At 71.2% G+C, this 57158-nt stretch carries 53 protein-coding genes (1 of these 53 cut by a window edge); 41 read left to right on the forward strand and 12 right to left on the reverse strand.

The window, feature by feature from the left end; translation table 11 throughout:
• Positions 1-376: 376 nt before the first annotated feature.
• The 6 genes from nsdA to FHR36_RS04310 all read left to right on the forward strand — a co-directional run bounded on the left by nsdA (position 377) and on the right by FHR36_RS04310 (position 8805).
• Positions 377-1831 carry a transcriptional repressor NsdA gene (gene nsdA / locus FHR36_RS04285; protein WP_253793858.1) on the forward strand — a complete coding sequence of 485 codons (1455 nt, stop codon included), beginning with the start codon at positions 377-379 and terminating at the stop codon, positions 1829-1831.
• 262 nt (positions 1832-2093) lie between these two features.
• Positions 2094-3413 carry an ammonium transporter gene (locus FHR36_RS04290; protein WP_253793859.1) on the forward strand — a complete coding sequence of 440 codons (1320 nt, stop codon included), beginning with the start codon at positions 2094-2096 and terminating at the stop codon, positions 3411-3413.
• Positions 3413-3751: a P-II family nitrogen regulator gene (locus tag FHR36_RS04295; protein ID WP_253793861.1), complete on the forward strand. Its 339-nt coding sequence runs from the start codon at positions 3413-3415 to the stop codon at positions 3749-3751. The genes FHR36_RS04290 and FHR36_RS04295 overlap by 1 nt, the downstream gene beginning before the upstream one ends.
• A 268-nt stretch (positions 3752-4019) precedes the next feature.
• On the forward strand, positions 4020-6527 hold the full coding sequence (locus FHR36_RS04300) for a [protein-PII] uridylyltransferase (protein WP_253794728.1): 2508 nt from the start codon (positions 4020-4022) through the stop codon (positions 6525-6527).
• A 145-nt stretch (positions 6528-6672) separates the two neighbouring features.
• The gene (gene ffh, locus FHR36_RS04305; RefSeq protein ID WP_253793863.1) at positions 6673-8238 is read left to right on the forward strand and encodes a signal recognition particle protein; all 1566 of its coding nucleotides are present in this window, start codon (positions 6673-6675) and stop codon (positions 8236-8238) included.
• Between the two features lie 39 nt (positions 8239-8277).
• A complete protein-coding gene (locus FHR36_RS04310) occupies positions 8278-8805 on the forward strand; it encodes a GNAT family N-acetyltransferase (RefSeq protein ID WP_253793865.1) in 528 nt (175 codons plus the stop codon).
• Positions 8806-8933: 128 nt separating this feature from the next.
• On the opposite strand, the gene FHR36_RS04315 is transcribed toward FHR36_RS04310, so the two are convergent.
• Entirely contained in the window at positions 8934-9776 is an 843-nt protein-coding gene (locus FHR36_RS04315) for a class I SAM-dependent methyltransferase (RefSeq protein WP_253793867.1), read from the reverse strand.
• 220 nt (positions 9777-9996) lie between these two features.
• Here FHR36_RS04315 and proS point away from each other — a divergent pair, with 220 nt between their 5' ends.
• The 17 genes from proS to whiG all read left to right on the forward strand — a co-directional run bounded on the left by proS (position 9997) and on the right by whiG (position 26733).
• Positions 9997-11409, forward strand: a complete 1413-nt coding sequence (gene proS / locus FHR36_RS04320) for a proline--tRNA ligase (protein ID WP_253793869.1) — start codon at positions 9997-9999, stop codon at positions 11407-11409.
• A gap of 438 nt (positions 11410-11847) precedes the next feature.
• Positions 11848-12426, forward strand: coding sequence for a hypothetical protein (locus FHR36_RS04325; protein WP_253793871.1), 579 nt, complete (start codon positions 11848-11850; stop codon positions 12424-12426).
• 497 nt (positions 12427-12923) lie between these two features.
• On the forward strand, positions 12924-13352 hold the full coding sequence (gene rpsP / locus FHR36_RS04330; protein WP_043916170.1) for a 30S ribosomal protein S16: 429 nt from the start codon (positions 12924-12926) through the stop codon (positions 13350-13352).
• A 2-nt stretch (positions 13353-13354) separates the two neighbouring features.
• A complete protein-coding gene (locus tag FHR36_RS04335) occupies positions 13355-13594 on the forward strand; it encodes an RNA-binding protein (RefSeq protein ID WP_043916171.1) in 240 nt (79 codons plus the stop codon).
• 178 nt (positions 13595-13772) lie between these two features.
• A complete protein-coding gene (gene rimM, locus FHR36_RS04340) occupies positions 13773-14417 on the forward strand; it encodes a ribosome maturation factor RimM (protein WP_253793872.1) in 645 nt (214 codons plus the stop codon).
• 5 nt (positions 14418-14422) lie between these two features.
• On the forward strand, positions 14423-15241 hold the full coding sequence (gene trmD / locus FHR36_RS04345) for a tRNA (guanosine(37)-N1)-methyltransferase TrmD (protein ID WP_253794730.1): 819 nt from the start codon (positions 14423-14425) through the stop codon (positions 15239-15241).
• Between the two features lie 153 nt (positions 15242-15394).
• Positions 15395-15745: a 50S ribosomal protein L19 gene (gene rplS, locus FHR36_RS04350; protein ID WP_253793874.1), complete on the forward strand. Its 351-nt coding sequence runs from the start codon at positions 15395-15397 to the stop codon at positions 15743-15745.
• A gap of 292 nt (positions 15746-16037) precedes the next feature.
• Positions 16038-16844: a signal peptidase I gene (lepB, locus tag FHR36_RS04355; protein WP_407660798.1), complete on the forward strand. Its 807-nt coding sequence runs from the start codon at positions 16038-16040 to the stop codon at positions 16842-16844.
• A 172-nt stretch (positions 16845-17016) separates the two neighbouring features.
• On the forward strand, positions 17017-17790 hold the full coding sequence (gene lepB, locus FHR36_RS04360; RefSeq protein WP_308199158.1) for a signal peptidase I: 774 nt from the start codon (positions 17017-17019) through the stop codon (positions 17788-17790).
• Positions 17791-17995: 205 nt separating this feature from the next.
• Positions 17996-18925, forward strand: a complete 930-nt coding sequence (gene lepB / locus FHR36_RS04365; protein ID WP_253793878.1) for a signal peptidase I — start codon at positions 17996-17998, stop codon at positions 18923-18925.
• A 235-nt stretch (positions 18926-19160) separates the two neighbouring features.
• Positions 19161-19907 (forward strand): signal peptidase I, encoded by a 747-nt coding sequence (gene lepB, locus FHR36_RS04370; RefSeq protein ID WP_253793880.1) that lies wholly within the window; start codon positions 19161-19163, stop codon positions 19905-19907.
• Between the two features lie 109 nt (positions 19908-20016).
• Entirely contained in the window at positions 20017-20490 is a 474-nt protein-coding gene (locus FHR36_RS04375; RefSeq protein ID WP_253793882.1) for an NUDIX domain-containing protein, read from the forward strand.
• Between the two features lie 56 nt (positions 20491-20546).
• Positions 20547-20873, forward strand: a complete 327-nt coding sequence (locus tag FHR36_RS04380; protein WP_253793884.1) for a DUF2469 domain-containing protein — start codon at positions 20547-20549, stop codon at positions 20871-20873.
• A 179-nt stretch (positions 20874-21052) separates the two neighbouring features.
• Positions 21053-21511 carry a YraN family protein gene (locus FHR36_RS04385; RefSeq protein WP_253793886.1) on the forward strand — a complete coding sequence of 153 codons (459 nt, stop codon included), beginning with the start codon at positions 21053-21055 and terminating at the stop codon, positions 21509-21511.
• A gap of 1 nt (position 21512) precedes the next feature.
• On the forward strand, positions 21513-23168 hold the full coding sequence (locus tag FHR36_RS04390) for a YifB family Mg chelatase-like AAA ATPase (protein ID WP_253793887.1): 1656 nt from the start codon (positions 21513-21515) through the stop codon (positions 23166-23168).
• Between the two features lie 570 nt (positions 23169-23738).
• The gene (dprA, locus tag FHR36_RS04395) at positions 23739-24836 is read left to right on the forward strand and encodes a DNA-processing protein DprA (RefSeq protein WP_253793888.1); all 1098 of its coding nucleotides are present in this window, start codon (positions 23739-23741) and stop codon (positions 24834-24836) included.
• Positions 24837-25899: 1063 nt separating this feature from the next.
• Positions 25900-26733 (forward strand): RNA polymerase sigma factor WhiG, encoded by an 834-nt coding sequence (whiG, locus tag FHR36_RS04400; RefSeq protein WP_407660799.1) that lies wholly within the window; start codon positions 25900-25902, stop codon positions 26731-26733.
• On the opposite strand, the gene FHR36_RS04405 is transcribed toward whiG, so the two are convergent.
• Positions 26676-27581, reverse strand: coding sequence for a M23 family metallopeptidase (locus FHR36_RS04405; RefSeq protein ID WP_253793889.1), 906 nt, complete (start codon positions 27579-27581; stop codon positions 26676-26678). The two genes, whiG and FHR36_RS04405, sit on opposite strands and share 58 nt — an antisense overlap.
• A 484-nt stretch (positions 27582-28065) precedes the next feature.
• Between FHR36_RS04405 and rpsB the strand changes: the two genes are divergently transcribed.
• From rpsB to FHR36_RS04435, 6 genes are all read left to right on the forward strand, one after another.
• Entirely contained in the window at positions 28066-28941 is an 876-nt protein-coding gene (gene rpsB, locus FHR36_RS04410) for a 30S ribosomal protein S2 (protein ID WP_253793890.1), read from the forward strand.
• Positions 28942-29071: 130 nt separating this feature from the next.
• Entirely contained in the window at positions 29072-29911 is an 840-nt protein-coding gene (gene tsf, locus FHR36_RS04415; RefSeq protein ID WP_253793891.1) for a translation elongation factor Ts, read from the forward strand.
• Positions 29912-30174: 263 nt separating this feature from the next.
• Positions 30175-30930, forward strand: a complete 756-nt coding sequence (pyrH, locus tag FHR36_RS04420; protein ID WP_253793892.1) for a UMP kinase — start codon at positions 30175-30177, stop codon at positions 30928-30930.
• 79 nt (positions 30931-31009) lie between these two features.
• Entirely contained in the window at positions 31010-31567 is a 558-nt protein-coding gene (gene frr, locus FHR36_RS04425) for a ribosome recycling factor (protein ID WP_253793893.1), read from the forward strand.
• 156 nt (positions 31568-31723) lie between these two features.
• Positions 31724-32587: a phosphatidate cytidylyltransferase gene (locus FHR36_RS04430; protein WP_253793895.1), complete on the forward strand. Its 864-nt coding sequence runs from the start codon at positions 31724-31726 to the stop codon at positions 32585-32587.
• Positions 32588-32716: 129 nt separating this feature from the next.
• The gene (locus tag FHR36_RS04435) at positions 32717-33157 is read left to right on the forward strand and encodes a DUF6193 family natural product biosynthesis protein (protein ID WP_253793897.1); all 441 of its coding nucleotides are present in this window, start codon (positions 32717-32719) and stop codon (positions 33155-33157) included.
• 152 nt (positions 33158-33309) lie between these two features.
• Here FHR36_RS04435 and FHR36_RS04440 read toward each other — a convergent pair whose 3' ends face one another.
• The 5 genes from FHR36_RS04440 to FHR36_RS04460 all read right to left on the reverse strand — a co-directional run bounded on the left by FHR36_RS04440 (position 33310) and on the right by FHR36_RS04460 (position 38803).
• Complete coding sequence (locus FHR36_RS04440; protein WP_253793899.1) at positions 33310-34551, reverse strand: tyrosine-type recombinase/integrase; 1242 nt, start codon at positions 34549-34551, stop codon at positions 33310-33312.
• Positions 34552-34553: 2 nt separating this feature from the next.
• A complete protein-coding gene (locus tag FHR36_RS04445; RefSeq protein WP_253793901.1) occupies positions 34554-34808 on the reverse strand; it encodes a helix-turn-helix transcriptional regulator in 255 nt (84 codons plus the stop codon).
• A gap of 1194 nt (positions 34809-36002) precedes the next feature.
• Positions 36003-37343, reverse strand: a complete 1341-nt coding sequence (locus FHR36_RS04450) for a DUF3987 domain-containing protein (protein WP_253793903.1) — start codon at positions 37341-37343, stop codon at positions 36003-36005.
• Entirely contained in the window at positions 37343-37951 is a 609-nt protein-coding gene (locus tag FHR36_RS04455; RefSeq protein ID WP_253793905.1) for a DUF2742 domain-containing protein, read from the reverse strand. The genes FHR36_RS04450 and FHR36_RS04455 overlap by 1 nt, the downstream gene beginning before the upstream one ends.
• A 423-nt stretch (positions 37952-38374) precedes the next feature.
• The gene (locus FHR36_RS04460) at positions 38375-38803 is read right to left on the reverse strand and encodes a hypothetical protein (RefSeq protein ID WP_253793907.1); all 429 of its coding nucleotides are present in this window, start codon (positions 38801-38803) and stop codon (positions 38375-38377) included.
• Between the two features lie 173 nt (positions 38804-38976).
• On the opposite strand from FHR36_RS04460, the gene FHR36_RS04465 reads away from it, so the two are divergent.
• The 4 genes from FHR36_RS04465 to rlmN all read left to right on the forward strand — a co-directional run bounded on the left by FHR36_RS04465 (position 38977) and on the right by rlmN (position 43155).
• Positions 38977-39348 (forward strand): GntR family transcriptional regulator, encoded by a 372-nt coding sequence (locus tag FHR36_RS04465; protein WP_253793909.1) that lies wholly within the window; start codon positions 38977-38979, stop codon positions 39346-39348.
• 174 nt (positions 39349-39522) lie between these two features.
• Positions 39523-41034 carry a peptide deformylase gene (locus FHR36_RS04470; protein WP_253793911.1) on the forward strand — a complete coding sequence of 504 codons (1512 nt, stop codon included), beginning with the start codon at positions 39523-39525 and terminating at the stop codon, positions 41032-41034.
• Between the two features lie 61 nt (positions 41035-41095).
• A complete protein-coding gene (locus FHR36_RS04475) occupies positions 41096-41893 on the forward strand; it encodes a hypothetical protein (protein ID WP_253793913.1) in 798 nt (265 codons plus the stop codon).
• Positions 41894-42054: 161 nt separating this feature from the next.
• Entirely contained in the window at positions 42055-43155 is a 1101-nt protein-coding gene (gene rlmN, locus FHR36_RS04480; RefSeq protein WP_253793915.1) for a dual-specificity RNA methyltransferase RlmN, read from the forward strand.
• A 58-nt stretch (positions 43156-43213) separates the two neighbouring features.
• Here the strand turns inward: rlmN and FHR36_RS04485 are convergent, their stop codons facing one another.
• The 4 genes from FHR36_RS04485 to FHR36_RS04500 form a co-directional block, all read right to left on the reverse strand.
• Entirely contained in the window at positions 43214-44362 is a 1149-nt protein-coding gene (locus FHR36_RS04485; RefSeq protein WP_253793917.1) for a hypothetical protein, read from the reverse strand.
• Between the two features lie 11 nt (positions 44363-44373).
• Positions 44374-45084 (reverse strand): ABC transporter ATP-binding protein, encoded by a 711-nt coding sequence (locus FHR36_RS04490; protein WP_253793919.1) that lies wholly within the window; start codon positions 45082-45084, stop codon positions 44374-44376.
• Positions 45085-45294: 210 nt separating this feature from the next.
• Positions 45295-46689 carry an aspartate aminotransferase family protein gene (locus FHR36_RS04495; RefSeq protein ID WP_253793921.1) on the reverse strand — a complete coding sequence of 465 codons (1395 nt, stop codon included), beginning with the start codon at positions 46687-46689 and terminating at the stop codon, positions 45295-45297.
• On the reverse strand, positions 46686-47159 hold the full coding sequence (locus FHR36_RS04500; protein WP_253793923.1) for an Lrp/AsnC family transcriptional regulator: 474 nt from the start codon (positions 47157-47159) through the stop codon (positions 46686-46688). Before FHR36_RS04500 ends, FHR36_RS04495 begins: the two co-directional genes overlap by 4 nt.
• A 265-nt stretch (positions 47160-47424) precedes the next feature.
• Between FHR36_RS04500 and FHR36_RS04505 the strand changes: the two genes are divergently transcribed.
• The 5 genes from FHR36_RS04505 to FHR36_RS04525 all read left to right on the forward strand — a co-directional run bounded on the left by FHR36_RS04505 (position 47425) and on the right by FHR36_RS04525 (position 52492).
• A complete protein-coding gene (locus tag FHR36_RS04505; RefSeq protein WP_253793925.1) occupies positions 47425-48870 on the forward strand; it encodes a gamma-aminobutyraldehyde dehydrogenase in 1446 nt (481 codons plus the stop codon).
• Between the two features lie 181 nt (positions 48871-49051).
• Complete coding sequence (locus FHR36_RS04510) at positions 49052-50410, forward strand: aspartate aminotransferase family protein (protein ID WP_253793927.1); 1359 nt, start codon at positions 49052-49054, stop codon at positions 50408-50410.
• A gap of 119 nt (positions 50411-50529) precedes the next feature.
• The gene (locus tag FHR36_RS04515; RefSeq protein ID WP_253793929.1) at positions 50530-50844 is read left to right on the forward strand and encodes a WXG100 family type VII secretion target; all 315 of its coding nucleotides are present in this window, start codon (positions 50530-50532) and stop codon (positions 50842-50844) included.
• Positions 50841-51860, forward strand: coding sequence for a WXG100 family type VII secretion target (locus FHR36_RS04520; RefSeq protein ID WP_253793931.1), 1020 nt, complete (start codon positions 50841-50843; stop codon positions 51858-51860). The genes FHR36_RS04515 and FHR36_RS04520 overlap by 4 nt, the downstream gene beginning before the upstream one ends.
• Positions 51857-52492 carry a hypothetical protein gene (locus FHR36_RS04525; RefSeq protein ID WP_253793933.1) on the forward strand — a complete coding sequence of 212 codons (636 nt, stop codon included), beginning with the start codon at positions 51857-51859 and terminating at the stop codon, positions 52490-52492. Before FHR36_RS04520 ends, FHR36_RS04525 begins: the two co-directional genes overlap by 4 nt.
• A gap of 44 nt (positions 52493-52536) precedes the next feature.
• Here FHR36_RS04525 and FHR36_RS04530 read toward each other — a convergent pair whose 3' ends face one another.
• Positions 52537-54186 (reverse strand): PucR family transcriptional regulator, encoded by a 1650-nt coding sequence (locus FHR36_RS04530; protein WP_253793934.1) that lies wholly within the window; start codon positions 54184-54186, stop codon positions 52537-52539.
• A 180-nt stretch (positions 54187-54366) separates the two neighbouring features.
• On the opposite strand from FHR36_RS04530, the gene FHR36_RS04535 reads away from it, so the two are divergent.
• From FHR36_RS04535 to FHR36_RS04545, 3 genes are all read left to right on the forward strand, one after another.
• The gene (locus FHR36_RS04535; RefSeq protein WP_253793936.1) at positions 54367-55881 is read left to right on the forward strand and encodes a gamma-aminobutyraldehyde dehydrogenase; all 1515 of its coding nucleotides are present in this window, start codon (positions 54367-54369) and stop codon (positions 55879-55881) included.
• Between the two features lie 142 nt (positions 55882-56023).
• Entirely contained in the window at positions 56024-56470 is a 447-nt protein-coding gene (locus FHR36_RS04540; protein ID WP_253793937.1) for a hypothetical protein, read from the forward strand.
• Between the two features lie 91 nt (positions 56471-56561).
• Positions 56562-57158, forward strand: the 5' portion of a protein-coding gene (locus FHR36_RS04545) for a hypothetical protein (protein ID WP_253793939.1). 126 nt of this gene lie beyond the right edge of the window; the window shows 597 of its 723 coding nt (coding positions 1-597); it begins with the start codon at positions 56562-56564; the stop codon falls past the right edge of the window.

The following is a 57158-nucleotide window of genomic DNA, read 5'->3' on the forward strand; positions in this document are numbered from 1 at the left end:
AGTGCGCCCTGCGTTCGAGGCGCGCGCAGGACGGCGCACACCGATTCGAGTGGCGCGGGCGAGGATGCGCCTTGCACCGGCCCGCCGGATGCCGGATCGTCGTAGCCGCACGCTGCCTCCGCCGTCGACCGGGGCCCTCGCCCGGCACATGCCGGGGTCAAGCCGAGCTGACTATTAGTGAAGCGCGAGCGCGGCCAAGGTTGTTCACTCGTGGGGGTGGCGAAAGGTGGCGTTTCTCCGGTGGTGCTCCCCCGGATGGCGGACGGGCCGCTACGTTCAGCACTACGGAACGCAGCGGGCTGCTCACGCCGGTGATCGGTAGGGGTGGTTCGGACGAGCAGGGCCCCGGGTCGCGGGGCGGGATGGGGACGGTCCCATGGCAGACAAGCAACCGAACGAGAAGCTGGCCTCGTGGTTCGCCCGGAGCGGCTGGTCGAAGGGCGAGCTGGCCCGCCAGGTGAACCGGCGGGCTCGGCAGATCGGCGCCCACCACGTCTCCACCGACACCTCCCGGGTCCGCCGCTGGCTGGACGGCGAGCAGCCGCGCGAGCCGATCCCGAAGATCATGTCCGAGCTGTTCTCCGAACGCTTCGGCTCGGTGGTCTCGGTCGAGGACCTGGGCCTGCGCACGGCGATCCCGGTCTCCACCGTCGGCGGCGGGGTCGACCTGCCGTGGAGCGCCCCGCAGACCGTGCAGCTGATCAGCGAGTACTCGCGCAGCGACCTGATGCTCAACCGCCGCGGTTTCCTCGGCACCTCGCTGGCGCTGACTGCCGGCGCGGCGCTGATCGAGCCGATGCAGCGGTGGCTCACCCCCGGCCCGAGCGGCGCGCCCACGCCCATCCTGGCCGCGGCCAACGGCGGCGAGCCGTACTCCGGACGGCTGTCCGAGCCGGAGCTGCAACTGCTGGAGCAGACCACCGAGATGTTCCGGCAGTGGGACGCCCAGAACGGTGGCGGGCTGCGCCGCAAGGCGGTTGTCGGCCAACTCCACGAGGTCACCGACCTGCTCCAGGAGACCTATCCGGAGGCCACCACCAAGCGACTCTTCCGGCTGACCGCCGAGCTGGCCCACCTGGCCGGCTGGATGTCGTACGACGTCGGCATGCACCCGAGCGCGCAGAAGTACTACGTCCTGGCGCTGCACGCGGCCAAGGAGGCCGGCGACCGGCCGTTCGGCGCGCTGATCCTGACCGACATGAGCCGGCAGATGATCCACCTCAACCGCGGCGAGGACGCACTGGAGCTGATCCACCTCGCCCAGTACGGCAGCCGCGACACCGCCGGTGCCCGCCAGCAGGCGCTGCTGTACGCGATGGAGGCGCGCGCGTACGCCACGATCGGCGAGGTCAACCGGTGCGCCCGGGCGGCCCGGCTGGCCGAGGACACCTTCAGCGACTGCCGGACCGGTGACGACACCCCGGACTGGCTGAAGTTCTTCTCCGAGGCCGAGCTCAACGCGGAGAACGCGCACTCGTACCGCGACCTGGCCTACCACTCCAGCCGCAGCCCGCTGTACGCGTCGATGGCGGCTCCGGTGATGGAGCGCGCGGTCGACCTGTTCCGCGAGGACGGCGACCACGTCCGCAGCTACGCCTTCAACCTGGTCGGCATGGCCAGCGTCCACCTGCTGCAGAACGAGCCGGAGGAGGCCGCCCGCTGGTGCGGGGAGGCGGTGGACATCGCCAAGCGGGTCCGCTCGGAGCGGCTGAACACCCGGGTGCGCAAGACCTCCGAGGCGGCCACCCGGCATTTCAAGGGCGTGGCCGAGGTCGACCGGCTGGCCGAGCGGGTGGTCCAGGACATCCCCGAGTACGCCTCGGCCGTGTAGCCCGGCCGAGGGGCCGTTTTCGGCCGGTGATCGCACGCGCACTCTCGGTGGCGCGGGCCGTACCGTAGCGCAGGACATGCCATGACACGGCCGTGGTTCACGTGCTCGTAACGCCCGCGTCAACCGTGTCACTGGCGCGAAACACCGAGCCGCATCGGCCGAAACCAGCCTTCGGCACTCTCCTCTTCATCGCCGACACCCCGGGACGGCACGGGACAGATATCCCGGGTGTGGAGCGGCTTTCATTTCGGAGGAGACGCCGATGCCGGACGGCTTCAGCGCGGGCGATACCGCCTTTGTGTTCATCTGTGCGGCCCTGGTCATGTTGATGACCCCGGGTCTGGCCTTCTTCTACGGAGGCATGGTCAGGGTCAAGAGCACCCTCAACATGCTGGTCATGAGCTTTGTCTCGCTCGCGATCGTCAGCGTGCTGTGGGTCCTCTACGGGTACTCGCTGTCCTTCGGCCCCGACGCGGGCGCCGGTCTGATCGGCAACCTGGACTACCTCGGGATGCGCGGCATCGACCTGAACGCCCTCACCGGCACCATCCCGGTGACCGCGTTCGCCGCCTTCCAGCTGATGTTCGCGATCATCACCCCGGCGCTGATCAGCGGCGCCATCGCGGACCGCGCCAAGTTCACGGCGTGGAGCCTGTTCGTGGCGCTGTGGGTGACGATCGTCTACTTCCCGGTCGCCCACTGGGTGTTCTTCTTCGACGGCGGCAACGGCGGCTGGCTCGGCGACCGCAACGGCGTGATCGACTTCGCCGGCGGTACCGCGGTCCACATCAACGCCGGCGCGGCCGGCCTCGCCCTGGCCCTGGTGCTCGGCAAGCGGATCGGCTTCAAGAAGGACCCGATGCGCCCGCACAGCCTGCCGCTGGTGATGCTCGGCTCCGGCCTGCTGTGGTTCGGCTGGTTCGGCTTCAACGCCGGCTCGGCGCTGGCCGCCAACGGCGTGGCCGGCATGGCGTTCATGAACACCCAGGTCGCCACCGCCGCCGCCATGCTCGGCTGGCTCGCCTACGAGAAGATCAAGCACGGCGCGTTCACCACGCTGGGCGCCGCCTCCGGCGCGGTGGCCGGCCTGGTCGCCATCACCCCCGCCTGCGGTTCGGTGTCGATGCTCGGCGCCATCGCCATCGGCGTGATCGCCGGCGCGGCCTGCGCCGCGGCGATCAGCCTCAAGTACAAGTTCGGCTTCGACGACTCGCTCGACGTGGTCGGCGTCCACCTGGTCGGCGGCATCATCGGCTCGCTGCTGATCGGCTTCTTCGCCACCGGCCACGTCGGCCAGACCGCGTCCGGCCTGTTCTACGGCGGCGGCTTCACCCAGCTCGGCAAGCAGGCGCTCGGCGTGGTCGTGGTCCTGGTCTACTCCTTCGTCCTGTCCTGGCTGCTCGGCACGGCGATCCAGAAGACCATCGGCTTCCGGGTCTCCGAGGACGTCGAGGTGGCCGGCATCGACCAGGCCGAGCACGCCGAGTCGGCGTACGACTTCAGCGCGGTCGGCGCCAGCCTGGCCCGCGCCCTGTCGACCCCCGTGACCGTTCCCGCCGAGAAGACCGAGGTCGACGCCTGATGAAGCTCATCACCGCCGTCATCAAGCCGCACCGCCTGGACGAGGTGAAGGAGGCCCTGCAGGCCTTCGGCGTCCACGGCCTGACCGTCACCGAGGCCAGCGGCTACGGCCGCCAGCGCGGCCACACCGAGGTCTACCGCGGTGCCGAGTACACCGTGGACCTGGTCCCCAAGGTCCGGATCGAGATCCTGGTCGACGACGACGACGCCGAGCAGCTGATCGACGTGGTGGTCAAGGCCGCCCGCACCGGCAAGATCGGTGACGGCAAGGTCTGGTCCGTCCCGGTGGACACCGCCGTCCGGGTCCGCACCGGCGAGCGCGGCCCCGACGCGCTCTAGGGCGGGCGGGCCTGCGCCTAGCATTCAGCACACCACTCCTGGCGGATCTGCTGCCCACCCGGCGGCAGGTCCGCCGCAGGCGTACCGGCACCACGGACGGGGAGACGACGTGACGACCACCGAAGGCCACCACCCGCCCTCCGAGCCCGGCGACGACGCGGCCGACCACGCCGTCGGTCAGGCCGTCGATCGGGCGGTCGACCGTGCCGTTGATCAGGCTGCCGACCGTCCCGTCGATCGGGCCAACGGTCAGGCTGCCGATCGGGCCGTGGACCGCGCGGTCGATCAGGCTGCCGAGCGTCCTGTCGGGCCCGGCGTCGACTACGCCGCCGAGCGAACCCGGCTGCTGGCCGATCCGGCGACCGTCGGTGCGCCGCGCCGCGCCGCCCTGTCCGCGCTCACCGACCGGTGGCTGACCGGGCTGTACCGGGCGGCCGGCGCGCCGCCCGGCACGGCGCTGGTCGCGGTCGGCGGCTACGGGCGCGGCGAACTCTCCCCGCGCAGCGACCTGGACGTCCTGCTGCTGCACGAGGGCCCGCTCGACGCCGAGCTGCCCGAGCGGATCTGGTACCCGGTCTGGGACGGCGGCGCCGCCCTCGACCACGCGGTGCGCACCGTCGCCGAGGCCCGCGCGGTCGCCGCCGAGGACCTCAAGGCCCAGCTCGGCCTGCTCGACGCCCGCCACCTGGCCGGCGACCCGGCGCTCACCGCCGCCCTGCGCTCGGCCGTGCTGGCCGACTGGCGCGCCACCGCGCCCAAGCGGCTGCCCGAGCTGCACCGGCTGTGCCAGGCCCGCGCCGAACGCCACGGCGAGCTGTCCTTCCTGCTGGAGCCCGACCTCAAGGAGGCCCGCGGTGGCCTGCGCGATGTGGTCGCGCTCAACGCCATCGCCGCCACCTGGCTCGCCGACGCCCCCCGCGACGGCCTGGACGCCGCCGCCGAGCGGCTGGCCGACGTCCGGGACGCGCTGCACCTGGTCACCGGCCGCGCCACCGAACGGCTCAGCCTCCAGGACCAGGACCAGGTCGCCGCCAGGCTCGGCGTGCTGGACGCCGACACCCTGCTGCGCCAGGTCTACGAATCCGCCCGCACCATCGCCTACGCCTCCGACGTCACCTGGCGCTCGGTTGAACGGGTGCTCGCCGCCCAGGCCAACCGCGGTCGGCGGATCTCCCGGCTGGCGTTCCCGTTCAGCGGAGTGGGCCGCGGCACCGGTGCGGTCGCCAAGGGGACGGTGGCCCGCCGCCCGCTCGCCGAGGGCGTGGTGGAACAGGACGGCGAGGCCGTCCTCGCCCAGGGCGCCAGACCCGCCGGCGACCCGGTGCTGCCGCTGCGCGCCGCCGCGGCCGCCGCCCAGGCCGGGCTCACCGTCTCGTACGCCACCGTGCGGCGCCTCGCCGCCGAGGCCCGCCCGCTGCCGGTGCCCTGGCCGGACGAGGCGCGCGAGCAGCTGGTCACCCTGCTCGGCGCCGGCGAGGCCTGTCTGCCGGTGTGGGAGGCGCTGGAGGCGGAGGGCCTGATCAGCCGCCTGCTGCCGGACTGGGAGCGGGTCCGGTGCCGCCCGCAGCGCAACGCGGTGCACCGCTGGACGGTCGACCGGCACCTGATCGAGACCGCGGTGAAGGCCGCCGCGATGACCCGTCGGGTGGCCCGGCCCGACCTGTTGCTGGTGGCCGCCCTGCTGCACGACATCGGCAAGGGCTGGCCCGGCGACCACTCCGAGGCGGGCGAGGTGATCGTGCGCGACGTGGCGACCCGGATGGGCTTCGACAAGACCGACACCGACACGCTGGCCCTGCTGGTCCGCCACCACCTCACGCTGATCGACACCGCCACCCGGCGCGACCCCGACGACCCGGCCACCGTCGACCTGATCACCACGGTGGTCGGCACCCTGCCCCACCTGGAGCTGCTGCACGCCCTCACCGAGGCCGACGCCACCGCCACCGGACCGGCCGCCTGGAGCAGCTGGCGGGCCTCCCTGGTGGCCGGCCTGGTGGCCCGGGCGGCCGGCCGGCTGACCGGTGAGACGACCTTCCCGGCCGATGTCGAGCCCACCGCCGACGAGGAGCGGCTGGCCGTCGAGGCGGCGCGTACGCGCGCGCCGGCGCTCGCCCTGCGCGCCCACGCCGAGGGCCCGTACACCGGCCCGGACGGCGGTTTGAACGGTGGCCCGAACAGCGGTCCGGACGGGGGCTCGCCGGCCACCGAGCCGATGGGCGTGGAGCTCACGCTGGCCATCCCGGACCGGCCCGGCCTGCTCGGCACCGTCGCCGGCGTGCTGGCGCTGCACCGGCTGACCGTCCGCAAGGCCGGGCTGCGCGAGCTGGACCCGGTCGGCGCCGGCCCGGTGCTGCTGCTCTCCTGGACGGTCGCCGCCGAGTACGGCGAACTGCCGGAGGCCGCCCGGCTGCGGGCCGACCTGCGGCGCGCCCTGGACGGGTCGCTGGACGTCGCCCGCAAACTCGCCGAGCGCGACGCCGCGGCCCCGCGGCGGCGCGGGATCGCCACCCCGCCGCCGGTGGTCACGGTGGCACCCGGCGCCGCCTCGGTCAGCGCGACCGTGCTGGAGGTGCGCGCCCACGACGCCCCGGGGCTGCTGCACCGGATCGGGCGGGCGCTGGACGGCGCGGGGGTGCGGGTGCGGACCGCGCACGTGTCGACCCTCGGCGCGGACGCCGTGGACGCCTTCTACGTGACCGACGCCGAGGGCCGCCCGCTGGCCGCCGACCAGGCCGCGGCCGTGGCGCGGGCGGTCCAGGAGGCACTCGGCTGACCGGGGGAACGCCCCTGGTCGACCGGGGAGTCGACCGGGGGAGGGGCGGCAGTCGACCGCGGTGCAGACCGTTCGGTGGAGGGCCGGATACCCTTGGGGACGACGACAGTACCCGTACCGATGCCGCAAGGGACCCGCGACCGACGTGTTCGACACTCTCTCCGACCGCCTCGCAGCGACGTTCAAGAACCTCCGGGGCAAGGGCCGCCTCAGTGAGGCGGACATCGATGCCACCACGCGCGAGATCCGGATCGCGCTGCTGGAGGCGGACGTCGCGCTCCCGGTGGTCCGGGCCTTCATCAAGCAGATCAAGGACCGCGCGCTCGGGTCCGAGGTCTCCGGCGCGCTGAACCCGGCGCAGCAGATCATCAAGATCGTCAACGAGGAGCTCATCGCCATCCTCGGTGGCGAGACCCGCCGCCTGCAGTACGCCAAGACCGGCCCGACCGTGATCATGCTGGCGGGTCTCCAGGGCGCCGGTAAGACCACCCTGGCGGGCAAGCTTGGCCACTGGCTGAAGCAGCAGAAGCACACCCCGCTGCTGGTCGCCTGCGACCTCCAGCGCCCCAACGCGGTCAACCAGCTCCAGGTGGTCGCCGAGCGCGCGGGCGTCGCCTTCTACGGTCCGCAGCCGGGCAACGGCGTCGGCGACCCGGTGCAGGTCGCCCGCGACTCGATCGAGTACGCCAAGCAGAAGCAGTACGACGTCGTGGTCGTCGACACCGCCGGCCGCCTCGGCATCGACGCCGAGCTGATGCAGCAGGCCGCGGACATCCGCGCCGCCGTCAGCCCGGACGAGGTCCTGTTCGTGGTCGACGCCATGGTGGGCCAGGACGCGGTCACCACCGCGCAGGCCTTCCTCGAGGGCGTCGACTTCACCGGTGTGGTGCTCTCCAAGCTCGACGGCGACGCCCGCGGTGGCGCCGCCCTCTCGGTCGCCCACGTGACCGGCCGTCAGATCATGTTCGCCTCCAACGGCGAGAAGGTCGACGACTTCGACGCCTTCCACCCCGACCGGATGGCCTCGCGCATCCTCGGCATGGGTGACGTGCTCTCCCTGATCGAGAAGGCCGAGCAGACCTTCTCGCAGGCCGAGGCCGAGAAGATGGCCGCCAAGCTGCAGGGCGGCGGCAAGGACTTCACGCTCGACGACTTCCTGTCGCAGCTGGAGCAGGTCCGCAAGATGGGCTCGATCTCCAAGCTGCTCGGCATGCTGCCCGGCATGGGCCAGATCCGCGAGCAGATCAACAGCATCGACGACAAGGACGTCGACCGGGTCGGCGCGATCATCAAGTCGATGACCCCCGCCGAGCGGACCGACCCGAAGATCATCAACGGCTCCCGCCGAGCCCGCATCGCCAAGGGTTCGGGCGTCGGCGTCGGCGAGGTCAACAACCTGGTCGAGCGCTTCTTCGAGGCGCGGAAGATGATGTCCGCGATGGCCTCCGGCAAGGGCATCCCCGGCATGCCGGGCATCCCCGGAATGGGCGGCGGCGCGAAGAAGTCCGGCAAGAAGGCGCCGGTCGCCAAGGGCAAGCGCAAGAGCGGCAACCCGCTGAAGCGCGCGCAGGAGGAGGCCGCGGCCGCCCAGCGCAAGGCGCTCGGCCCGGCCGGCCAGCAGCCCACCGCCGACGGCGGCGCGTTCGGCCTCGGCGCCGGCAAGGGCCCGTCCGACTTCCAGCTCCCGCCGGAGTTCAAGGACCTGCTGTAGCCGACCTGTAGCCGACCGGGTAGGTGCTTTGATGGCCGTATGCGAGTGACGATCCGGCCGCCCCGCCCCGAGGACCTGCAGCCGTACGCGGAAGCTGTGCGGCGCTCCGCCGAGCACATCGGCCGGTGGAACCCGGTCGAGCCCGAGGGCCTGGTGGAGCTGCTGGAACGCCAGGGCGCGGGGCTGCGCACCTACCTGATCGAGGACGTCGAGACCGGCGGCCTGGTCGGCAAGTGCAACGTGGCCAACATCGTGATGGGCCGGTTCTGCAACGCCGCGCTCGGCTACGACTCGTACCTGCCGTACGCCGGCACCGGCCGGATGACCGAGGGCATGCGGCTGGTGGTCGACCGGTGCTTCGCGCCGGAGCACCGCGGCGGGCTGGGACTGCACCGGCTGGAGATCAACGTCCAGCCGGACAACGACCGGTCCATCGCGCTGGCCAAGCGGCTCGGCTTCCGGCACGAGGGCTTCACCCCGCGGATGCTCTTCCTCGGCGGCGCCTGGCGCGACCACGAGCGCTTCGCGCTGACCGCGGAGGAGTGGCCGGGGCCGGCCGAGGCGTAGCCCGGCAGCGGTCCGGCGCCGGCGGCCCCGGTGCTGCTGGCTCTGTGCCCTGGCCGGCCGTCGTCGGCCGGTCGGTCCGGCTACGTTGGTCGGTCGGCCGCTCCGGCGACGCTTGTCGGTCGCTCCCGTCAGCGGTCGGCGACCACGTAGCGGAAGACGTTGGTCATCCGCACCGAGCCGTCGGCGCGGACGAAGGGGTGCAGCGACTCCTCCAGCTCCTTCGCCACCAGCGCCTGCCCGGAGTCCTCCACCGCCCGCTCGTACAGCCCGGTGGAGAGCATCCCGCGGACCGCCTCGTCCAGGTCCGCGTAGGCGAACGGGCAGGTGACCCGTCCACTGCCGGCGGGCCGCAGCCCGGCTCCGGCCAGCAGTCCCTCCAACGCACCGGGCGCGCTCAACCCGAACGGTCCGTGCTCCGGGGCGCGTGGCGACCTGCGGCGCGCCACCTCCAGCACCGCCGCGCTCTCGCACCGCTCCGGCGGTCCCCAGCTCGCCAGCACCACCTGCCCGCCGGGCAGCGTCCGCGCCGCCGCGTCGGCGACCAGCTCGGACGGCCGGACGGCGTACGGCAGCTGCTCGAAAACCGTCACCAGCGAGTGCGCCGCCCGGGGGAGGCCGTACGCCGAACGGGCGGTCACCTCACCGGGACCGGCCGGGGAGTGGGCCGAAGCGGCGGGGGCGACCTGGAGACCGCGGCCCTCGGCGAGCTCCCGCAGCTCCGGTGCCTCCTCCACGCCCGCCACCAGCGCGCCGCGCTCCGCCGCGAGCAGCAGCGCCAGCCCCGAACGGCAGCCGAGACCGAGCAGGCTGGTCGCCGCCCCGACCTCGAGCCGCTGGTAGACGGCCTGGTAGAGCGGTACGAGCATCCGCTCCTGGATCTCCGCCCAGTCCCGCGCCCGACCGTGCGCCCCTGCCGTCGCGTACGCCCGCGGGCGTTCGACGGTGGTCGCGGTCACCTGCGCTGAAGCCATACCGGCCTCCCATTGGTCCTCGAGTCCCGATGCCTCTGCCTCCCCCGGCCGACCCCCGCCCCGGTACCAGCGAACAGCGGGTCGGGCCCGGCGTCCAGACGGACGGCGCGGGTTGTTGCGGTAGTTGCGGCTTATTTGTCGCCCGCCCGGCGCAGACCCCTACTTGCGTGGGGCGCGGGCGATTCACAGTCGGCGCCCGGATCCCCGTACCATCTGCCCCATGGCTAAGGCACCCGTTCTCACCCCTCAGGCGGACGACTTCCCGCGCTGGTACCAGGACCTCATCAACAAGGCCGAGCTGGCCGACAACGGTCCGGTGCGCGGCACCATGGTCATCCGACCGTACGGCTACAGCCTGTGGGAGCGGATGCAGCAGGAGATGGACGCCCGGATCAAGAAGGCGGGCGCCCAGAACGCCTACTTCCCGATGTTCATCCCGCAGTCGTACCTGACCAAGGAGGCCGAGCACGTCGAGGGCTTCGCCCCCGAACTCGCGGTGGTCACCCACGGCGGCGGCAAGGAGCTGGACGAGCCGGTCGTGGTCCGGCCCACCTCCGAGACGATCATCAACGAGTACTTCTCCAAGTGGGTGCAGAGCCACCGCGACCTGCCCCTGCTGATCAACCAGTGGGCCAACGTGGTCCGCTGGGAGCTGCGCCCGCGCGTCTTCCTGCGCACCACCGAGTTCCTCTGGCAGGAGGGGCACACCGCCCACGCCAGCTACGAGGACGCCCGCGACTACGCCTCGCGGATCCACACCGACGTCTACGGCGACTTCATGGTCAACGTGCTCGGCATCGACGTGGTGCTCGGCCGCAAGACCGCCAAGGAGCGCTTCGCCGGCGCGATCAACACCCTCACCCTCGAGGGCATGATGGGCGACGGCAAGGCGCTGCAGATGGGCACCAGCCACGAGCTGGGCCAGAACTTCGCCAAGGCGTTCAACACCACGTACCAGCTGCAGGGCGCCGAGCGCGAGTACGTCTGGCAGACCTCCTGGGGCGTCTCCACCCGCATGGTCGGCGGCCTGATCATGTCGCACGGCGACGACAACGGCCTGCGCGTCCCGCCGCGGCTGGCCGCCGTCCAGGCCGTCGTCCTCGCCATCAAGGGCGACGACGCGGTGCTGGCGAAGGTCCGCGAGGTCGGCGCCGCCCTGGAGGCCGCCGGCGTCCGGGTCGTCGTGGACGACCGCACCGACACCCCCTTCGGCCGTCGCGCCGTCGACTGGGAGCTCAAGGGCGTGCCGCTGCGCATCGAGATCGGCCCCCGCGACGTCGAGGCCGGCACCGCGATGCTGGCCCGCCGCATCCCCGGCGGCAAGGAGCCGGTGGCGGTGGACGCCCTGGCCGCGCTCGTCCCCGGCATCCTCGAGGAGGACCAGGCGCTGCTGCTGCGCCAGTCCCGCGAGCGCCGCGAGGCCCGCACGGTGGACGTCACCACCCTCGACGAGGCGGTCGAGGCCGCCGCGACCGGCTGGGGCCGGATCTCCTGGGCCGAGCTCGGCCCGGAGGGCGAGGCCAAGCTGGCCGAGCAGGGCGTCTCGGTGCGCTGCATCGTCGCCGCCGACGGCTCGGTGCCGGCCACCGACGACCAGGAAGGCAATGTCGCGATCGTCGCGCGCGCCTACTGACCGTCGCATCGGCCGGTTGCCCTGGTTGTCCTGGTTGGTTGTCCTGGTTGGTTGTCTCGGGCGGGGGCCGCGGTTCGGCTGGTGAGCTGCACTTCTCGACGAAGCGCGTTCGAATTCAAGAACCCCGGTTCGCGTACTAGCTGTTGAGACTACTGACCAGTCAACTCCCCGAGGTCCGAAACTAGCGGTACGGTATACGGCCCGTGGCCCTGTCAATTTCGACGGGCCGCGGGCCGTCCGTTCGGAGGTGCTGGGCCTCCGTGCGGTAGCCGAGAGCCCGCCGAATCCCGACGGGCCCGAGAGTTGCAGGGGGTTGGTCTTGCGTCAGATCGGATCAGCACAATTCATGCGCGGAAGTGCATTCCTGAGAGTCCGCTGGGAATTCGCGGAGAACGGGAACTCGCGGAACATCGGCTCTCTCCCCATCGTTGGTACAGCGTGAGCACGACACAGCCCCTCGTCCTGGCGGCCGAACTGGCCGCCGCCTGGAGCGACATCCAGGCCCACCACCAGGACCTCCCCGACCTCGCCTCCCCGGAGGCGCTGATCGGCGAGTCCTCCTCGGCCTGTGGCACGCGGCTCGACTTCGAGCGGCTGCTGCACGAGGCCGCCCACGGGCTGGCCGCCGCCCGCGAGATCCGCGACACCTCGCGTGCGGGCCGGTACCACAACCGCCGGTTCCTGATGCTCGCCTCCGAGCTGGGGCTCGCCCACCCGGTCGAGCCGCACGCCAGCAGTGGCTTCTCGCAGGTGACGATGGACATCACCACCCGGGAGCGCTACGCCGAGACCATAGAGCGTCTCGACCGCGCGCTCGGCGCCCACCAGCTGGCCGTGGCCGGCGAGGGCAACCACCGGGCGTTCCGCGGCCCGGCGGCCCGACACGGCTCCTCCGGGGGCGGCGTCCGGGTCAAGGCGGTCTGCGGCTGCGGTCGCAACGTGCGGGTCGTGCCGTCCGTGCTCGCCCAGGCCTCGATCGTCTGCGGGGCCTGCCAGCAGCCGTTCAAGATCGCCTGATCCGATCACGGATCACGGATCGCCGAGCGCCGATCACCGATCGGCGATTGCTGATCACCGGTCGCCGATGGGGATCGAGTCGATCCTGATCGAACGAACGGAACCGAAGAGAACCGAACTGATCCGATCCGATCCGGATCCATGGGATCCCGATCAGCCGGGTCGTTCTGATCCGATCCTGACCCGATCATCGCGCCGCACGGCGGGGGCCGGCGGCGCCGACGGGGGTCAGGTGGAACGTGAGCCGTGGTGCTCTGCACGCAGTGGCTCTACCGGGGGCGGGGGTCCCCGGTCGGGCCGGGCTGCAGGAGCTTCGGGCTCCGGGGTCGGCGGACGGCCGACATGCCGAGGTGTGGCACAATGGACAGCTGAGTACTCGGCAGCCGCAGGACCCTCTCTCCTTAAGGCTGGCGTGTCCCTTGAACGACCGGAAGTCCCGCAACCCCACGCGGTGATACCGGTCGCTCACCCACGTCAACATCAGGAGATCCACTCCCGTGGCAGTCAAGATCAAGCTGAAGCGTCTCGGCAAGATTCGCTCCCCGCACTACCGCATCGTCGTCGCCGACTCCCGCACCAAGCGTGACGGCCGCGCGATCGAGGAGATCGGCATCTACCAGCCGACCTACAACCCCTCGAAGATCGAGGTCGACGGCGACCGCGCCCAGTACTGGCTGTCCGTCGGCGCCCAGCCGACCGAGCCCGTGCTTGCCATCCTCAAGCTCACCGGTGACTGGCAGAAGTTCAAGGGCCTGCCGGCTCCGGAGCCGCTGAAGGTCGCCGAGCCCAAGGTCGAGGACTTCTCGCACCTCTTCGCGAAGGCCGTCGCCGGCTTCGAGGACGCCACCACCGGTGTCGCCATCACCCCGAAGGCCAAGAAGTCGGACAAGGCTGACGAGGCCGAGGCCGCTTCCACCGAGGCCTGAGCGTGATCGAGGAAGCCCTCGACCACCTGGTGAAGGGCATCGTCGAGCACCCGGACGAGGTGCAGGTCCGCTCGCGCAACCTGCGCCGCGGCCACACCATCGAGGTGCGGGTGCACCCTGATGACCTCGGCAAGGTGATCGGCCGGGGCGGCCGAACGGCTCGCGCACTGCGCACCGTGGTCGGCGCCCTCGGCGGTCGCAACGTCCGGGTCGACCTGGTCGACGTGGACAGCATTCGCTGACCTTCGACCGTCAGGTTTCAGGACCGGCCGGGACGACTCGATCGTCCCGGCCGGTCCTTCTCTGCGTTCTGCAACAGCTGTACAGAACGACTTGTATAGAACGACTTGTATAGATCGACCTGTACGGAACGACCTGTACAGAACGACCTGTACTGAAAGATTCAGGAGAGCGATCACCGTGCAGCTCGTCGTCGGCAAGATCGGCCGCGCCCACGGCATCAAGGGTGACGTCAGCGTCGAGGTCCGCACCGACGAGCCGGAGCTCAGGCTCGGGCCCGGTGCGGTGCTGATGACCGACCCCGCGTCGGCCGGCCCGCTGACCGTCGAATCCGGGCGGGTGCACAGCGGCCGTCTGCTGCTGCGCTTCGCCGGCGTCAAGGACCGCAACGCGGCGGAGGCCCTCCGCGGCACTCTGCTGATCTCCGAGGTCGACCCGGACGAGCGTCCGGACGACCCCGAGGAGTACTACGACCACCAGCTGATCGGCTTGGACGTGGTCCTCGCCGACGGCACTCTGGTCGGCGAGCTCACCGAGGTCGTCCACCTGCCGTACCAGGACCTGCTGACCGTCACCAAGCCGGACGGGACGGAGGTGCTGGTGCCCTTCGTCTCGCAGATCGTGCCGACGGTCGACCTGGAGAACCAGCGTGCCGTCATCACTCCGCCCGCCGGGCTGATCGACTCGCCGGAGGCTGAGGCGGGGGCTGGGGCGGATGCCGAGGCCGGGGCGGATGCCGAGGCTGCGGCTGTGCCCGAGGTCGACAGCGATGCTGACGGTGACGGTGACGGTGAGGGCGGGGCCGGGGCGGTGGAGGGCTCGTGAGCGAGATGCGAATCGACGTCGTCACGATCTTCCCCGAGTACCTGGAGCCGCTGAACGTCTCCCTGGTCGGCAAGGCACGTGCGCGGGGGCAGCTGGACGTCCACCTGCACGACCTGCGCGAGTGGACCACCGACATCCACCGCACCGTGGACGACACCCCGTACGGTGGCGGACCCGGCATGGTGATGAAGCCCGAGCCGTGGGGCGCGGCGCTCGACTCCGTGCTGGCGGCCGGCCCCGAGGGTGAGGTGCCGACGCTGGTCGTCCCCACCCCGAGCGGCGTCCCGTTCACGCAGGAGCTGGCGCAGGAGCTGGCCGGGCGTCCGTGGCTGGCCTTCGCGCCCGCCCGCTACGAGGGGATCGATCGGCGGGTGATCGAGGAGGCGGCGACCCGGATGCCGGTGGTCGAAGCCTCGATCGGCGACTACGTGCTGGCCGGCGGCGAGGTCGCCGTCCTGGTGATGGTCGAGGCGATCGCCCGCCTGCTCCCCGGCGTGCTCGGCAACGCCGAGTCGCACCGCGACGACTCCTTCGCTCCCGGCGCGATGGCCGATCTGCTGGAGGGCCCGGTGTACACCAAGCCCGCCGAGTGGCGCGGCCGGGACGTGCCCGAGATCCTGCTCAGCGGCCACCACGGTAAGATCGCCCAGTGGCGGCGCGAGCAGGCGTTCGCCCGTACCCTCGCCAACCGGCCCGACCTGGTCGCCCGGTGGAGCCGCGACGCCTTCACCAAGAAGGAGCGCGAGGCGCTCAGCGTTCTGGGCCTTGCCTGGGACGAGGAGCGCGGCCGATTTCTGACCATGGCCGAGGCTGTGGAAGAATAGGCGACTGCTGTCTGTCGCTGGGCTCCCCGAGGGGGTCACGTGGACCGGTGCCCCCGCCACGGGGGGATCACCGCCAGCCGATGCGGCCCGCAGTACATCCCATTGAGACGATATTCCGTGGGCGGCCCGTGGCGCCTGCGATGGAGAGCAACAATGAGCAACAAGCTCGCTGCTGTCGACGCGGCCTCGCTGCGCACCGACATCCCGTCCTTCCGTTCGGGTGACACCCTGAAGGTTCACGTCCGGGTCATCGAGGGCAACCGCTCCCGTGTCCAGGTCTTCCAGGGCGTGGTCATCCGCCGCCACGGCGCCGGCATCGGTGAGACCTTCACCGTTCGCAAGGTCAGCTTCAACGTCGGTGTCGAGCGCACCTTCCCGGTGCACACCCCGGTCGTCGAGAAGATCGAGGTCGTGACCCGCGGTGCGGTTCGCCGTGCCAAGCTGTACTACCTGCGTGACCTCCGCGGCAAGGCTGCGAAGATCAAGGAGAAGCGCGAGGCCTGATCGCCCGCGCGGCTGCTCAGCGTCGGCCGGGCCTCCGAACGACTCATGTCGTGAGGATAAGCTCAGCCCGATGAGCACGCACGAACCACCCGCGGACCGCGACGGTCGTCCCGCCCTGATGGGCGCGGACGCGCCGTCGCGGTCCGCGGTCGTTTCCCCGGCGGCCTCGGCTGCTTCGGCGGACGTGTCGGGTGCAGTGGACACGGTGGACGTGCCGGGCGTGCCGGACGTGCTGGACGGGCTGGACGGGATTGACGTGCCGGACGGGCCGGGCGTGCCGGACCTTGCGGGTGTGCCCACTCCTGCCGGCTCCGGTGAGCCGACCGGCTCGGGGCGCTCGGGCGGATCCGAGGTCGACGCGCGTCCTGACGCCGACGGTGCGTCCGAGGCCGATGCTGCGGATGCTGATGCCGAGGGTGACGATTCGGGGGCGGGGCGCCGCTGGTCGCGCGACCTGCTGTGGATCGGTGCGGTCTGCGTCCTCGTCCTGCTGCTGGTGAATGCCTTCGTGGCGCGGCCGTTCGCGGTGCCGTCCGCTTCGATGGAAGGCACGCTGCAGCCCGGCGACCGGCTGGTGGTGAATCGGCTTGCGTACGCCTTCGGCGGCCATGTGCAGCGGGGCGACGTGGTGGTCTTCGACGGCATCGGATCCTTCCTGCCGTATGCGGCGGAGCCGTCCGGCCCACAGCACTTCCTCGCGGGTCTCGGGCTGGCGCCGGCCGGTGACACGGTCTATGTGAAGCGGGTGATCGGCGTGGGCGGTGATCGCGTCACGTGCTGCGGCACGGACGGTCGGCTCCGGGTCAATGGGGTGCCGCTCGACGAGTCGGCGTACCTCTTCCCGGGCGACGCGCCGTCTTTGGTCCCCTTCGACATCGTCGTGCCGAAGGGCGAACTCTGGATGATGGGCGATCACCGCAGCGACTCCCGGGATTCCCGTGACCACCTGGGTGAGCCCGGCGGTGGCACGGTGCCGGAGAACAAGGTGATCGGCCACGCGGACTGGGTGGTTTTCCCGGTCGACCGGTGGACCGCCCTGGAGCGTCCGGCAGCCTTCGCGGCAATAGGGGGGACAGGTGGCCATGGGGACCAGAGGTAGGAATCGGGCGGTCATAGCCCCGGACGAGGACATCGCCACCGACACGGGGGGTCGAGCCGCAGGGTCGGGTCCCGGACGCGGTGCTGTACGCGGTCGTGCCGAGCGCCGGCGGACCGCCAAGCGGGCAGCCAAGCGGCGCCGTCGCTCCCTGCTGCGCGAACTTCCGCTCGTCGTGGTGGTCGCGCTGGTGATCGCGTTGGTGCTGAAGACCTTCCTGGTGCAGGTCTTCGTGATCCCGTCCGGCTCGATGGAGCAGACGATCCAGATCGGCGACCGCGTCCTGGTGGACAAGCTGACGCCGTGGTTCGGCCGGGAGCCGGGCCGCGGTGACGTCGTGGTGTTCAAGGACCCGGGCGGGTGGCTGGAAACGGATCACAAGCCCTCCTCGGACGGACCGGTGGTGCGTCGGGTCAAGTCGGTCTTCTCCTATGCGGGCCTCCTCCCGTCCGACGACGAGCGGGACTTGATCAAGCGGGTCATCGGCGTGGGCGGTGACACCGTCGAGTGCTGCGACCCGCAGGGCAAGTTGAAGGTGAACGGCACGCCGATCGACGAGCCGTACGTGGCGCCGGGCAACGCCCCCTCGAAGCTGACCTTCAAGGTGACCGTGCCGCCGGGGCGGCTCTGGGTGATGGGCGACCACCGAGATCTGTCCGCCGACTCCCGCTACCACATGGCGAATCCGGGGCAGGGCACCATCCCGTTGGGGAATGTGGTGGGTCGAGCCTTCGTCATCGCGTGGCCGCTGTCGCGCTTCAGTCAACTCGAAGTGCCGGATTCACTCTCCTCATTGCCGACGAGCAACGCGGCGCAATCCGCGCCGGTTGGGCCGGATCCTGCGGAACCTCCGCTCGTTATGGGTGTGTTGGGCGTGCTACCGGCCCTCGTCCGGTCCCGGGCGGGCCGTCGGACGACGGATCCGGTGGCCGGGCGACCGCCCGCGTGACCACCGCAGTCGGCGCGTGAGGCGTTGCTACGCCGACCGGGGTGATAGAGAAGTGCTGGAAGTGCCCGGTGCGGTCTGGTGTCGGGCGTTCCCATGACGGGCAGGCCTGAGGCTGGCCCGACGATCGATCGCAGAATGTGGTGCCCGCTGTGCGGCACTGGTGAGCGCGGACGCGCGGGCGTCCGCACAGCTGGGAGGAGATGTCGTGGGGGATCTGGTGATCGGTGCCCGCTCGGGCGCCCCGGAGCCGGACGGTTCGAACCCGGGAGCCCCGGGTGACTCGGATGGTGTGGAGGGCGACTCGGTGAACGGCGCAGGCACGGACCGGACGGATCAGGCGGACTCGCCGGAGGACGGCGACGAGCGCCCTGCGAAGGCCGCCAAGCAGCGCTCGTTCTGGAAGGAACTGCCGATCCTCGTCGGCATCGCGCTGATCCTGGCGCTGGTGATCAAGACCTTCTTCGTGCAGGCCTTCTCCATCCCCTCGGGGTCGATGGAGAACACCCTCCAGGTCGGCGACCGCGTTCTCGTGGACAAGCTGACTCCCTGGTTCGGTGCCGAGCCGGAGCGCGGCGAGGTGGTCGTGTTCCAGGACCCGGGCGGCTGGCTGAACGACGAGCCGGCGCAGCGGAGCGACAACGCCTTCATCCGCGGTGTCCAGGATGTCTTCAGCTTCATCGGCCTGATGCCGTCGAGCAACGAGAAGGACCTGATCAAGCGGGTCATCGCGATCGGCGGTGACACGGTCGAGTGCCAGGGCACCGGGCCGGTCAAGGTGAACGGTGTGGCGCTGGACGAGCCCTATATCTACCCGGGCAACACCCCCTGTGGTGAGAAGCCGTTCGGTCCGGTGAAGGTGCCGGAGGGCCGGATCTGGGTGATGGGCGACCACCGCGGTGACTCGCTGGACTCCCGGTTCCACCAGGACCAGCCCGGCGGTGGCACCGTGCCGGTCGGGAATGTGGTGGGTCGGGCATTCGTCGTGGCGTGGCCGATCGGGGACTGGGCGACGCTGCCGATCCCGGCCACCTTCGACCAGAAGGGCCTGTCGGCCGCCGGTCCGCTCGCTCCGCCGCTGGCGGGGGCGGCGGCCGCGCTGCCCGTGGTTTGGTGGGTGCGCCGCCGGCGCAGCTGACCGGGGCGCCGCCCGCCACGGGCCTTCGGCGCCGCGCCGGCGCCGGTCGCATTCGTGGATGCGGTCCCGGGATCGGTCCCGATCTGCGACGAAGGCTTGCGCGGGCCGCGGTACTCGTGAGTAATCTGCTCGCATGTGCCGCGGCCCGTCCGCTCTGCCCATTCGGGGCAGTGCCGTCCGCCCCGGCGTAGCGCGTCCGGAGCGAGCGCGCACGGGCCAGGAGAGGGCGTAGGCGATGAGCAAGGTCGCGGAGCGGGCGCCGTCCCCCCAGGTGACAGGTCGGCCCCGCCGGAGTGTGGCCTCGGTCGCGCAGGGCGTCGTGATCGCGATCGGCTTCGTGATGCTGGTCGGCGGGTTCGGCGTGATCGCCGCCGACTACCGGCCGTACAAGATCCCCAGTGCCTCGATGACTCCCACCCTGGGCATCGGCGACACCGTGCTGGCCCGAAAGGCCGGCGGCGACGCGGTCGGCCGCGGCGACATCGTGGTCTTCCACGACGATGCGTGGGGCAACAGTCAGCTGGTCAAGCGCGTCGTCGGAGTCGGCGGCGACACCGTCACGGGCGACGACCGGGGGCGGCTCACCGTCAACGGCAAGCCGGTGGACGAGCCGTACCTCGACAAGAACCCCGTACTGGCCACGGCGTTCACCGTGACCGTGCCCGAGAGCCGGCTGTTCGTCCTCGGCGATGACCGGGGCAACTCGCTGGACTCGCGCAGCCACCTCGATGTGGCGTCGGGAAGCGTGCCTGCCTCGGGTGTGGTGGCCCGGGTGGAGGCGCGGATCGTGCCGCTCTCGCGGGCCGCCGCCCAGCCGCGGACCGTCGCCTTCGACGGACTCGGCGGCCCGCTCGCCCACCGGCCCGGCCCCCTGGTGCCCGCCGCCTGGGCGACGGTGATCGGCGCCACGCTGATCGTGCTGGCGTCGGCGATGGGTGGAGTGGTCTCGTTGGGCCGTCGGATCGGAAAGCGACGGGGCTGACCCCAGGAGCGGCCGGACCGGGCCGGAGAACGGTGGGGCCGAGCCGGGGAACGGTTGGGCCGAGCCGGACGGCGGTCGGGCGCGGAGGCTCAGGAAGGAGGCGATCCAGGTGACGGTGGAACGGCGCCGGGCGGTTCGCATCCTCCTGCTGGACGAGCGGGACCGGCTCCTGCTGCTGCACGGCCTCGACCCGGCCGTCCCCGGTGTGAGCTGGTGGATCACTCCGGGCGGAGGGCTGGAACCGGGCGAGGGCGTGCAGGAAGCGGCCCGCCGGGAGCTGGCGGAGGAGACCGGGCTGACCGGTGTGGAGCTGGGCCCCTTGGTGGCGTACGGCACGACTTCTTTCTCCTTCCGAGGGCAGGACTTCGAGCAGGAACAGTGGTTCCATCTGGCTCGCACCGGCCGGACCGAGGTGGAGCTGGCTAAGGATGGAGTCGACGAGCACGCACTGTTGACCGGCGCGCGCTGGTGGACGGTGGATGAACTGCGAACGACCGCGGACACGGTGTATCCGGCGGGTCTGGCCGGCCTGATCGAGCGCTTGCTCTCCGAAGGGCCACCAGTACCGCCGGTCACGCTCTGAGCGCGGGTGTGGTGGTCCACAATGGGGTGGACGTGACGAGTGAGGGGACGCCTGGAATGAGTGCCGAAGACCTCGAGAAGTACGAGACCGAGATGGAGCTCAAGCTCTACCGGGAGTACCGGGATGTCGTCGGCCTGTTCAAGTACGTGATCGAGACCGAGCGACGGTTCTACCTCACGAACGACTACGAGCTCCAGGTGCACTCGGTCCAGGGCGAGGTGTTCTTCGAGGTATCGATGGCGGATGCCTGGGTCTGGGACATGTACCGGCCGGCCCGGTTCGTTCGGAAGGTCCGTGTGCTGACCTTCAAGGATGTCAACATCGAGGAGCTCGCCAAGAGCGATCTCGAGCTCCCCTCGGACGACTCCGCCTTCGGCAACTGATCGAAGGCGACGAAGCCCGGGGCCACCGAGACTGGAGGCCCCCGATGAGCGCTGTCCAGAGCTGACCGCGTTTCTCACCCCTGAGGGTGATCCCGGTTGTCCACAGGCCCGGGTTATCCACAGGAAATCCGCCGGGGCTGGCCCGCTCCCGGCTCGCACGGCAACCTCCCGACCCGGAGGTGACAGCCGTGCAGAATTCCAACAACGGTCTCGGTCGCTACGGCGAGGAGGTCGCGGCCCGTCGGCTCGCCGAGGGCGGCCTGCGCATTCTGGAGCGCAACTGGCGCTGTGCCGAGGGCGAGCTCGACATCGTCGCCCTGGACGGCGACACCATCGCGGTCTGCGAGGTGAAGACCCGCTCCGAACGCGGCTTCCAGCAACCCAGCGAGGCCATCGACGGCACCAAGGCCGACCGACTGCGACACCTGGCCGAGCGCTGGCTCGCCGAGCGGTGGCCGATCCACTTCTCCCGCCTGGCCCACACCGTCGACCGGGCCGCCGGCACCGATCCGCCCCCGGACGACACCGACAGCGGATCCGCGCCCCCGCCACCCGGCGGCGTACGGATCGACCTGGTCGCCGTGGTCAACCGGATCAAGGGCGCGGCCGAGGTCGAGCACCTGCGCGGGGCGGTGTGACATGGTCTTCGCCCGCACCTGCTCCGTCGCCCTGCTGGGCGTGGACGGCGTCGTCGTCGAGGTCCAGGCCGACCTCGAACCCGGCGTCGCCGCCTTCAGCCTCGTCGGCCTCGCCGACAAGGCACTGCTGGAGGCCCGCGATCGCGTCCGCGCCGCCGTGGTCAACAGCGGTGAGAAGTGGCCGCAACGCAAGCTCACCGTCGGCCTCACCCCGGCCTCGGTGCCCAAGAGCGGAAGTGGCTACGACCTGGCGGTGGCCTGCGCAGTCCTCGCCGCTGCCGAACGCCTCGACCCAGCGACGATCGCCGGACTGCTGATCATCGGCGAGCTGGGCCTGGACGGCCGCGTCCGACCGGTCCGTGGAGTGCTGCCCGCAGTGCTCGCGGCAGCCGACGCCGGCTACCGCGAGGTGGTCGTCGCCGAGCAGACGGCGGCCGAGGCCGCGCTCGTCCCCGGCGTCACGGTCCGAGGCGTGCGCAGCCTCCGACAGCTCATCGCCCTGCTCACCGGAGCGCCGGAGCCCGCCGAGCCGAGTGATCCGACCTCCGGCGCACCCGATCCGATGGTGGCCGGCCTGCTCCTGCCCGGGCTCGGGATGCGCGACCCGGCCGCCAGCAACGCCGTGGCACCCGATCTCGCTGACGTGGCCGGCCAGTACGAGGCCCGCTGCGCCCTGGAGATCGCCGCTGCCGGAGGCCACCACCTGTACCTCAAGGGCCCGCCCGGCGCCGGCAAGACCATGCTCGCCGAGCGGCTCCCCGGCCTGCTGCCGCCGCTCACCCCCGCCGAAGCCCTCGAAGTGACCGCCGTGCACTCGGTGGCCGGTCTCCTCCCGGCGGACCGACCGCTGATCGACTCACCGCCCTACTGCGCACCCCACCACTCCACCACCATGCCCGCCATCATCGGCGGCGGCACCGGAATGCCCAGACCGGGAGCGGTCTCCCTCGCCCACCGCGGCGTGCTCTTCCTCGACGAGGCGCCCGAGTTCCCGGCGAGAGTGCTCGACGCCCTGCGCCAGCCGCTGGAGTCCGCCGAGGTGACCATCGCCCGCTCAGCCGGCTCGATGCGGCTGCCGGCCCGGTTCCTGCTCTGCCTGGCCGCCAACCCGTGCCCCTGCGGCCGGTACTCGATGAGAGGAGGGGGATGCGAATGCACCCCGGTCATGGTCAACCGCTACCAGGCACGGCTCTCCGGCCCCCTCCTCGACCGGGTCGACCTCCAGGTCCAGGTCGCGGCCGTCACCAAGAGCGAGCTGATGGAGCGCGACCGCACCGCCGAGACCACCACCACCGTCGCCGCCCGCGTCCGAGCCGCACGGGAGCGGGCCGCCGCTCGCCTGGCCGGCACCCCGTGGCGAACCAACGCCGAGGTCCCCGGGCATGAATTGCGCACCCGCTGGTGCCTCGCCCCGGGTTCCCTGACCGACGCCGAGCGGGACCTCGAACGCGGCCTGCTCACCGCCCGCGGCCTCGACCGCGTCCTCCGCATCGCCTGGACGGTCGCCGACCTCGCCGGGCGCGATCACCCCGACCGCTCCGCCGTCCGGACCGCCCTCGCCCTGCGCACCGGCGTCCAGCGCGGCGGCGTGCCCCTGACCGACCGCAGACCGGCCGCGTACGCCGACCCGGACGGCGACTACGGCACCGAAATCTGACCACCTGCTCTCGTACCGGCTCCCCCAGGAGATGCCATGGACCTCACCGAAACCGTCACCGGCCCGTGCAGCCTCACGGCAGACGACTGCGGTGCGCAACCCCGGCCGACGGCCGACCCGGCTACGTGGCGCAGTCGGACTGCGAAGCGGGACCGCTCGGGGCACAGTCCGCCGTGCAATGGCGTAACGGCGGAGGAAGCCCTGCGGAACCGGTGTGCGCCCGAGGCGGCCGGGGTCACCGGGTCCGCGGACGCGTCCGCACCCAATGCTCCGGCGCCGCCCGGGCCGTCGGACCCGGAAGCGACTGTCGAGCCGGCCGTTTCTGGGGACGGCGGCGGACTCATCCGGGCGGACGGGCAGGGCGGTCAGCGGAGCAGCTCCAGCACTGCGCCGAAGGGCCGCAGCGCCCATGGCACCGACGCTCCGCGCACCACCACGCGGTCACGGGAACCCGCCCTGCCCTGCCCGGACGAAGGCGGCAGCCCGCTCTCCAACCCGGGGCCGCCGCGCCGGCCGCCGCGCCCACAGGCGCCGGAGCCGGAACGTTGGGCGAGGGCCGCGCTCACCCGGTTGACCGAACCCGGCGACGCCGCTGTCGGACGCACCATTGGAAGGCTGGGCGCGGTCGCCCTGGTGGATGCGATCCGGGCAGGCGCCCCGCCCAGTCTGCTGGAGCTGAGCGCCGGGCGGCTCGATGCCTACCGGGCGAGGCTGCGCGACATCGACCCGCTCGCGGATCTTGAACGCGCACGAACGCGCGGCGGCCGATTCATCATTCCGGGCGATCCCGAGTGGCCGTCCCAGCTGGACGACCTCGGCGACGGCCGACCGGTGGGCCTGTGGATCCGCGGATCCGGATCGCTACGGATGCTCGCCCTGCGTTCGGTCTCCGTCGTCGGGTCGAGGGCCTGCACACCGTACGGACGGTACGTGGCCGGCCAACTGTGCTCGCAGCTCGCCGAACGGGGCTGGGTGATCGTCTCCGGCGCCGCGTACGGGATCGACGCAGCGGCTCACCAGGGAGCCCTTGCGGTCGGTGGGATCACGGTGGCCGTGCTGGCCTGCGGTGTGGACGTCGCCTACCCGCCCGGCAACGCCGAACTGATCGAGCGCATTGCCGCCCAGGGACTCCTGGTCAGCGAGCTGCCGCTCTCCACCCACCCCAACCGCTTCCGGTTCGTGCTGCGCAACCGGGTGATCGCCGCGCTCACCCGCGGCACGGTCGTGGTCGAGGCGGCCCTGCGCAGTGGGGCCCTCAGTACGGCCCGCAGAGCACGGGACCTGAATCGCCACACCATGGGTGTGGCCGGCCCGGTCACCTCGGACCTCTCCGCCGGTGTGCACGCGCTGATCCGCAGCGGCGCCGCCACGCTGGTCACGGACGGCGCGGAGATCGGTGAGCTGATCGGTTCGATCGGGGAGGACCTGGCCCCGCGCCGCTCCGGGCCGGTCCTCCCGAGGGATCTCTTGGAGCCCCCGGTTGCCCGAGTGTTGGAGGCGGTGCCGGCTACAGCGGAGGGCGCGCCGCCGGAGCGCCTTGCCCGACAGGCCGGGCTGTCGGTGGACGACACGTTGAAGCGCCTCTACGAGCTGGGCTCTCTCGGTTACGTCGAGAGGTACGGTGCGCACTGGCGGCTCGTCAGGCGACGACGCCCGGCAGGGCCGTAGTCGCCCATGTCCGCTCATCTGCCGGGTGGCGAGCCTCCGCGGAGGCACTGGAGGCCGCCCTCGCACGACACGGGAGGCGCGCGCCGACGCTCTCGCGCCGCCCCGCACCGGCGTGTCCTGCCCGACGCGCCGTGACTCTGCGCTGATGCCACCGGATCGAGGGACGACCGAGTGGCGGTAGCGCTGTGCACCCACTTGGTCACGCTACGCTCGCTTATGGCTTCCCTATCAGCACATGACTCGGCAGAACGGCGCAGACCAACGCATGCCCACACACATTCCCGGACACAGGGTGACCGGTGACGCCCGGTCCTCGGAGGGAACGGGGGCCGAGACCCGCCCCGCCGCGGAGCTCCAGTCGAAAGGGCCGGGGCGCAGGGGGCTGGCCCGTCAAGTCACCCGTCCACCTACGGCCGGTCCACCCGCGGCCGGTCCGCCCTCTTCCGTCGGCCAGCCGTCCACGCTCAGCCCGCCGCCGGCCGTCGGCCACCGCCAAGCCAATCAGGCGCCGGCTGCGAGAGTGCTCGCGGACCAGCCCGCAGGCCGGTCGTCCAGGGGTAAGCCGCCTCAGGCGCGTGGCGACGGGAACGTCCGGCAGGAGGCGGATCGGCAGTCCGGCGTGGCCGAAAGTGCGGCCGTCCTGCCCGAGACGAGCGAGCCCGCCACCGACTCGGACGGATCCCGGGCGGACCAGCCCGAGGAGCGGCCCGAGGAGCGGACCGAGGAGAGGTGCATGGTGAGGGTCGAGGCGGATCCCGCCCTGCTCACCCGCGCCCCTGATCTGCCGACGGCGAAGGATACGGCGACTGAGTCGGAGCGACCCGAGCCGTCGGCAGACCGGTCGAGCCGGGCTGACGGCGCAGGGGGCCCATCGGTGATGGGATCCGGTTTGCGCGGTGCCGCCGAGCCCGGCTCCGGGCCCGCCCGCCCACTCGCGGCCCGCCCGCCCGCCGCCAGGCCGGCCGCACCAGCCTCACCGACTGCACCGACCCCAACGGCCCCCAGAACCACCGCGCCGGCCGCAAGGTCGGCCGCATCCATCCCGGCGTCAGCCCCACCAGCGATCGCACCTGCCACCAGTCCAGCAGTCGCAGCAACGGCCGCACCACCCCCCGCCCGGGCCGCAGCGAACCCGGACCGGACCGCCCTGGAGAAGCTCTGGCGCTCCTACAAGGAGACCGGTGACCAGCGGCTGCGCGAGCAGCTGATCCTGCACTACTCGCCGCTGGTGAAGTACGTGGCGGGCCGGGTCAGCGTCGGCCTGCCGGCCAATGTCGAGCAGGCGGACTTCGTGTCGTCGGGCGTGTTCGGGCTGATCGACGCGATCGAGAAGTTCGACGTCGACCGCGCGATCAAGTTCGAGACGTACGCGATCAGCCGCATTCGCGGCGCGATCATCGACGAGCTGCGCGCCCTGGACTGGATCCCGCGGTCGGTACGGCAGAAGGCCAAGGCGGTCGAGCGGACGTACGCGACCCTGGAGGCTCGGTTGCGGCGGACGCCGCACGAGCCCGAGGTGGCGGCGGAGATGGGGATCACGCTGGAGGAACTCCACGCGATCTTCAGCCAGCTGTCCCTCGCCAACGTGGTCGCCCTCGACGAGCTGTTGCACTCGGCCGGTGACGGCGGTGACCGGCTCACGCTGATGGAGACGCTGGAAGACAGCGGGGCCGACAACCCGGTCGAGATCGCGGAGGACCGCGAGCTGCGCAGGCTGCTCGCGAGCGCGGTCAACACGCTTCCCGAACGGGAGAAGACGGTGGTGACGCTTTACTACTACGAAGGGTTGACGCTGGCGGAGATCGGACAGGTCCTCGGTGTCACCGAGAGCCGGGTCAGTCAGATCCACACCAAGTCGGTGCTCCAGCTACGCGCCAAGCTTTCCGACATGCGCTGAGCCGGTCGACCGCTCAGCCGATCGACCGAAGCTCTGCCGGGCAGTCGAGCCGCCACAGTGCCTTCTCGCCACGGCCGACGCCGCCAGGAGGACGGCTGCGGGCCGCCGCCAGGGGGCTCGCCCGGCCGTAGTGGTGAGGCGTCGAGCGGGAGGAGCCGGGCGCGTCCGGATCCGAGCAGCGCGAGCGGGTCGAGGTAGCGGCTGCCGCGCAGCAGGCCCCAGTGCAGGCAGCCGCTGGCGCAGTGGCCCGTACCGGCGCCCACCTCGCCGATGATCTCGCCTGCGGACACCTCGGTGCCCACAGGAAGGCTTCCGGCGACGGGGAGGTAGGTGGTCCGCAGGGGCGGGTCGCCGGAGCCCGGGTGGGTGACGCTGACCACGGGGCGGCCCGCGACCATCCCGGAGAACGACACCACCCCGGGTGCGGCCGCCCGCACCGGCACGCCGGGGGAGGCGGCGAGGTCCACCCCCCGATGCCCGGGTGCCCACCGGGCTGCCGGGGCGTCGAAGCGCCGCAGAAGCCCGTCGCGGCCGCCGACCGGCCATGCCCGCCCGCCGACCGGCGACGCCCGCCGGCCGACCGTCCACGCCCGGCCCGCCCCGACGCCGACGCCGACGTCGACCTCGACGCCGGCGTCGGCGTCGGCGTAGGTGCCGGCCTCGCGCCCGACCGGCACAGCGCGCGCGGCCGCCGTCGGCAGACCGACGTCCGCGGCCGCCGCGAGCAGGAGGACAACCAGCAGCAGCACCGATGCCCGCCGGTCCCGCATCGGCGGCGGCACCGACGTGAGCGCACGGCGCTTCGCGGAACCCGACACCCGCACCGAAGCAACAGCAGCAGTAGTCATGCCCCGAGGGTCCCCGTACCCCGCCCCCCGGCCCACCCCACTTCCCACCCCTGTGGACAACCGGCCCCTGTGGACAACGTCCGTCCTCCGTAGGGGTGAACGCCGGACGACAGGAGGGGCTCCCGACCGTTGATGAGGCTGCCGGGACCGGCTGAAGTCGCTCGCCGCTCGACCCTTCCCGTACACTTCACACGCGACCCGGTCTGCCGGGTCGACTTCGCACGCCCTGCCACCGGTGGTGCTGCCGTCCCGTGAGGGGTCGGTCGGTGTCCGCCCGGTGCGAGTGCCACTCGGTTCGCCGAGCCTGTGGGAGCTGTACAGCGTCACCAGCCGTACGGCCGCCGCAGGCGGAGCGGGTCGGCACGTCGGGGCGTCAGGCGTGGCGGCCACCTGGCCACCGCGGACCAAACCGAGATCCCCGACACCCCGCGGCCCCCGAGAGGGGCCCTGCGGCGCGTCGGGCAGTACACGAGGAGCACGGCACATGGCCGTCGTCACGATGCGGGAGCTGCTGGAGAGCGGCGTCCACTTCGGTCACCAGACCCGTCGTTGGAACCCGAAGATGAAGCGCTTCATCTTCACGGAGCGCAACGGCATCTACATCATCGACCTCCTGCAGTCGCTGAACTACATCGACCGCGCCTTCGAGTTCGTCAAGGAGACCGTTGCCCACGGTGGCAGCATCCTCTTCGTCGGCACCAAGAAGCAGGCCCAGGAGGCCATCGCCGAGCAGGCTGCGCGCGTGGGCATGCCCTACGTCAACCAGCGCTGGCTCGGCGGCATGCTGACCAACTTCTCGACCGTCTACAAGCGTCTGCAGCGCCTCAAGGAGCTCAGCGAGATCGACTTCACGGATGTGGCCGGTTCCGGCCTCACCAAGAAGGAGCTCCTGGTCCTCCAGCGCGAGTACGACAAGCTGGAGAAGACCCTCGGCGGTATCCGTGACATGCAGCGCGTTCCGAGCGCCGTGTGGATCGTGGACACCAAGAAGGAGCACATCGCGGTCGGCGAGGCCCGGAAGCTCAACATCCCGGTCGTCGCCATCCTCGACACCAACTGTGACCCGGACGAGGTCGACTACAAGATCCCGGGCAACGACGACGCGATCCGCTCCGTCACCCTGCTGACCCGTGTGATCGCGGACGCGGTCGCCGAGGGTCTGAAGTCCCGTGCCGGCGTTGCCAAGGGCGACGTCAAGGCCGAGCCGGGTGCCGACCAGCCGCTGGCCGCCTGGGAGAAGGACATCATCGAGGGCGCCAAGGCCGACGAGGCCCCCGCCGCCGAGGCTCCGGCCGCTGAGGCCCCGGCTGCCGAGGCCCCGGCCGCTGAGGCTCCGGCCGCTGAGGCCGAGCAGGCCTGACGCACCACAGGGTGAGGGGCACCGGCCGGTACGAAGCCGGTGGGTGCCCCTCTCTCCCGTGCCGGGGCTGAACCACGAGCTCCGGCACCTCCCCACGCAGACACGCGAGACGTGAGAAGAGATCACAACCATGGCGAACTTCACCGCCGCGGACGTCAAGAAGCTCCGTGAGCTCACCGGCGCCGGCATGATGGACTGCAAGAAGGCCCTGGACGAGGCCGAGGGCGACGTCCAGAAGGCCGTCGAGCTCCTGCGCATCAAGGGCCAGAAGGGCGTTGCCAAGCGCGAGGGCCGTGACGCCTCCAACGGCGCCGTCGCCTCCCTGATCGGCGAGGGTGCCAAGTCCGGCGTCCTGGTCGAGCTGAACTGCGAGACCGACTTCGTCGCCAAGGGTGGCAAGTTCGTCGAGGTCGCCAACGCGATCGCCGCGCACGTCGCCGCCACCTCCCCGGCCGACCTCGAGGCCGCCCTGGCGTCCGAGATCAGCGCCGGCCAGACCGTCCAGCAGTTCGTGGACGAGGCCAACGCGACCCTGGGCGAGAAGATCGTCTTCCGTCGCTTCGCGCAGTTCGACAACGACGGCTTCGTCGGCGTCTACATGCACAAGTCGGACCCGGACCTCCCGCCGACCATCGGTGTCCTCGTCGAGCTCGACCAGGAGAACGCCGAGGTCGCCAAGGACGTCGCGCAGCACATCGCCGCCTTCGCGCCGAAGTACCTCTCCCGTGAGGAGATCCCGGCCGAGGACCTGGAGAACGAGCGCCGCGTCGCCGAGGCCACCGCTCGCGAGGAGGGCAAGCCCGAGGCTGCCCTGCCGAAGATCGTCGAGGGTCGCGTCACCGGCTTCGTCAAGGAGAACGCCGTCCTCGAGCAGGCCTTCGCGAAGGACAACAAGAAGACCGTCGCCAAGGTCCTCGACGAGGCCGGCGTCACCCTCAAGCGCTTCGTCCGCTTCCGCGTCGGCGCCTGAGTCCGTTCCCTCACGCTTCCGGCCTAAGGTAGGAAGCGCCCGCCCGTAACGGCGGGAGGAACAACGCCGACCGGGCCCTCCAGCACCCCCGGAGGGCGGCGTCGGCACCAAGAACGACGAGGAGGCCATTGCCGTGCAGGAGACCGTACCGGTTCCCGCGGCAGTGGCCTCCTCTCGCGTACACACAGCTCCGGGCCCGCACGCCCGGCCCTGTGCGCAGTAGTTGCAGCACTGCCGAGCAGCAGGCGGAGAAGGAGAAGTCCATGCAGGAGACGCAGGAGACCGTGCAGGACGGCACCCGCCGTCGGGTTCTGCTCAAGCTGTCCGGCGAGGCGTTCGCCGGTGGCGGCGGCCTCGGCGTCGACCCGGACGTCGTCCACGCCATCGCGCGTGAGATCGCCACCGTGGTCCGCGCCGGCACCGAGGTCGCGGTCGTGATCGGCGGCGGCAACTTCTTCCGCGGCGCGGAGCTGCAGGTCCGCGGCATGGACCGGGCCCGCTCCGACTACATGGGCATGCTGGGCACGGTGATGAACTGCCTGGCGCTCCAGGACTTCCTGATGAAGGAGGGCGTGGAGACCCGCGTGCAGACCGCGATCACCATGGGCCAGGTCGCCGAGCCGTACCTGCCGCTGCGGGCCATCCGCCACCTGGAGAAGGGGCGCGTGGTGATCTTCGGTGCCGGTATGGGCATGCCGTACTTCTCCACCGACACCACCGCCGTCCAGCGCGCCCTGGAGATCCACGCCGAGGTGCTGCTGATGGGCAAGAACGGCGTGGACGGCGTCTACGACGCGGACCCGCGGACCAACACGGCGGCGGTCAAGTTCGACGCGCTGGACTACACCGAGGTGATCTCCCGCGACCTCAAGGTGGCGGACCTGACCGCGATCACGCTGTGCAAGGACAACGGCCTGCCGATCCTGGTCTTCGAGCTGCTCGCCGAGGGCAATATCGCCCGCGCGGTGAAGGGTGAGAAGATCGGCACACTCATCAGCGAGGATTCCGCCCGGGCCTGACGGCCGGGGGCCAGCCAGCAACAGCCGTCCGGGCCACCGGTACGGGACAACAGCAGATGATCCGGACAGGGAGCACACAGTGATCGATGAGACCCTCCTCGAGGCCGAGGAGAAGATGGAGAAGGCCGTCGCCGTCGCCAAGGACGACTTCGCCGCCATCCGTACCGGCCGCGCGCACCCGGCCATGTTCGCCAAGATCGTCGCGGACTACTACGGCGCGCTGACGCCGATCAACCAGCTGGCCTCCTTCTCCGTGCCGGAGCCGAGGATGGCCCTGGTCACCCCGTTCGACAAGTCGGCGCTGAAGAACATCGAGACCGCGATCCGCGACTCGGACCTCGGCGTCAACCCGTCCAACGACGGCTCGGTCATCCGGGTGGTGCTCCCGCAGCTCACCGAGGAGCGGCGCCGCGAGTACATCAAGCAGGCCCGCGGCAAGGGCGAGGACGCCAAGGTCTCCATCCGTTCCGTGCGCCGCAAGGCCAAGGACGCCATCGACAAGCTGGTGAAGGACAAGGAGGTCGGCGAGGACGACGGCCGCCGCGCCGAGAAGGAGCTCGACGACCTCACGGCCAAGTACGTGGCCATGATCGACGAGCTGCTGAAGCACAAGGAGGCCGAGCTCCTCGAGGTCTGACCCCGAGCTGCTCGACGAGGTCCGACCCGCGACCTCACGCCCGCCCCGGACGGCGCCGACCGGTCCGGGGCGGCGGCCCGGCCCGGGCCGACCCAAACGGGTCACGCGCGGCGGCCCCCGGCATAGCCGAGGGGCGACGCGGCACAGACTCTGATCATGCCTGTCCAGGAGAGCCCCGTGGCCCAGCCCGACCAGCAGCCCCGCAAACCGCGCGGCGGCCGCAACCTGCCCGCTGCGATAGGTGTGGGCGTCGGACTCGGTGCGGTCGTCGCCGCCTCGCTGTTCGTGGTGAAGGCTGTCTTCCTGGTCGTGGTCGCGGCCGCGGTTGCGGTCGGCGTCTGGGAACTCACCAGCCGGCTCTCCGAGCGCAAGTCCATCCACGTCTCCCTGCCGCCGCTGCTGATCGGCAGCGTCGGCATGGTCGTCACCGGCTACTTCGCCGGCGCCAAGTGGGCCGCCGCGATCCTCGCCCTGACCGGCCTGGCGCTGATGGTCGCCCGGATGAGCACCCCGCCCGAGAACTACCTGCGCGACATAACGGCCGGTGTCTTCACCGCCTTCTACGTGCCCTTCCTGGCCACCTTCGTCGCGCTGATGCTCTCTGCCGACGACGGTGCCTGGCGGATCCTGCTCTTCCTGATCGTCACCATCTGCAGCGACACCGGCGCGTACGCCGTCGGCTACAAGTTCGGCCGCAACAAGCTGGCCCCGACGATCAGCCCCGGCAAGACCCGCGAGGGCTTGGCCGGCGGCATCGGCCTGTCGATGATCGCGGGCGCCCTGCTGATGCAGTACGTGATCGAGGACGGCCGCTGGTGGCAGGGCCTGATCCTCGGCGGCTGTGCCGCGGTCACCGCGACCCTGGGCGACCTGGCCGAGTCGATGATCAAGCGCGACCTCGGCATCAAGGACATGGGCACCCTCCTCCCGGGCCACGGCGGCATCATGGACCGCCTCGACTCCCTGCTGCCCACCGCGCCGGTGGTCTGGGTGCTCCTCACCGCCTTCGTCGGCGGCTGACCCCGCACCACCAAGCAGCCCCGCACCACCACGCAGCCCCGCGTCCCGCGAGCCCCTGAACGCCTCCCGTTCGGGGGCTCACCCGGTTCCGGGAACCCGAACCACGACGACCGAGGAGACCGGCCGCTCATGTCCTCAGGAGATCCGTCGGTGCAGGCCTCGGACGGCGACGCCTCGGCCGAGGAGACCTGGGACTTCATGAGGGGGATGGCGGCACGCTGGGACGAACAGTCCCGGGCCTCCACCACGACCTGGCTCCCGCCGATCATGAGCGCCCTGGTGGAGGCGGCGGCGGCCAACGCCACGCTGCGCCGCCTCCATCCCTTCACGAGCCACCGGCAGCTCTGGTTCAGCACCGGCCCGCAGCCCTGGAAGGGCGAGGGCGACAGCTTCCCGACGCGCATCGATCCGCTGGAGTCGGGGCGCTACCGCGTGGAGCGGTGGGCAGCGAACCAGGGCCCGAGCGAGACCGTGCTGGAGACGGCGAGCGCCGAGGCAGCCGTGGCGGCGGCGGCGCGGATCGTCGAGGAGACGCTCGGGCGGGGCGGCCCGTCCCGCACCCGCCCTTGACGGGCACGGGGCAGTTCCCCGGATCTGCGACACTGGTTGGACCATGCCTAAGCCCGGAGAACATCACCGGGCGGACGCGAAGAGGGCCCCCTACCAGCGGGTTTTCCGCCGATAGGGGGCCCTTCCGCGTGCTCTGGGCCGTGTCGGGGCCGTCAGGTGGTGGGCTCGCCCTGCTGGAAGAGCTGATCCACGGCCTTCCGGGCGCGGTCCTGGCTGTTCGGCATGAGGTGCGCGTAGACCCGCAGCGTCAGGGCCGGATCGGCGTGGCCGAGGTAGTCGCTGACCGCTCGGATGCTCTCCCCGGCGTCCAGCAGCACCGACGCGTAGAAGTGCCGCAGGGCGTGCATTCCGTGTTCGCGGGCCGAGGCCCACGACTCCCCGCGGCTGGGCGTCGGGATGAGGCCGGCGGCGGCCAGCGCGGGCTTCCAGTCCTGGATGTTGAAGTTGCTCTTCCAGACCAGGCCACCGACGGTGTTGCTGAAGAGCAGCCGATAGGTCACCTTCGGGCCGTCCGGCGTCCTCCACGGCAGAGTGATCGGGACGGGCTTGCATCCGTCCATGTGGGCACGGACAGCGGCAGCCACCGATCCGGGGAGCGGGACGTCGCGCTCCTTGTTGCACTTCGGGGGAGCGAACACCGCCTTCCCCCGGATCAGCTTCACCTGCCGGAGGACCCGAACGGTGCCCGTCTCGAAGTCCAGCGCGTCGTCCTCCGCCAGCCCGATGATCTCGCCTTGCCGAAGGCCGCACCCAGCGCCGATGTCGGCCATGGCGCGGTACCGCTCCGGGAGCGCTGCCCGTACTGCGAACACCTGCTCAGGGAGCCAGGGCACGACCCGGCGGGCCTCGACCGCAGGGGGTCGCACGGACTTCGCCTCGCACGGGTTCCGGCTCAGGAGGCCGTCGTCCACGGCCGCCGAGAGCACCGCCCGCATGTCCGAGTAGATGTTCCGGGCGTACCCGCCAGCGATCGGGGTGGCTTCCAGCTCCTTGACCAGCTCCTGGATGTGGGACGGGCGGAACGAGTCGAGTGGGCGCCGGCCGATCCGGGGGAAGACGTGGAGCCGGAGCCGGGTCTCCACGAGCACCTGAGTCGAGGGGTCGGTCGTCTGCATCCGGAGCCACCGGTCCGCGAACTGCTCGAACGTCGTCCGCGCGGCCTTCGGGTTGATGTACTGGCCGCGCGACATGTCGGCCTCGATCTGCGCCAGCCATTCGTCCGCCAGACGCTTCTGCCGGTCGGGGAACGACTTGCTCCTCTCTGCGCCGTCCGGGCCGACGTACCGGGCCCGGTAGCGCAGGCCGACACCGTGGCGGTCGGTCTTCACCCGGCGAGGCTTGCCGTCGGCGCCGGTCTCGGTCTTGAACCAGCGGTCCTGGATGTGTCCTGCCATGGTCAGGCCGCCTCTCCGGTCTGGTCCGCCACCCACTGGGCGACGGCGTTGGGGTCGAAGCGCAGGTGTCGGCCGACGCGGAAGCCGGGCGGGCCGGTGCGCTTGCGGCGCCACTGGTAGACGGTCTCGACGGAAGGGAGGCCGAAGAGGGAGGCGACGTCTTCCGGGGTGAGGTAGCGCTGGGGCAGGGTGAGCGCGGCCGGGGGCTGGCCCGGCTCGGTCAGTCGGGCGGCGCGAGGCCGCTGACGGCTGGTCATGGGTGGTGCTCTCCTCGCTTCGAGGGGCGGGAGCGGCGTACTCACTTGGCGGTTAGGGCGCCGCTCGGGCTGGGTCTAGTGGCCGGCGGGGTGCCGGACCGCTTGTGGAGCGTGTTTTCGGGTGGTGCTCGGTGGTGTCGCTAGGCGCTAGTTGGCTGTTCGGGGCGGGTTTGGCTCGCTAGCGGGGTTGCTAGGTCTAGCGAGGCTGTTGCTAGGCGTCGGGGCCCGGGACGGACGGAGCCGGGGATCTCAGGACGCCCAGCGGCCGACTGTCGCTCTGTCACCGGCTGTGGCCGTACTGAGGTGGCTACCGGCTACTGGCTAGTGGGCAATCCGCAGGAGGAACCCCGTTTCGGGGTCCAGGGGGCCGACCTACTGGCTACTGGGGCGGTGCCAGTAACCAGTAACCAGTAGCTGAGAGTGATGGGCTTCCGGTGGCTGGCGGGTGTCAGGGGCGGTGTCAGGCCCTTCGGGAGCGGGTGTCAGGTCGGCCGGATCGGGGGTGTCAGGAGGTGTCAGACGGGGTGTCAGAGGTGTCTGACACCCCTCGCGCGTGCGCGTTACCTAGGGGTTTGGGTGTCAGCTGTCAGACGCGTCAGACGGTGTCAGACAGCCGATCTTGTTCGACCCGCTTGGCGGGCTGTGGACACGGGCCGTAGTTGCTGCGGCCGGGTCGGGGCTGCCATCGAGGGTGCTACCGGTAGCGCGGGGCTGGCCTGGTGGTAGCGGGCGCGGTGGGGGTCCGAAACCCGAGGTTGGACCGGTTTTCCGGGGTTTCGGCCGGCGGGGTGCTATCCGCTAACACCCAGGTCGGAGGGCCCTTTTGCCGCTATCAGGGGTGCTATCGCTAGCGGGGCAGGGTGCTAGCGGTAGCGGGCCTGCTATCGCCCTAGGTGCGGCTGTGCGCTGCAGTCGGGGGCTTGGTGGGGAGCGGGCGCGGGGCGCCGGGGTGTCCAGTTTTCTGGACGGCGCGGGCTGCTTCGGCGGGGTGGTGGCGGGCATCGGGTCCTCCTGGGGGTGGTCCGGAAAGGTCGGAAAGGTTGGAAAGCCTGCTGAGCTGGGGTTTTGTGGGGCGGAAAGTGGTCCGGGATGGTCCGGAAAGGGGTCCGGGAAGGTGCCGGTCGGGCTTGGCAGACCCCTTCGCGGACCATTCCGGACCACTTTCCGCCGGGTGTTTGCGCAGGTCAGGTGCCTTTACGGGCTTTCCGACCTTTCCGGACCGTCGCCCGGGGCGTAGAGGTAGATCGTCTGGGGGCGTCCACTGCCCTGGACCGGGGCGGCGACGTAGCCGGGCAGGTGGCACAGCCGGGCGGTCAGGTCGCTGCGCCAGGCGGCGTTGCGGCGCTTGAACATGACCTGGACCTCGGACTGGGTGAACCCGCCGGGTCCGGCGTTCTTCACGGCGGCGGCAAGCTTGTCCAGGTCCGGGTCACCGGTGCTGGACGCGGCCGGGCCCAGGATGTGCGCGGCCGACAGCCGGGCGTACCGGATCAGCGCCCACGCGGCCTGAAGGTGCTCGATCCCGATCTGCTGCTTGTGGTCGAGGAGGGCGTAGACCATGGCGGTCCGCTTCGCGTACGGCGCCGCACGGGCGGTGAACTCCGCCAGTGGCCCGTCATCGTCCTCACCGCCGGACAGCGCCGGGTAGACCTCGCTCCGCCACAACTCTGCTGCATCAGTGGTGAGTTGGACTTCGCCGACGTGGCGGGCGTCTTCCAGGACGGTGCGCCAGACGGTGGCGAGGTTGTTCACCAGGTCTTCGGGGGCGCCGGTGGCGTCGGGCAGCAGGAGGTTGCGGTGGACGAAGAGCGGCAGGAACCGGTTGTAGGTGCCTCCCGCGAGTTCGCTGTCCTGCATCTTGGCCCGCAGCTCACGGGGGCTGATGTGGCCGATCAGGGCGATGTGCGGGGCGGTCGCGTGGAGCGCTTCGCGGTTCATGACGCCGAGGTCTTCGCCGTTCCAGGCCTGCCGCAGCACACCGCCCAGCGAGGAGCCTTCGCGGCGGGCGCGGGCCATGGTGATGCCGTACTCGGACTCGACCACCCACAGGCGCTTGTCGGTGACGCCGGTCGACTTCTCGCTGTCCGGGGCGCCGTCCTTGACCTGCTCGATCAGGCCCTCGCCGGAGGACAGCCCGGAGGGCGTGTTGGAGGCCAGGAAGTCAGGGACGGCGGCCTTGAGCAGGCGGCGCACGGTGTTGGACGCTGCGCCCTTGCGTCCGGCGGCGGTGGCGCCGACGGTCAGGGCCCAGATCAGGGCGGGGTGGCGGTCGTTGCCGATCCACAGGAACGGGCCCGGGCCGATGACCGCCCCGCCGGCGGACAGGAGGTTGACCAGCACGCCGACGGGGTCGGCCTCGGTGGTCGGGTCGAGGGCACGGACGGTCTCACCGACCCATCCGCAGAACACCTCCGGCTCCGGCACCGGCCCGGGCCGGGTGGGGCGCTGAAGGCCCTCAGCGGGGTCGTAGAGCGGGTTCTCTGCCCGGGTTGGTCGGCCGCCGGGGTCGGTGGCGAGGTGGAGTTCAACGGGCATCAGGCGCTCTCCGCACGGAAGTTGGGGCCGGACAGGGTGGCGGGGTCGGGTCGGTCCTCCTGGAGGCCACCGGGGGACACGTGGCGGCGCCAGCCGGGGCGGCCGGGCACCGCGACCGGGGGCCAGCCGGGCGACGCGGCAGGCGTACGTGCGGCGGTTTCCTGCTGGCGGATCCGGGCGGCGGAGCGCTCGGCGGCGGTCGGGTGGTTGGCCCACGAGCGCACCTCCCGCACCAGGCGGCGCCAGTCGGCCTCTTCGCGGGCCTGCCGCTCGGCTTCCCACACGATCCGCTCGGCGGTGCCCTCCGAGACGGCGGCGACCACCATGGCGCGGATGCGGTCGGGGGACTGCTCGCACTCCTGGCGCCACGCTTCGGCGGCGGCGATGAGCGCGGCCTCCCGGCGCGGGTCGTCGGGGGCGAGTCGGGCGAAATCGGGGGAGCCGTAGTCGGGGATGCCGGTCGGCTGGCCCCACCGGTCCAGGACCGGAGTCGGGGCGATGCGCCGCAGTACGGTCAGGAACCGATCGGCGGCCCACCGAGCGGTCAGTCGGTGCGCATGCCGGTCGGCCTCCGACACCTCGACCGACCGCAGTCCGGTCGGGCCCATCGGGCCGCAACGGTCGGGTGGTGGCCAGGCATTTCGCGGTGTCACAGCGGGTCCTCTCAAACGGGGAGAGTCGGGCTGGAAGTCGGGTGTGCGTTCACCCCGGATCGGGGTGAACAGTCGGGTCCGCTCACGGGCGCTCACCGGTGCTCACGGGCCGCTCACGAAGCGCTCACCGGTGGGCGGTCGGGGCGGCGGGAGTCGGCTCCACGGGCCGCCCCGATCGGGCTCGGGGTCGGGTGAACGTTCACCGGTGCTCACGGCCGCTCACCGAGTGCTCACAGGGGTGTTCCCCAAGACCGGGTAGCGGTTCCGTCGCAGGTCGCAGGCGTTCGCCGTGCTCGCGGTGGTCGGGCCGGCCGGAACGTTCCCAAGATCGGGTACACCCGGGGGAACGGTCCGGCTGTTCACCGGTGAGGGGGGCGATCAGGCGGTGAGCGCGCTCACGACGGTGGGCGCCTGCGGGCGCGGGAAGGGGATGACGGTGGCGAGGCGCTCGGCCTCGGCGGCGCGGTCCGCCTGGACCAGGGCGAGCATGCCCGCCAAGTCCTGAGCGCGGGTGGCCCGGCGCTTGGACGGGAACCACTGCCGGTAGGTGTCGTCGTCCGGCTGGCCGTCGCCGCAGCCGATCAGGCGAAGGTTGTACGACCGAAGGAACTCGCCGCCCGAGCGGACCCGCTCCAGGCCTAGGCGGGCCACACCCTGTGCGATCCAGGCCTCGACCTGGACCTCTCCCGCCGTGCTGAAACGGCAGGTGTTCGACATGTCCGAGGCGTACAGGGCCACGGCCCGGGCGCTACCGGACAGCGCCGCCGACACGTGGGACAGGAGCGGAGAAGCGACCGTTGCGTGCATGATGGGAACTCCCTTCGAGGGGCGTGGAGCGGCGTACTCACTTGGCGGTTAGGGCGCCGCTCCACAGTGCTTCTGGAGGCCTTTCTGTGACACCTAGACTGACCTAGGTGTATCAACCTGTCAAGCAAATGGGACTAGGTGTATTGGCTCGTGCTAGTGGATACCCTGGTCGCATGACTGTCTCGACCGATGACCACCGCGCTCCGTACGTCCAGGTCGCTGACGCGCTCCGGGACGAGATCCAGTCCGGCAAGCTCAAGCCGGGCCAGAAGCTTCCGTCCGCGCGACAGTTGGCCGACCGCTTCCAAGTGGCGGTGATGACCGCCTCGAACGGCGTCAGGGTTCTGCGCGAGGAGGGCCTCGTGTCCTCGACCCAGGGGCGCGGCACGTTCGTGCGGCGCGCTGACGACCCGACACCTGTCGCTCCGACCCCGGCAGCGCCCGGGGTGCTCGTGGAACGAGTCGGGGTGCTCGAAGCTGAGGTGAAGCAGCTGACCGAGCGGCTTGCCGCCATGGAGACCCTGCTGCTGGAGCGGGATAGGTGACCCGCAGGCTGCTGATGCACTGTCAGGCTGAGGTTGTTCGTCATGGCCGCTGATCGCCCCTTCGTCCGGTAGGTTCCCGTCCTGGCGCAGTAAGCAAATCGCAGCTCAGGGTTATGACTACAGGCTGAGCGGCGGTCAATCACAACTCACTCACAGGCACAGGCGGGGGACGAGATGCCAAGCGAGCCACAGCCAGCAGAGCCATTCATCGCGGAGCTGAAGCGCTGGCGGGATGTGAGGGGCCTCTCCCAGTCCGCTCTGGCCAAGGCCGTCGGGTACACGCCGTCGTACGTCTCGAAGGTGGAGAGCGGCCAGCAGCGCCCGTCCAAGTCGTTCGCGGAGCAGTCCGACCGAGTGCTTCACGCCGGCGGGGCGCTCCGGCGGGCGCTTGCTGAGGCCGAAGCGCAAGCACGCCCAGAGCCGCTGGCGCATCAGGTGGCAGCTGAGGTGCCGGCCGGGGAAGCGCAGCCAGCGAGCGTGATCGTGCAGCACGACGATGCGGAGCTGTACTACGACGGCCGCACCTACCGAGCGACCCAGCGTCGGCAGCTCTACAACGCGAGCCCTGACCCGATCACCCGGTACCTGATCCGGATCTCTGTCGACCGCTATCCCGGCAATCCGGAGCGCTCCAACCGGCTCTACCGTGAGAATCCGCTGACGTGGGAAGAGATAGACCTGAGCGCCAGCGTGGGCAGCGAGCCAGTCGGCTGGCGGGTGCAGCACGACCGGGACGCTTTCAAGGAACTGTGGCTCCTCTTCGAGAACGACTACGGGCGCTACCCGCTCTACCCGGGCGAAACGACCTGGATCGAGTACTCGTACACGGTCGGGGAGGACAAGTGGGGCACCTGGTTCCAGCGGGCGGTCCGGCTCCCTACCGACCGACTGAGTGTCCGGCTGAACTTCCCTGCTGACCTCGACCCGGCCGTCTGGGGCACCGAAACCACGATGACCGCCGCAGCTTTTCCGTTCCGGACCGCGATCCATCGGGACGACGCCGAGGGCCGGAGGATCTACTCCTGGACCACCGACGACCCGCCGCTGCACGCCAGGTACCGGCTGGAGTGGAAGTTCCGCGCACGTCCTGACCACGAGGAGACCAGGCAGCCCATGCCCGCGACCACCGCCAGCGAGAAGATGCGATCCATCGGCGTCGTCCAGGCCGGAGACCCGATCCTGACCAACAAGGCCCGACCGTTCGACCTACCGGCCGAGGCCGAAGACGTGCGGCGGGTCGTGGCCGAGCTGAACGCGGCGGCCGAGCGAGCTGCGGGCATTCACGTCTTCAGCAAGGGGATGGGTGTGGCGGCGCCGCAACTTGGGATCGACCGGGCTGCCGCCATCGTGCGTACGGCGGAAGCCGAGACCATCACGCTGCTGAATCCTCGGGTTATCGAGGAGTCTGCCGAGGCGGACGAGCAATACGAGGGCTGCTGGAGCTTCTTCGACGTGCGAGGTGTGGTCCCCCGGCCGCGCAGCATCACGGTGGAGCACCAGACCATCGAGGGCCGGCGGCTGATCACCATTTTCGAGGATGCTGTCGCGCGCCTGGTGGCTCATGAGATCGACCACCTTGAAGGCGTGCTGTACACGGCACGGATGAGGCCCGGAGTGCAGCCCATTCCTGTCTCGGAGTATCGCGGCACAGGCCGGAACTGGAGCTACGAGCCTGATCCGTCTTAGGGATAGGCCGGTTACTGCACTCTGTCTCAGTAAATGACGCGGGGAATTTGGAGGGGAATCAATGCAGAAGCGGCCACTTCTTGATATTCCAGACAGTGTCACTCGGTCGGCGGCTGATTTCTATGAGCAGCATTTGGCGATCATGCTGCAGTACAGTATCGGTGAGATGATCATCGGCAGCCATGAGAGGTTTGTGGTTTCCGCAGGAAAGGCTCTTGCGACGGATGGAATGTCTCCCGCAGAGGTTTTTCCGGAAGCATTTGCCGAACTGGAGGCGCTAAAGGGCTACATTGAGGAAACCAGGCCTTCGAGACTTGAGGTGGCGCTGTCAAGAACCGTCGAAAACTTCCTGTCGTATGTGTCTGACATTCTCACCGAAGCAATCATTGCTCGACCGGATCTGCTGAGGACCCAGGAGCAGGTGACCCTCGAAGAAGTCCTCAATCATCAGTCCATCGAGGACTTTGTGCGGTGGGCCGCAGAGCGGCGTGTGAGCCAACTGTCATTCAAGGGGCTCGACGAAATCGCGTCCTACGTAGAGAAGCGCTTGGGCATGAAGCTCCAGTCCTCGGATGGCGACTGGGACACTTTGACCCAATCAATTGCCGTAAGGAACATCATTGTTCATCGACGTTCGATCGCCGATGAGCGGTTCCTATGGGCAATGAAGGGTGAGACTGAAGTGAAGCTTGGGGAGAAGTTTCAGGTGCCCCGGGAAGCGCTCGCGCAAACGATGAAATGTGCGATGAAGATTGTCCGAGGATTCGATGCGCGCGTAGCTGAAAAGTTTGACATCTTGCTGTTGAGTTCCGCAGATCAGGAATGGTATGAGAAAGTTGGTGGGGCAGCGGGAGATTGAGCGGGCGATTCGAGTCGACCTCGGGGCTCGGTGGTGAGCCTCCGGGGCCGTCTGTGGGCCGTGCGAGAGTGGCCACCGATGACAGACAGCGGCCGGTGTTGGACCCTCCGCCCCTTGTGAGGCGGGGGACAGTCATGTGGATCTGCGACACTGGTTGGACCATGCCTAAGCCCGGAGAACTGACCTTTGTCGCGCCGCGCGGCGCCAAGCCCCCGCGACACCTCGCCGACCTCAGCCCTTCCGAGCGCAAGGAGGCCGTCGCCGAGCTGGGCGAGCAGCCGTTCCGCGCCAAGCAGCTGTCCAACCACTACTTCGGCCGGATGTCGAACGACCCGGCGAGCTGGACGGACATCCCTGCGAAGAGCCGCGAGAAGCTGACCGAGTCGCTGCTGCCGGACCTGATGTCGGTGGTGCGGCACGTGTCGTGCGACGACGACGCGACCCGCAAGACGCTGTGGAAGCTGTTCGACGGCACGCTCGTCGAGTCGGTGCTGATGCGGTACCCGGACCGGGTCACGATGTGCATCAGCTCGCAGGCCGGCTGCGGCATGAACTGCCCGTTCTGTGCGACCGGCCAGGCCGGGCTGACCCGCAACCTGTCGACGGCGGAGATCGTCGAGCAGATCGCGGCCGGCATGCGCGACCTGAAGAGCGGTGCGGTGCAGGGCGGCGAGGCGCGGCTGTCGAACGTGGTCTTCATGGGCATGGGCGAGCCGCTCGCCAACTACAACCGGGTACTGGCCTCGATCCGGCGGCTGACCGACCCGGCGCCGGACGGATTCGGGCTGTCGCAGCGCGGCATCACGGTGTCGACGGTCGGCCTGGTGCCGGCGATGCACCGGTTCGCAGACGAGGGCCTGAGCTGCCGGCTGGCGCTGTCGCTGCACGCGCCGGACGACGAGCTGCGGGACGAGCTGGTGCCGGTCAACACCCGGTGGAAGGTCGCCGAGGTGCTGGACGCCGCGTGGAACTACGCGGAGAAGTCCGGCCGGCGGATCTCGATCGAGTACGCGCTGATCAAGGACATCAACGACCAGGCGTGGCGGGCCGACCTGCTCGGGCGGCTGATCAAGAACCACCGGGTGCACGTGAACCTGATCCCGTTGAACCCGACCCCGGGTTCGAAGTGGACCGCCTCCCGGCCGGAGGACGAGCGGGAGTTCGTGCGGCGGCTCCAGGCGCACGGTGTGCCGACGACGGTGCGGGACACCCGGGGGCAGGAGATCGACGGGGCGTGCGGTCAGCTGGCCGCAGCGGGCTGAGCAGCTACCGACAGGGGCGCGTAGGGGTACCCGTACCCCCACGCGCCCCTTCTGCAATCTAGGTCAGCGCGGCCGTGGCCAGGACGGCGGTCAGGCCGCCGGTCAGCAGCAGGACCGTGCCGGCGGCGACCGTACGCAGGGCGACCGCGCCGGCCAGCAGGCCGGGCGGGGTGCCGAGGCGGAGCAGGCCGTCGGTGACGGGGCCGCGGGCGGCGCGGAGTTCGAGCAGCCGGGCGGTGACGGCGGCGGTGGCGCAGCCGACGATGAGGATGCCCTCGATCACGGGGAGCGGCTCGGCGGTGCCGGAGGGGCTGGTCCAGTGGCGGGCGGCGGTGAGGACCAGCGCCAGCGCGAGGGCCAGGACGGCGAGCGGGGTGCCGAGGCCGCGGGCCTGGGCGGTGAGGCCGCGGCCGGCCAGCAGGCGGAGCGGGGCGGGGCGGCCGAGGGCGAGCAGCCGGCCGGCGAGGGCGAGCAGCGGTGCGGTGAGCAGCGCGATGCCGAGCGCGGTGAACGACCAGCCGATCAGGACGGCGGTGCCGGTGGCGCCGAGCCCTGCGGGCAGGTCGATCGGGCGGCCGTCCTGGGCGGCGCCGGGGCGCAGCCCGTACAGCTCGAGGGCGAGGCCGATGAGGGTGAGGCCGATCGGCAGGGCGAGGCGCAGCGGGGCGAAGGCGGTGGGGTCGGGTTCGCCGGTGCGGCCGGGGAGGGTGTCGGGGAAGCGGACGGCGCCGGCGGCGGCGGTTCCGGCGACGAGCGGCAGCAGGGCGAGCAGGGTGACCGGGGCGGCGGCGGGCAGCGGGATGCCCATGCCGAGGTCGGCGGCGAGCGAGGGTCCGGCGATGTCGTTGCGCAGGACCAGGAAGAGCAGCAGGGTGGCGGCGCCGCCGAGGGCGCAGGCGAGCGCGATCTCGCCGGCGATGAGCAGCCGGATGCGGACGGGGCCGGCGCCGGCGGCGGTGAGGCCGGCGATGCGTTCGGGCCGCTGGGCGGGCAGGGCGCGGGCGGCGGTCGCGGCGAACCAGGCGACGGCGGCGAGCGGGGGCAGGCACCACAGCAGCCGGGGGAACGACGCGCCGGCGGGGTCGCTGAGCGCGCGGCCGACGGAGCGGAGCAGGAAGGCGGCGACCACGGCGGCGGCGCCGGTGGTGAGCAGCCATCGGCCGAGGTCGAGGCCGCGGTAGCCGCGGGCGAGTCGGAGGTAGTACACCGTCGCCCCTCTCAGCGCCCGGCCGTGGCGGCGGGGACGGCGGTGGGGCTCAGGCGGCCGTCGACCAGCGAGACGGTGCGGTCCGCGTAGCGGGCGAGCTCGGGGTCGTGGGTGGCGAGCACCAGGGTCAGCTGGTGCGAGCGGGCGGCGCTCGCGAGTATCCGCAGCACCTGGTCCTGTGCTTCGCGGTGGAGCGGGGCGGTGGGGTCGTCGGCGAAGACCACGGGGGGCATCGGGGCGAGCGCGCGGGCGACGGCGATCCGCTGGCGCTGACTCTGCACCAGTTCGGTGGGGCGCTGCCGGGCGCAGTCGGCGACGTCGAGGCGCTCCAGCCATTCGCCGGCGGCGGTGTACGCGGCCTTGTGGCCGGCGCCGGCGAGGAGCAGGGGCAGGGCGACGTTCTCGCGGGCCGTCAGTTCCGGTACCAGGTGCGGCTCGGAGCCGACGAAGCCGAAGCGTTCGCGGCGCAGCTTCTCGCGGCCGGCCCGGGTGAGGGTGTGGACGGGGGAGCTGTTGAACCAGACCTCGCCCTCGTCGACCGGCAGCAGGGCGGAGAGGCAGCCGAGCAGCGTGGACTTGCCGGAGCCGCGGGGACCGGTGATCGCCAGCATCTCGCCCTCGCGGACGCCGAGCGAGACCCCGCGCAGGGCGGGAGTGCCGTGGTGGGACTTGACGATCCCGCGGGCCCAGAGCACGTCGTTGTCGGGCGGGGCCGCTGACATGTGATCCATCCAGGTGCCGACGGGGATATGACAGTCGTCAGATTAGAACGATCAGGTCGCGCCGCGGTTGCGGCGCACGGGTCCGATCGGGGGCAATACGGTGCAAAAGCGGCGTGTTGATCTCGGAAATACGCCGCGGGTACGCCGAAGGGCGGTCCCGGAGACACTCGGGACCGCCCTTCGGCGGAGGGTGGGGTGAGGATCAGGTGATCAGAGCTTCGCCCACGCGTCGGTGAGGCTGGTCCGCAGGATCTGCTCGATCTCGTCGAAGGTCGACTGGTCGGAGATCAGCGGCGGCGCCAGCTGGACGACCGGGTCGCCACGGTCGTCGGCGCGGCAGTACAGGCCGTTGTCGAAGAGCGCCTTCGAGAGGAAGCCGTAGAGCACGCGCTCGGTCTCGTCGTCGTTGAAGGTCTCCTTGGTGACCTTGTCCTTGACGAGCTCGATGCCGTAGAAGTACCCGTTGCCGCGGACGTCGCCGACGATCGGCAGGTCGCGCAGCTTGCTCAGGGTGCCCAGGAAGGCCGACTCGTTGTCGAGCACGTGCTTGTTGAGGCCCTCGCGCTCGAAGATGTCGAGGTTGGCCAGCGCCACCGCCGAGGAGACCGGGTGGCCCGCGAAGGTGTAGCCGTGCAGGAAGGTGTTGTCGCCCTTGTAGAACGGCTCGGCGATGCGGTCCGAGATGATCGTGGCGCCGATCGGGGAGTAGCCCGAGGTCATGCCCTTGGCGCAGGTGATCATGTCCGGTACGTAGCCGAACTTGTCGGCGCCGAACATGGTGCCGAGGCGGCCGAAGGCGCAGATGACCTCGTCCGAGACCAGCAGCACGTCGTGGCGGTCGCAGATCTCGCGCAGGCGCTGGAAGTACCCGGGCGGCGGCGGGAAGCAGCCACCGGCGTTCTGCACCGGCTCGACGAAGACGGCGGCGACGGTCTCGGGGCCCTCGAAGAGGATCGCCTCCTCGACCTGGTCGGCGCACCAGCGGCCGTACGCCTCGGGGTCGACGGTGCCGTCGGGGCCCTCGAGGTAGTGCGGGGCGCGGTAGATGTTGGTGTTCGGCGCCTTGTGGGTGCCCGGCACCAGCGGCTCGAACGGGGCCTTCAGGCCCGGCAGGCCGGTGATGGACAGGGCGCCCTGCGGGGTGCCGTGGTAGGCGATGGCGCGCGAGATGACCTTGTACTTGGTCGGCTTGCCGATCAGCTTGAAGTACTGCTTGGCCAGCTTCCAGGCGGTCTCGACGGCCTCGCCGCCACCGGTGGAGAAGAAGACCTTGTTCAGGTCGCCCGGGGCGTAGTTGGCCAGGCGCTCGGCCAGCTCGACGGCCTTGGGGTGGGCGTAGCTCCAGATCGGGAAGAAGGCCAGCTCCTTCGCCTGCTTGGCGGCCACCTCGGCCAGCTCGACCCGGCCGTGGCCCGCCTGGACCACGAACAGGCCGGCCAGGCCGTCGATGTACTTGCGGCCCTTGTCGTCCCAGATGTAGGTGCCCTCACCGCGCACGATGGTGGGGACAGGGGAGTTCTCGTACGACGACATGCGGGTGAAGTGCATCCACAGGTGGTCGTAGGCCTTCTTGGAAAGGTCCTTCTGCGCCGGCTCGGCTGTCATCGGGTGCCCCAGGTGTAGGTCTGTTTCCGGAGCTTCAGATAAACGAAGCTCTCGGTGCTCCGCACGCCGGGAAGCGCGCGGATGCGCTTGTTGATCATTTCGAGCAGGTGCTCGTCGTCCTCGCACACCAGCTCGGCCAGCAGGTCGAACGAGCCCGCGGTGCAGACGACGTAGTCGACCTCGTCAAAGGCGGCCAGTGCGTCGGCGACGGGCTCCACGTCGCCTTCGACCTTGATCCCCACCATCGCCTGACGGGTGAATCCGACGGTGAGGGGATCGGTCACGGCGACGATCTGCATCACGCCCTGGTCGAGCAGCTTCTGGACCCGCTGCCGCACGGCCGCCTCGGACAGGCCGACGGCCTTGCCGATGGCGGCGTACGGGCGGCGCCCGTCCTCCTGGAGCTGCTCGATGATCGCCTTGGAGGCGGCGTCGAGGGGAACGCTGGCGTTCCGGTCGCGGTTGGCCACGTCGCCACTGTGCCTGATCGACCCTCGATGCGCAACCCGATCTGCTGCTGATTTCGTCGCGGATGGGAAGAACGGGTGCGGATTGCGTCGTGTTGCCAGAGAACCCCTGCCGATTACCGCAGTGGTCGCGATACTCTGGCGAGGTACACGCGCAGGCGTGCACACACCCGAACGTGGCGCGTGGCTGACATGCCCCGGCCACCCGGTGCCGAGGTACCCTGGCGCCGGATCTGCAACGCCGCAGGCCCAGACCGAGGAGAGACCCGTGAGCGAGCTCCGCACGCTGCGCAACTACATCAACGGCGAATTCGTGGACGCGGCGGACGGCCGCACCCTCGACATCATCGACCCGACCACGGGCGAGGCGTACGCCACGTCGCCGCTGTCCGGCGCCGCAGACGTGGACGCCGCGATGGCCGCCGCGGACGCCGCCTTCCCGATCTGGCGCGACGCCACTCCCTCCACCCGGCAGAAGCTGCTGCTGAAGATCGCCGACGCGGTCGAGGCCCGCGCCGACGAGATCGTCGACGCCGAGGTGCGCAACACCGGCAAGCCGCGCGGTCTGACCCTCTCCGAGGAGATCGGCCCGATGGTCGACCAGATCCGCTTCTTCGCCGGCGCAGCCCGCCTGCTGGAGGGTAAGGCCGCGGGCGAGTACATGGACGGGATGACCTCGATCGTCCGCCGTGAGCCGGTCGGCGTCTGTGCCCAGGTCGCGCCGTGGAACTACCCGATGATGATGGCGGTCTGGAAGTTCGCGCCGGCCATCGCCGCGGGCAACACCGTGGTGCTCAAGCCGTCCGACACCACCCCGGCGTCGACCGTGCTGCTGGCCGAGATCATCGGCGGCATCATCAAGGACCTGGAGCTGCCGGCCGGCATCTTCAACGTGATCTGCGGCGACCGCGAGACCGGCCGTCTGATGGTCGAGCACCGCACCCCGGCGATGGCCTCCATCACCGGCTCGGTCCGGGCCGGCATCCAGGTTGCCGAGTCCGCCTCCAAGGACGTCAAGCGCGTCCACCTGGAGCTGGGCGGCAAGGCCCCGGTCGTGGTCTTCGAGGACGCCGACATCGCCGAGGCCGTCGAGGGCATCTCGGTCGCCGGCTTCTTCAACGCCGGCCAGGACTGCACCGCCGCCACCCGCGTGCTGGTGCACGAGTCGATCCACGACGCGTTCGTCGAGGCCCTCGCGAAGGCCGCCGCCGACACCAAGACCGGTGGCGTGGACGACGAGGACGTGCTCTACGGCCCGCTCAACAACGCCAACCAGCTGAAGCAGGTCTCCGGCTTCATCGAGCGCCTCCCGGCCCACGCCAAGGTCGAGGCCGGCGGCCACCGGGTCGGCGACAAGGGCTACTTCTACGCCCCGACCGTCGTCTCAGGCCTGAACCAGGACGACGAGATCATCCAGAACGAGGTCTTCGGCCCGGTCATCACCGTGCAGCGCTTCACCGACGAGGACCAGGCCGTCTCCTACGCCAACGGCGTCGAGTTCGCGCTCGCCTCCTCGGTGTGGACCAAGGACCACGCGCGCGCCATGCGGATGTCCCGCCGCCTGGACTTCGGTTGCGTGTGGATCAACACCCACATCCCGCTGGTCGCCGAGATGCCGCACGGCGGCTTCAAGAAGTCGGGTTACGGCAAGGACCTGTCCTCGTACGGCTTCGAGGACTACACCCGCGTCAAGCACGTGATGACCGCGATCTGATCGGGGTACCCCAGGGGCGCGAGGAACCGCGCGACCAGCCATCGTCCACGGACATGGGTGGTCGGGCGCGCCGTTCCTCGCGCCCCTCGTGGTCGGCCCTTCCACACTGTCATGGCGACGCGATTCGCCCGTGACAAGGTGCAACTGCCTGAGCCTGCCGCGGCTCCCTAGGCTGGAAGCCATGAGCATCCCCACCGCTGACTCAGCCGCCGGGAAGGCCGTCAAGGCTGCCGACCGCGCGCACGTCTTCCACTCGTGGTCCGCCCAGGCACTGATCGACCCCCTCGCGGTGGCCGGCGCCGAGGGCTCCTACTTCTGGGACTACGACGGCAACCGCTACCTCGACTTCTCCTCGCAGCTGGTGAACACCAACATCGGTCACCAGCACCCGAAGGTGGTCGCCGCGATCCAGCAGAAGGCCGCGCAGCTGTGCACCATCGCTCCCGGCTTCGCCGAGGAGTCGCGCAGCGAGGCCGCCCGGCTGATCGCCGAGCGCACCCCGGGCGACCTGGACAAGATCTTCTTCACCAACGGCGGCGCCGAGGCCAACGAGAACGCCATCCGGATGGCGCGGCTGCACACCGGCCGGCACAAGGTGCTCTCCACCTACCGCTCGTACCACGGCGCGACCGCCAACGCGATCACGCTGACCGGCGACCCCCGCCGCTGGGCCAACGAGACCGGAATCTCGGGCATCGTGCACTTCTGGGGCCCGTACGCGTACCGCTCCAACTTCCACGCGGAGAACGAGGCGCAGGAGTGCGAGCGGGCGCTGGCGCACCTGGAGCAGACGATCGCGTTCGAGGGCCCGGGCACGATCGCCGCGATCATCCTGGAGACCGTGGTCGGCACCGCTGGCATCCTGATCCCGCCGGCGGGCTACCTGGCGGGTGTCCGGGAGATCTGCGACCGGTTCGGGATCGTCTTCATCCTGGACGAGGTGATGGCGGGCTTCGGCCGGACCGGTGAGTGGTTCGCCGCCGACCACTGGGGCATCACCCCGGACCTGCTGACCTTCGCCAAGGGCGTCAACTCCGGTTACGTGCCGCTGGGCGGTGTGGCGATCTCGGCGGAGATCGCCGCGACCTTCGCCGAGCGCCCCTTCCCGGGCGGTCTGACCTACTCCGGCCACCCGCTGGCGTGCGCGTCGGCGGTGGCGACCATCAACACGATGGCGGAGGAGGGCATCGTCGAGAACGCCAAGCGGATCGGCGAGCAGGTGCTCGGTCCGGGCCTGCGCGAGCTGGCGGAGCGTCACCCCTCGATCGGCGAGGTGCGCGGTCTCGGCGTGTTCTGGGCGCTGGACCTGGTGAAGGACCGGGCGACCCGCGAGCCGCTGGTGCCGTACAACGCGGCCGGCGCCGCGAACGCCCCGATGGCCGCGCTGGCCGCCGCCTGCAAGCAGCGCGGACTCTGGCCGTTCGTCAACATGAACCGCTTCCACGTGGTTCCGCCGTGCACCGTCACGGAGGAGGAGGCCAAGGCCGGCCTCGCGGTGCTCGACGAGGCACTCACCGCCGCGGATGTGCACGCCGTCTGACGATCCGACACAAAATCTCCGCAAAGGCCCTGGACAACCTGTCCAGGGCCTTTCGGTTGAGCCGTTCCGTCAATCAGTACGATGATCCGCCGTACCTGATGATCAAAGGACGGTAAACCATGGGGGACCAAGGATTTCGGGTCGATCCCGAGGCGCTCAGAGCGTACGGCGCCGTCATCGAGGCACAGGCGGAGCGGATCGGGCAGATCCGCTCGGCGCTGGCGGGCGTGCCGCTCTCGTCCGACGACTTCGGCAAGCTGCCGGGCTCCGGCGAGCTCCACGACAGCTACCAGGAGCACGCGACGGCCGAGCAGCAGAACTTCGCCGACCTGGTCGAACTCCTCGACGGCACGGCCGAGGGGCTCCGGCACTCGGCCGCCAACTACGAGGAGCACGAGCTGGAGACCGCCGCGGTCTACGGGGGTGCGCAGTGAGCACGCTCGCCCCGACATCGTTCGGCGGCGCGGTCGACACCTACGAGTGGACCCGCGACCGGGTGCAGGACGCGCTGCCGCAGCTGCCGAGCTTCGACAACCCGGTCAGCGAAGGGCTGGACGCCGGGCTGGACAGCATCGTCAAGGCGGCCCTGGACGCCACCGGGCTGATGGACGCGCTGGAGGAGGTCACCGGCCACCTCGACCGGCTGACCGCGGCCTCGCACGAGTGGCAGGCCCAGGCGAAGGCCATGCGCGAGGTGGCCACCGTCCTGCGCGACGGTGGCAGCCGGCTCTCCGGCGCGTGGGAGGGCGAGGCTTCCGAGGCCTTCGGCCGCCACATGGGCATGGTGGTCGAGGCCGTCGACGCGACTGCGGCCGACATGGAGCAGGTCGCCCAGATCATCAGCCAGGCCGCCGCCGAGTGCCAACTGGCCGAACAGATGGTCATCGAGATCATTCGCGAGGCGATCGAGACCCTCATCATCACGCTGGCCGCCGGCGTCGTGGTCGACATCCTCACCCTCGGCCTGGCCACCGCCGCCGAGGCCCTCGTCGTCGAGGGCGAGATCGCGATCTACATCGCCCGGGTGGGCCAGGTCTCCAGGAAGCTGGAGACCGCGCTCAAGGAACTGCGCGAGGCCATCAAGGCGATGAAGGAGGCGCGCACCCTGGGCAAGTTCAACGAGGCCCGCAAGGCCGCCAAGGCGGTCCGCAAGCTCGGCGGCAAGGGCAACCGCTGGAAGAGCCTCAAGGACCTGGCCACCAACCCGTCGATGGAGAACCTCGGCGAGTACGCCACCGCGCGCGGCCTGCAGTCCGGCTTCGGCGCGGTGAAGGGCGGCGTCAAGGGCGGCCTGGGCCTGGCCGTCGGCGCCGGCGACTTCACCGGAGTCCTCACCGACAACCTGCTGAGCGACCAGGGACTGGAGACCGTCGCCCGCGGCCTGGACGGCCCGCCCGAGGACGCCCCGTACCGGGTGCCCAGGACCCGGATCGAGGAGGCCTTCGGATGAGCGCCGGCCCGTACGCCCCGCCGCCCGCGGTCTACGAACCGTCGATGCTCGGCGGCGGCTCCCACGTGCCCCTGGTCGCACCGCACCTGGCCCCCGGCGAGTGGCTGCACGGCATCGTCGACCTGCAGCTGAGCGACCTGATCCGCCGGGTGCCCCGCCGGTACCGGCCCAGGCGCGACGGCCTGTTCGCAGTGCTGGGCGTGGTGTTCGACGTGGCCGGCGCGATCGTCGAGGCGATCGAGGAGGCCATCGGCGGATTCTTCCGGATCCTGCGCCGGATCTTCCGCGGCCGGGGCCTGGTCGGCGGCTGGGAGAGCGAGGCCGGCCGGTTCGCGATCGCCGTGCTCACCGGCACCAAGGGCACCGTGGAGTACGAGAACCGCCACGTGCTGCTGGTCTTCACCGACCGCCGGATCCTGCTCGCCCTGGAGACCCGCCGGACGCTCGTCCTGCTCGGCGAGATCCCGCGTGGCCGACTGGCCCGGATCGAACTGCGCCTGACCGGCCTGTCCAGCCGGGCCGACGCGCACTTCGCGGACGGCTCCCGCGCCGCCCTCGAAATCCGGCAGCGCGACGCCCAGGCACTCGACCTGCTCGGCCGGGGCATGATCCCGCCCCCGCAGCAGCACTGAGCTCCGATGCGGTGCTCCGCCGACCCCGCCCGCCGGACCCGGGGTCAGCGGCGCACCGCGTCCAGCGCCAGCAGCGCCACGTGCAGCGACAGACAGGACTCCACCTGGTCCAGGTCCACCCCGAGGATCCGCTCCACCTTGTGCAGCCGGTCGTAGAACGACGGCCGCGACAGGTGCGCCGCGTCCGCCGCCGCCGACTTGTTGCGGCCCTGCTCCAGATAGATCCGCAGCATCTGCACCAACTGCCCGCCGTGCTCCGCGTCGTACGCCAGCAGCGGCCCCAACTCCCGCTCCACGTACGTCTGCAGGCGGGCGTCGTCACGCAGCAGGTGGAGCAGGCCGCGCAGCCGTACATCCGGCAGCCGGTAGTACGCGGCGGCCCGGCCGCCCGGCGAGTCGTGCAGCGCCGCATCCGCCACCTGGGTGGCCTCCAGCAGCGTCCGCCGGGCGTCGCGCACCGAACCCACGGAGGAACCCACCGCTATCACCGGCGCCTGCGCCGAGCCGTCCCGCACCGAGTCGGCCACCAGCTTGCGCAGCGCCGCCGCGAACGACTCCAGCGCCGCGTGCTCGTCCTGCTGCGAGCCCAGCGCGATCAGCACCCCCACGCCCTCGTCGTCCAGACCGCCGACCAGCGCCGACAGCCGGGAGGTCCGGATCGCGGTCGCCGCCAGCTCGGTGAAATCCCGCAGCCGGGCCTGCGCCTCCAACGCCGCCGGGATCAGCCCCTGCCGCTGCCGCAGCACCACGCCCACCAGCCGCCGACCCTCCAGCGGCACCCCCAGCGCCTGCGCCCGCAGCGCCACCTCGGAGACCGTCAGCGCATGGGTGAGGATCCCCGACAGCAGGGTGCGGTGGGTCTGCCGCTCCAGCGACTCCCGGTCCCGCACCACCAGCCGGTTCAGCGCCAGCGTCGCCGCACCGCGCTCCAGCAGCATCGCGTGCGGATGCGCGGTGTCCGGCGGCAGCACCACCGGCTCGTCGATCAGCACCAGCCGGCCCCAGTCCTGCCCCCGCGCGCCGACCGCCGTCACCAGCCAGCCGCTGCGCGCGTCGTACCCGGTCCGGCCCGCCGGATGCACCCCGCGGGAGCGCTTCTCCCAGTCCTCCAACAGCACCGTCTCCGGCCGACCCGCCGCCTCGTGCGCCAGCACCTGGTGCGCCAGGTTCTCCAGCACCACCGGCGCACCCGCCATCCGGGCCACCTGCCGGACCACCTCGGCCGGCTCCGCGCCCTCCACCGCCAGCTCGTTGAAGGTCTGGTGCACCGCCTCCGACACCCGCAGCTGCTCCAACTGGGCGTTGACCACCAGCGCGTGCACCGCCTCGGTCACCGCGACGAAGCGCAGCTCCCGGCGGAGCACCACCAGCGGCAGCCCGTGCCGCTCGGCAGCCACCACCAGCGCCTTCGGCAGCGAGTCGAAGTAGCGCCGGCCGAACTCGACCACCAGCCCGGCCACCCCGACCTCGTCCAGCTCCCGGACGTACCGGGCCAGCCCCTCACGGTCCTCCGGCAGCGCGATGCCGGTGGTCAGCACCAGCTCACCGCCCTGCAGCACCCCCGCCACGTCCGGCAGCTCGCTCACGTGCACCCAGCGCACCGGGCGCTCCAGCGCCTCCCCACCCGCCACCACCTGGGGCAGCCCGCGCCGCATCACGTCGAGGTCGAGCACACGGGCGACGGTGGGGAGCATCGCGGGGCCTCCTGGGGCAGAGTGTCAGGTAAATCATCCATCCTCACGACGGCCGATCACCCGTCCGCCGCCTTGCAGCGTGTAAGCCCCTTCGCGCCGCGCCTGGCGGAGTGACCCTTGCCCGGGGCGCCGCGCGCCGGGCATCGTCGGCCGGGTAGGACCGGACGATGGAGGCAAGTGATGGACCTGACCAGCTTCAGCGCGGGCGCGCAGTACATCGCGGGCCGGCTCACCCCCGGCACCGGGGACGAGCCCTTCCGCGTGGTCAACCCCGCCGACGGCTCCACCGTGCAGCAGGTGACGCTGGCCTCCACCGCCGACGTCGACCACGCCGTCGCCGCCGCCAGGGCCGCCCTCCCCGAGTGGTCCGGCGCCACCCCCGGCGCCCGGTCCGAGGCGCTCACCAGGCTCGCCGCCGTCCTCGGCGAGCACGCCGAGGAGTTCGCCCGGGTCGAGACCGCCCAGACCGGAAAGCCGATCAAGCTCTCCACCGAGTTCGACGTCCCCGGCACCGTGGACAACACCGCGTTCTTCGCCGGCGCCGCCCGCAACCTGGAGGGCAAGGCCGCCGGCGAGTACAGCGGCGACCACACCTCCTACGTCCGCCGCGAGGCGATCGGCGTGGTCGGCTCCATCTCCCCCTGGAACTACCCGCTGCAGATGGCCGCCTGGAAGATCCTCCCGGCCATCGCCGCCGGCAACACCGTCGTCCTCAAGCCCGCCGAACTCACCCCGCTCACCTCGCTGATGTTCGCCCGCGCCTGCACCGAGGCCGGCATCCCCGACGGCGTGGTCAACATCGTCACCGGCGCCGGCCGCACCGCCGGCGAGCACCTGGTCTCCCACCCCGACGTCGCCATGGTCTCCTTCACCGGCTCCACCGGCGTCGGCAAGCGCGTCGCCGAACTCGCCACCGCCACCGTCAAGCGCACCCACCTCGAACTCGGCGGCAAGGCCCCGTTCGTCGTGTTCGACGACGCCGACCTGGACGCCGCCGTCCACGGCGCCGTCGCCGCCTCGCTCATCAACAGCGGCCAGGACTGCACCGCCGCCACCCGCGCCTACGTCCAGCGCCCGCTCTACCGAGCCTTCGTCGACGGCGTCGCCGAGCTCTACCGCGCGATCCGCCTCGGCGACCCGCTCAACCCGCAGACCGACCTCGGCCCGCTGGTCTCCTACGCCCACCGCGACCGCGTCGCCGGCTTCGTCGACCGCGCCCGCTCCTACGCCACCGTCGTCACCGGCGGCGCCCCCGGCGGCAAGGGCCACGACGGCACCGACCTCGGCCTCGGCGCCTACTACCAGCCCACCCTGATCACCGACGCGGCGCAGGACAGCGAGGTCGTCCAGGGCGAGATCTTCGGCCCCGTGCTCGTCGTCCTCCCCTTCGACAGCGACGAGGACGGTCTGCGCCTCGCCAACGACACCCCCTACGGCCTCGCCGCCTCCGCCTGGACCAGCAACGTCCACCGCTCGCTGCGCGCCACCCGCGAGATCGCCGCCGGCTGCGTCTGGGTCAACGACCACATCCCGATCATCAGCGAGATGCCGCACGGCGGGTACAAGTCCTCCGGCTACGGCAAGGACATGTCGCAGTACTCGCTCGACGAGTACACCCAGGTCAAGCACGTCATGTACGACACCACCGCGGTCGCCCGCAAGGACTGGCACCGGACGATCTTCGGCGACCGCTGACCGAACGTTCCGCGCCGGACCGGTGCACCGGAACGCCGTACCGGACCGGTGCGCCGGACCGGTGTAAGAGACCACCGCCTCCGCGCTCTCCCGGATGACGGCGGGCACCCCGGGCCCGCCGCCGGGAGAGACGAGGAAGCACGTGGAGAGCACCCACCGCTCCGGCGCCCTGCGCTGGCTGGCCGAAGCCGCCGCGGACCCGGAGTCCTGCCTCCGCACCTGGCAGTCGGCCGGCCTCGAACCGGCCCTGCTCCCCGCCGGCCGCCGCTGGGACGTCCTGCTCGTACCCGCGCCGCTCGGCCTGCACGCCCTCGCCGCGCTCGGACGGCTGCACGGCCACGGTCCCGTCTACACCGACCCCGATCGGGACGATCTCGGCTTCCTCGTCCCGGTCGGCACCGCCGACCACTGGATCGCCACCGGCATCCGCGCCGTCGGCACCGGCACCCCGGTCGGCATCCCCCACCCCGACCGCCGCCACGGCCACCGCTGGCTCGTGCTGCCCGAGGGCGACGGCCGACTGGTCGACCCGGCTCTGCTCGCCCTCGCCCTGCACGACGCCGCCGCCACGCTTCGCCGCGAACGCTGAACCCCGATGGCGCCCCCCGCCCTGCCAACGCCGTGCGGCCCGCGACGCGCGGCTCCGGGCGCCGTCCGCCCCGAACGGCAAGACTGGTGCCATGAGCAGCACCACCGACGACCCCGTCCTCTTCGGCCCCGCCGGCGGACCGCCGGTCGGCGACGACCGCGCCCGGCTGCTGGAAGCCGTCCAGCCCTACTGCCTGCGCCACGCCCTCGCGCTCGGCGGCCGCGACGCGCTGCGCCTGCACGGCCTGGCCGTCGGCCGGGGCAGCGGACTGGTGCTGATCGCCACCGAGGGCCCGCTGCTGACCGACCTCGCCACCGGACTCGCCGAAACCCTCCGCGCCGCCGGCCACCCCGTTCACGAGGAACCCGGCACCGCCCGCCGCGTCCCGCTCGCCGGCGCCCGCTGGCCGGTCGAACTGCGCAAGGAGCCGCTGCGCCACCCGCCGCGCCTGCTCGGCGCGCCCGTCCCCGTCATCGACCTGGAGGACGCGGCCGCGCTCGCCGTGCTCGCCCTGTGCGACCGGGCGCTGCCCGGCGACCTGGCCGCGCTGCACGCCCTCACCGCCCGCTTCCGCGAAGGCGAGCTGGTCGCGCTGGCCACCGCCCTCGACGAGGACTTCTCCACCCAGGTGCTCGCCGACCGGCTGGAGACCGCCGCGAGCCTGGCGGCCGACCGGACGCTGCAGGGC

It is taken from the genome of Kitasatospora cinereorecta (assembly GCF_024172095.1).
Taxonomy (GTDB): Bacteria; Actinomycetota; Actinomycetes; order Streptomycetales; family Streptomycetaceae; genus Kitasatospora; species Kitasatospora cinereorecta.

Excerpts from the sequence above, each read along its gene's own strand:
- pyrH (WP_253793892.1), top strand. The coding sequence starts at position 30,175 with ATGCAGGAGACGCAGGAGACCGTGCAGGACGGCACCCGCCGTCGGGTT.
- FHR36_RS04530 (WP_253793934.1), bottom strand. The coding sequence starts at position 54,186 with ATGCTCCCCACCGTCGCCCGTGTGCTCGACCTCGACGTGATGCGGCGC.
- FHR36_RS04455 (WP_253793905.1), bottom strand. The coding sequence starts at position 37,951 with ATGGGCCCGACCGGACTGCGGTCGGTCGAGGTGTCGGAGGCCGACCGG.
- FHR36_RS04430 (WP_253793895.1), top strand. The coding sequence starts at position 31,724 with ATGCCTGTCCAGGAGAGCCCCGTGGCCCAGCCCGACCAGCAGCCCCGC.
- FHR36_RS04440 (WP_253793899.1), bottom strand. The coding sequence starts at position 34,551 with ATGGCAGGACACATCCAGGACCGCTGGTTCAAGACCGAGACCGGCGCC.
- FHR36_RS04390 (WP_253793887.1), top strand. The coding sequence starts at position 21,513 with ATGGTCTTCGCCCGCACCTGCTCCGTCGCCCTGCTGGGCGTGGACGGC.
- trmD (WP_253794730.1), top strand. The coding sequence starts at position 14,423 with ATGCGAATCGACGTCGTCACGATCTTCCCCGAGTACCTGGAGCCGCTG.
- FHR36_RS04380 (WP_253793884.1), top strand. The coding sequence starts at position 20,547 with ATGAGTGCCGAAGACCTCGAGAAGTACGAGACCGAGATGGAGCTCAAG.
- FHR36_RS04495 (WP_253793921.1), bottom strand. The coding sequence starts at position 46,689 with ATGACAGCCGAGCCGGCGCAGAAGGACCTTTCCAAGAAGGCCTACGAC.
- FHR36_RS04490 (WP_253793919.1), bottom strand. The coding sequence starts at position 45,084 with ATGTCAGCGGCCCCGCCCGACAACGACGTGCTCTGGGCCCGCGGGATC.
- FHR36_RS04525 (WP_253793933.1), top strand. The coding sequence starts at position 51,857 with ATGAGCGCCGGCCCGTACGCCCCGCCGCCCGCGGTCTACGAACCGTCG.
- FHR36_RS04475 (WP_253793913.1), top strand. The coding sequence starts at position 41,096 with ATGCAGAAGCGGCCACTTCTTGATATTCCAGACAGTGTCACTCGGTCG.
- FHR36_RS04515 (WP_253793929.1), top strand. The coding sequence starts at position 50,530 with ATGGGGGACCAAGGATTTCGGGTCGATCCCGAGGCGCTCAGAGCGTAC.
- FHR36_RS04465 (WP_253793909.1), top strand. The coding sequence starts at position 38,977 with ATGACTGTCTCGACCGATGACCACCGCGCTCCGTACGTCCAGGTCGCT.
- FHR36_RS04435 (WP_253793897.1), top strand. The coding sequence starts at position 32,717 with ATGTCCTCAGGAGATCCGTCGGTGCAGGCCTCGGACGGCGACGCCTCG.
- FHR36_RS04310 (WP_253793865.1), top strand. The coding sequence starts at position 8,278 with ATGCGAGTGACGATCCGGCCGCCCCGCCCCGAGGACCTGCAGCCGTAC.
- FHR36_RS04405 (WP_253793889.1), bottom strand. The coding sequence starts at position 27,581 with ATGACTACTGCTGCTGTTGCTTCGGTGCGGGTGTCGGGTTCCGCGAAG.
- FHR36_RS04295 (WP_253793861.1), top strand. The coding sequence starts at position 3,413 with ATGAAGCTCATCACCGCCGTCATCAAGCCGCACCGCCTGGACGAGGTG.
- FHR36_RS04450 (WP_253793903.1), bottom strand. The coding sequence starts at position 37,343 with ATGCCCGTTGAACTCCACCTCGCCACCGACCCCGGCGGCCGACCAACC.
- FHR36_RS04445 (WP_253793901.1), bottom strand. The coding sequence starts at position 34,808 with ATGACCAGCCGTCAGCGGCCTCGCGCCGCCCGACTGACCGAGCCGGGC.
- FHR36_RS04315 (WP_253793867.1), bottom strand. The coding sequence starts at position 9,776 with ATGGCTTCAGCGCAGGTGACCGCGACCACCGTCGAACGCCCGCGGGCG.
- FHR36_RS04460 (WP_253793907.1), bottom strand. The coding sequence starts at position 38,803 with ATGCACGCAACGGTCGCTTCTCCGCTCCTGTCCCACGTGTCGGCGGCG.
- lepB (WP_253793880.1), top strand. The coding sequence starts at position 19,161 with ATGAGCAAGGTCGCGGAGCGGGCGCCGTCCCCCCAGGTGACAGGTCGG.
- rlmN (WP_253793915.1), top strand. The coding sequence starts at position 42,055 with ATGCCTAAGCCCGGAGAACTGACCTTTGTCGCGCCGCGCGGCGCCAAG.
- FHR36_RS04510 (WP_253793927.1), top strand. The coding sequence starts at position 49,052 with ATGAGCATCCCCACCGCTGACTCAGCCGCCGGGAAGGCCGTCAAGGCT.
- proS (WP_253793869.1), top strand. The coding sequence starts at position 9,997 with ATGGCTAAGGCACCCGTTCTCACCCCTCAGGCGGACGACTTCCCGCGC.
- rpsB (WP_253793890.1), top strand. The coding sequence starts at position 28,066 with ATGGCCGTCGTCACGATGCGGGAGCTGCTGGAGAGCGGCGTCCACTTC.
- rplS (WP_253793874.1), top strand. The coding sequence starts at position 15,395 with ATGAGCAACAAGCTCGCTGCTGTCGACGCGGCCTCGCTGCGCACCGAC.
- FHR36_RS04290 (WP_253793859.1), top strand. The coding sequence starts at position 2,094 with ATGCCGGACGGCTTCAGCGCGGGCGATACCGCCTTTGTGTTCATCTGT.
- FHR36_RS04535 (WP_253793936.1), top strand. The coding sequence starts at position 54,367 with ATGGACCTGACCAGCTTCAGCGCGGGCGCGCAGTACATCGCGGGCCGG.
- tsf (WP_253793891.1), top strand. The coding sequence starts at position 29,072 with ATGGCGAACTTCACCGCCGCGGACGTCAAGAAGCTCCGTGAGCTCACC.
- FHR36_RS04470 (WP_253793911.1), top strand. The coding sequence starts at position 39,523 with ATGCCAAGCGAGCCACAGCCAGCAGAGCCATTCATCGCGGAGCTGAAG.
- nsdA (WP_253793858.1), top strand. The coding sequence starts at position 377 with ATGGCAGACAAGCAACCGAACGAGAAGCTGGCCTCGTGGTTCGCCCGG.